Raw genomic sequence first — 57,671 nt, forward strand, 5'->3', positions numbered from 1 at the left:
GTGACGTGCTCTTCACCGAGACACCGGACGGCGTGCTCTTCCACAACGCCGACGGCGGTTTCCAGCTGACCGCCAAGTCCGCCTACAAGTTCGCCACGCTGATCGTGCCGCACCTCAACGGGCAGCACGCGGTCCGTGAGATCAGCGAGGGCTTCGGCGAGAAACAGCGCGCCATGCTCGGCGAACTGGTCAGGACGCTCTACGCGCGCGGATTCGCCCGCGACGTCCCCGAACCGGACGGAGGGCCCGGCGACGAGGGCTTCCCCTCGCCCGAGGCCGCGCGCCGCTTCGCGGCGCAGATCGCCTATGCAGACCACTACACCGACGACGCGGAACGGGCCTTCCAGCGCTTCCGGCAGACCCGGGTGGCCGTTCTCGGCGAGGACGCCGTCGCCCGCTGGTGCGTGCTCGGCCTGATACGCAACGGCAGTTCATCCGTGGCCGTCCTGCCGGGGCTCGACCGGGAGGACATCGACGCCGAGGCGCGCTCGGCAGCCGACGACGGCTGCCCGGTCGGCATCACCACGCTCACGGCCGGCGACGGGCCCACAGCGGCAGCCTCGTGCGGGTGGGAGGAACTGGCGTCCTTCGACGCCGTCCTGGTGACCGGCGGACCACGCGCCGCGCAGCGGCTCTTCCCGCTGCTGCGCGAGGGCATACCGCAGGGCGGGCCCGTGCTCGTCCCGGCCTGGTCGTGGGGTGAACACACCGTGATGGGGCCCCTGATGGCCCACGGCCGTCCCGGCTGCCTCTCCTGTGCCCTGCTGCGCCTGGGGTCGGGGGACGGCGCCGCCGCGTCGGCCGACGTGTGGAGCGCCCTGGCCCTGCCCGGAGCCGCACCGGCGGGCCGGGAGCCGGACCGGCCACTTTCGGCGATGACCGGCAACATGCTCGCCTACGAGATCTACCGGTACGCCACCGGAGCCCTGCGGGCCGAGACGGACGGCCAGTTGATCGTCCAGGACACGGCCTCGCTCGACGTCACCTCCGAGCCGCTGCTGCCCCACCCGCGCTGCACCCTGTGCACGCGTCCGGAGCTTCCCGGCAGCCGGCGCGGGGCGGCGGAGGGCACCTGGGCGGCCCCCACGGTGGACCTGACGGCCGCACCCGACGAGGCCCTGACGATGCCGGATGTGGCCACCGCCCGTGACGCGGACGCTCTCGTCGACGAACTCAACCGGCGCTCGGCGCTCGTACGGGAGCACGCCGGGGTCTTCACCCGGTTCGCGGACGAGGCCCTCACCCAGATCCCGCTCAAGGCCGGAGTCGTCGAACTCGGCGTCGGACACGGCCTGGTGCGCCGCATCGCCGCCTTCGACGTGCACCACGTCGCCGGTGCCCGGCTGCGGGCGCTGAACGCGGCCGCCGAGGTGTACGCCGAACACGTCGTTCCCGCACGTCTCCTGCCGGAGGGCGAAGTCCTCGACGAGGCACGGACGTTGATGCGCTCCCTGGCGCCCGGGACGCTCACCACCGCCGCCGGCACCGGCACGACGGCCGCGGACGTCTCCGCCTGGACGGTGGCGGCCTCACTGCTCAGCAAGGAGCAACTGCTCGTACCGGCCGCCGCTGTGCGCACCCTCGCCCCCGGCAACGCCGCACGCGCCTTCGAGGCGACCACGGCCGGCACCGGCTCGGGCACGACCCTGGCGGACGCCGCCGCCCGGGGGCTGCTCTCCGCGCTCGCCCACGACGCGCTGCTAAGGGCCGTGCGCGCCGCCACCCCCGTGAGCACCGTCCCGGTGGCGGCGGAGGGCGAGGGGAGGGACGACGCCGAACTCACCTTCCTCACCCGTTCGCTGGACCAGCTCGGCCTGGCGTGGGAGCTGCTGGACCTGGGAGAGAGCGCACGAAGCGGGGTCCACGTACTGCTCGCACGCGCCGGCGGCCAGTGGGCCCTCGGCAGCGAACGCAGCCGCGACGCAGCCGCGTCGGCCGCGCTGCGCGACCTGCTCGGACGCATCCAGCTCGGCCGGGACAAGGGCGCCGCCCCCGTCGACACCGGCGATCCGCTGCTGCCCGATCTCGCGCCGGGCACGCTGACCGCCACCGGTCAGACGGTCCGGGCCCCCGATTCCCCCGAGACGGCGGCCTGGACGGACGTACTGGAGCGGCTGCGCCAAGCCGGCCGTGACGCCCTGGTCGTGGCCACCGGCTCCGAGGACCTGGCGAGTGCGGGCATCAGCACCGTCCGCGTGCTGCTCACCAAGGGCGACGGCCATGGCGTCTAGGACGCGGGAGGCGGTGGAGACAGGGCAGGCCGTGGAGACCGGGGCCGGGCCGCCGGGGAAGACGCGGGTGACGGGCGGGACGGACGAGGGGCCCCCGCTCGGTGCGCTGCTGCGGCGCAGCCTGGCACGGTCCGGCGGGCCGGAGGTCCGTGTCGAAGTACTCGGTGTCCGCGACGAGTTCGCCGCCGCAACGCAGCCGTCCGCAGCCGGGCCGCCTCCCGGGGCCGCGGCTCCCGCTGCGGTGCCCGTCCACGTCTACGGGCAGCACGTGATCGTCGGTCCCGTCCCCGGGGACGAGGGGGACGGCGTCACCGGCTGCCGCCGTTGTCTGGCCCGCCGCTGGCAGTCGGTGCGTTCCGTCCCGATGCGGGACGCGTTGGAGACCGGGGGCGCCACGCACGCGGCGGGGGAGTGGCCGTACGCGACGCCCTTCGCCGCGGACGCCGTCGCCGCGCTGGTGACGGCCGCGCAGCAGCGGGGGCGCGGCGGCACCTTCCCCGAGGTGCACCTGCTCGACCTGGCCACCCTGACCGTCCGCAGCCACCCGCTCGTTCCCGACCCGCAGTGCCCCGGCTGCGCACGTCCGCGCCCCGACACCGAGGACGAGGCGCGGATCGCCCTGTCGGCGGCACCCGAGTACGCACCGGGTGCGCTCAGGGTGCGCCCGCTGGAGACCTACGGCATCGACGTGGCCGCGTTCGCCAACCCCGTGTGCGGTGCGCTCGGTCCGTCCGTCGTGCACGACGTCTCCTCCACCTCCACCTCGGCGACCATCGGCTGCTTCTCGATGCGCTCGGGCGAGTATCTGCGCGAGACGTTCTGGGGCGGCCACGCCGACTCCTTCGCCGCCAGCGCCCGCATCGGAGTGCTGGAGGGCCTGGAGCGCTACGCGGGCATGCGCGCACGGGCCAAGACGACACGGGTGAGGGGAACACTGGAGGAGCTGGGTGAACTGGCGGTGGACCCGCGGGAGGTGGGCCTGTACCCGGACGCCTTCCACCGGGACAACCCGCGTGTCACCCCGTTCGCGCCCGACCGGGAGATCCCCTGGGTGTGGGGCTGCTCGCTGCGCGACGGCACGCCCCGTCTGGTGCCCGAGGTGCTGACGTACTATCACGCGCCCGGTCTGGAGAACCGCTTCGTGCAGGAGAGCTCCAACGGCTGTGCCTCCGGCGGCTGTCTGGAGGAGGCGTGCTACTTCGGACTGATGGAGGTCATCGAGCGCGACGCGTTCCTGCTCGCCTGGTACGGGCAGCAGCCCCTGCCCGAGATCGACCCCGGTACCAGCGAACGCCCCTCCGTGCGGCACATGGTGGACCGGCTGGCGATGTACGGCTACCGGGCCCGGTTCTTCGACACGCGTATCTCCTTCCCCGTCCCCGTGGTCACCGCGGTCGCCGAGCGGTTCGACGGCGGCACCGGCCGGATGTGCTTCGGCGCCGGAGCCGGAGCCGACCCGGAGGCCGCGCTGGAGGGGGCGCTGTGCGAGATCGCCACGGACGCCGTCAACCTGCCCGGCCGCACCGCCTCGGACGAGCAGCGGCTGCGTGCCATGGCCGGGGACTTCGCCAGGGTCACCGCGCTGCACGACCACCCCCTGCTGTACGGCATCCCCGAGATGGGCCGCTACGCGGACTTCCTGCTGGCCGCCCCGCAGCCGTCGGGACTGCGCCGCGTCGGCGAACTGCGTCTGCCCGGCGGCCCGGACGGCGCCGGCACCCGCGGCGACGGCTCCCGCGGCGACGTCCGCGAGGTGCTGCGGCGCTGCGTGGACGCGGTCACGGCGGCCGGCTTCGACGTGGTCGTCGTCGACCAGACCCTGCCAGAACAGCGCACCCTCGGCCTGCACACCGTCAGTGTCCTCGTGCCCGGCCTGCTCCCCATCGACTTCGGCTGGTCACGGCAGCGTGCCCGCGGCATGCCGAGGATGTTCACCGCCCTGAAGGAGGCCGGGCTGCGCGGCGACGAGCTGCGTCCGTGCGACCTCAACCCCGCCCCGCACCCGTTCCCGTGACCGCCCGTCATACAGACAGGAGTGTCTCCGTGGGTTACGCCCATGACTACGCGGAAGCCATCAAGCACCGCGCACGCGTCCCGATGGAGCCCGCCGACTTCGTGCCCGACTGGGCCGACCGGCCGAGGAAGGGCAAGCACTATCCGGGAGCCGAGACTTTCCCGCTGCCGCAGACGGACCTCCCGGGGGCGGCGGGCGTCGCGGAGGGAACTCTGCCCGGCCGGCGGCCCCCCGGCACGGCGCGCTTCACGCTGCCCCTGCTGTCGGGGATGCTCCAGGACTCCTACGGGCTTCTCGCGCGCCGCCTCGGCGTCCAGGCCAACACCGACCTGTCAGCGCTGCCGCACTACACCCGCACCAACTGGTCCCGGGGCACGGCCTCCGGGGGCGGCCTCTACCCGGTCAGCATCTACTGGGTGAGCGGGCCCGGCGGCCCGCTGACACCCGGGGTGTACCACTACGCCAACCAACGCCACGCCATGCAGCGGCTGCTGACGGGAGACGTCACCGGCGAGGTGCGCCAGGCGGCCGGCTGCGGACAGGAGGGCCCCCACGCCGACCAGTTCCTGATCCTGGGCGTCAAGTACTGGCAGAACTCATTCAAGTACAACAGCTTCTCCTTCCACGTCGTCAGCATGGACGTCGGCACCGTCCTGCAGAGCTGGCGGATGTGGGCCCACTCCCGCGGACTGCGCGTCGAGCCCGCGATGTGGTTCGACGAGCCGCGCCTGAACCGGCTGCTGGGCACGCGGCCCGAGGAAGAGGGCGTCTTCGCCGTCGTGCCGCTGTCGTGGCAGGAGACGGAGCACCCGGACGCCGCAACCGCGCCCGCGCCCCCGCCGGCAGCGCGGCCCCGGAGCCCCTCCGCCGCTCCGTGCGTGGACCACCGCGACGTCGAACTCTCCCGCACGGTGCTGGACTTCGGCATCCTGGAGCGCATCCGCGCGGCGACCGCGGAGAACTCCACCGACCGCCCCGCCCCGGCCGCGCTCGCCCCCGCCGCGGCGCTGCCGCTCCCCGGCACCGGCGACCCCCTCCCCCTGCCGCCGCCCGAAGCGGAAGCCGTCACCGTTCGGGAGGCGCTGCGCAGCAGGCGCAGCAGCTTCGGCCGCTTCGACGCCACCCGCCCGGTCGACGGAGGCCGGTTCGCCACCGCCCTCGCCGCGTCGGCCGCCGTCACCCTGGAGACCGACGCCGAACCGCCCGGAGGGACACGGCTGGTCAAGCTCTACGCCTTCGTCAACCACGTCGAGGGAGTCGCGCCGGGCGCCTACGAGTACGACCCCGACGCGCACGCCCTGCGCCTGGTGGCCGGCGGCCCGCACGGCGAGTTCCTGCAGAGCAACTACTTCCTCGCCAACTACAACCTCGAACAGAGCGCGGCGGTGCTCGTGCCCACCGTCCGCACCACGGCGGTGCTGGACGCCGTCGGCGACCGCGGGTACCGGCTCTACGGTGCGACGACGGGAGCCGTCTCGCAGGCCTTCTACACCGTCTGCGCCGCGCTGGGACTCGGCGCGGGCGTCGCCCTCGGCTTCGACAGCGTCTCCTACGCCGAGATGCTGGGCCTGGAGCGCACCGGGGAGACACCGCTGCTGATCATGCTGCTCGGCCACGAGCGGCCGCGTCCCGCCGACTTCCGCTACGAGATCGCCTGAATGGCGATGGGGGAATGTGCCATGACCTCACAGACGAGCACCTGGGAGACCGGCCGCCGTTTCATGCTCCGCGCCGCCGGGCTGCCCGTGGAGTCCGTACACGCGCTGCGCTGTCCGGACAGCAGCCGGTGGGCGGACGAAGTGCTGGCCGCCGAGGACCGGTTGCGCCAGAGCGCGGCCGAACTCTCCGACGTACTGCACAGCCTGGTGACGACCACCGGCACCGCCGTACGCGGCTCGGGGGACGCCGCACGCCGCCGGCTGCTGGCCCTGCGCCGCCAGATCTTCAACAACCGGCTGCCCGCCGATCCCGCCGCGGCGGTGGAGCTGATCTCACAGCTGGACGCGGACGCGGGCAGCCAGGTCGCCGGCTGGCTCGCCCGACGGCAGGAACTGGAGGAACTCAGCGCCCGGGGGGCGCAGTTGCTCGCCGACGACCAGGAACGCAGCCGCGCCGCCCTGCGCACGCTGATGGGGGAGGAGCGCCTGCGGCTGGGGCTGCTGCTCGCCTCACCGACGTTGGACGGCCACCTGGAGGGATATCTGCGCAAGGCGGCCTCCGGCGCCCGTCCGGACAAGCGGATGCGCAAGGTCGAACGCTCCCTGCTGTCGTACCTGTACCGCACGGCCTGCAAGACCAGTCCCTTCAGCACCTTCACCGGCGTCGCCACCGGCCTCTTCGAGGAGGGGCACGGGGACGGTTCCCGGACCGCCGCGATCCGGCTGGAGGAGGCGTGGGAGAGCCACACCCGGCTCAATGTCGTGGTGCTCGGAAGGCTCGCCGAGCTGATCCTCGCCGACCCCGCACGCCGCCGTGACCTGCCCGTCCGCCTGGCCTCCGGCTGGGGCCGGGACGAGGACCGGGTGCGCTACGTACGCCGCTGGGTGACGGCCGGCGACGACGACGCGGCCGTCACGTTCGACTCGGTCAAGGACCGGCTGTTCTTCCTGCGCCGCAGCGGAATCCTGGACCGTCTGATCGCCCTGTTCGACGACGGTGAGGAGCGCCGCTACCACGAACTGGCCGACTGGCTCGGCGCGGAGCACGACGCACCTCCCGAGCAGTGCGAGGCGTACCTGACCGCCCTGCTCCAGCTCGGCATGATCCGGGTTCCCTGCCTGGAGGCGGACGTGCACAGCCGCGATCCTCTGCGCTCCTTCCAGAGGGCCTTGCGCGGACTGGACCGTCCCTGGGCGGAGCAGGCCGCCGACGGTCTGGAGTGGCCCGCCGCGGCCGTCGCCGCCTACCCGTCCGCGGAAGGGCGGCGACGCGCGGACCTGCTGCGGGAGTTGAGGGAAGGACTGCACCGGGTCCAGCGGCAGCTCGGCGCGGCCGAGCCGGGCCTGCCGCAGACGATCCTCTACGAGGACGTCAGCGCCGGCACCGACGTGGCCTGCGCGTGGGAGGGCCGGAGCGGCCGGGCCGGCCGCGATCTGCGCGCCCTGGAGAGGGTGCTGCCGGCCTTCGACGTCACGCTGCCCCAGCGCGTCACCTTCAAGGGCTTCTTCGTCGCCCGTTACGGCCGCGGAGGCCGGTGCGAGGACCTCCTCGGCCTCGTGCACGACTTCCACGAGGACTTCTTCGACCAGTACCTGTCCTTCACCGCGAAACGCCGCGCGTTCGACGAACGCGGCGAGTACGTCCCCGAGGAGAACTGGCTCAATCTGCCCGGCATCAGGTCGATCGACTCCGCCCGGCGCGCCTTCACCGACGGGATGCGCAAGCTGTGGGCGGAACGCGGCGACGCAGCCGAACTGCACATCGGTGAAGGCCACTTCGAGGACGTGGCCGCGCACCTCGAACCGGTCGCCCCCGGCTTCGCCCCGCAGAGCCACCACGTGCAGCTCGCGCGCGAGGACGGTGCCCCCCTGGTCGTGGTCAACCGCTCCTACGGCGGGCTCTCCTTCCCCTTCAGCCGCTTCACTCACGTCTACGACGACGCCCCGCCGGACCGCGGCAGCCGCCGGCCGCCGGACAGCGGGCAGGGCGGGCTCTGCGCCGAACTGCGCGCACAGGCCGCCGCGCGTACTCCCCGGGGCGCCGTCCTGGCCGAGGTCACCGGCGGTGCCGTGACCAGCAACCTCAACCTGCACGGCAGGCTGACCGACTACGAGATCGTCTGCCCGGGGGAGACCTCCACCGTCCCGGAGGAGGCCCGCATCCACCTGGAGGACCTCCTCGTCGAACACGACGAGGACGCCGACCGGCTCGTGCTGCGCTCCCGCCGCCTGGGCCGTGAGGTCGTGCCGGTCTATCTCGGCTATCTGGTGCCGCTGGCGCTGCCGGAGATCTCCCGCACACTGCTGCTGCTCTCGCCGACGTCGATGGCCCGTCTGGACGTGTGGGGCGGCGTACCCGAGCCGGAGGCGCACGACGGCGTGACGGCGCGCCCGCGGGTGCGCTACGGGGACCTCGTCGTGAGCCGCCGCAGCTGGAGCGCGAACGCCGAATCGCTGCCCGCGCGGCAGCAGCCCGGGACGGACGAGCACGGCTGGTTCCTGGGCTGGCAGCGCTGGCGCCGCCGGCACGGCCTGCCCGCGCAGGTGTTCGCGACGGTCACGGGCGGGACGAACGCCGCCGCACCGGCAAAGCCGAGCTATCTGGACTTCGACAGCCCCCTGTCCCTGACGGCCTTCGAGGCCCTGGTGCGCAGTGCCACCGACCAGGTCGTCCTGCGCGAGATGCTCCCCACCGAGGACGGTCTGCACGTCCGCTCCGCACGGGGCAGTCATGTCGCCGAACTGGCCGTCGAGACCTTCACCTTGACCCCATCCGCGAAGGACGCAACCCGATGACACAGCCGACCCGGCGAAGCGACGAGACAGCCCTCCCCGCCGGTGCCCGGCCGGGGGAGCAGCCCGGCGAGTGGCAGGCGATCCACACCTTCTACGCCGCCAACCCGCAGCCCCTGCTGGTCAACTGCGTCCGCCCGCTGATCGCCTCGCTCCGCGAGGACGGGCTGCTCGCGGGGTACTTCTTCCTCAACTACTGGCTCGAGGGACCGCACGTACGTCTGAGGCTGCGGCCCGCGACCGAGGCGGCGACCGCCGAGGTCCGCCGCCGCGCGGAGGAGGCGCTCGATTCCTTCCTGCGGACCCGCCCCGCCCTCTACGAGGTCGATACCGGCTTCCTCAACGAGTTCTACAACGCGCTCTTCGAGATCGAGTTCCCCCAGGGTGACCGCGGCGTGTTCATGGGCGAGGACGGCCGGATGAACCTGCGCCCGAACAACTCCCGCTCCTGGGAGCCTTACGCCCCCGAGTACGCCAAGTACGGCGGCACGGCCGGGGTCGAACTCGCCGAGTGGCACTTCGCCCACTCCAGCGACCTCGTCATCGACGCCTTCCGCAGCATGAACCTCCATCTGCGCACGGTGCTCCTGGGCACCTCGGCGCAGCTGATGATGGTGATGCTCAGCTGCTTCCTGCCCGACGCCCGCAAGCAGGCCGACTACCTCGACCAGTACTACGAGTTCTGGCACCGGGCCTTCCCCGGTACGGGGTTCATCGGTTCCGAGGAGTACGACCGCAACTACGCGCAGACGGCGCCCGGGCTGCGCCGCCGCTACCGGGAGATCCGGCGGGCCGTCGCGGCGATGCGCTCAGCGGGGGAGGGCGCACCGACAGGCTCGCAGGAGACGGTGCGACTGCCCGGCTTCCTGCAGGGCTGGTCGCGGCACTGCCTCGAACTGCGTGAGCGTGTCGTGGAGTCGGCCGGGCGGGGCGAGCTGGTCTTCGCCCCGCCGCAGGAGAAGGGGACGCACCCGGTGACGGACCTGGCCGTGGTGCTGCCGACACTGCTCTCGCCCTACATGCACATGACCAACAACCGGCTGCATGTCACGATCCGGGACGAGGCATACCTGGCCCACGTACTCGGACGGGTGCTGCGGGAGGACCTGGAGAGCGGCGACGAGGGCAGCGGCGACGAGGAGGGCGGCGGAACGCATCCGCCCGCACCGGCGGTGAGATCGTGACCGCGGAGCCGCCCCAACTGCTCACCCACCGCCCGGCGCTCCGTCCGGACGTCCTGCTCAGCCCCGCGATGCTGCGTGCCGCCGCGACCATCCACCTGGTCAAGGACCCGCGCAGCGGGGCGTCGTTCGAGGTCGGCGCCAAGGAGCACTTCCTCATCTCCCGGCTCGACGGCGGACGTTCGCTGGCGGAGATCGGCACCGAGTACGCACAGCGTTTCGGCAAGCGGCTGGGCGAGGCCAACTGGCAGCAGCTGCTGGGCCTTCTGGGCAGCCGAGGACTCCTCGCGGGGGCGCCGTCCGTGCCGCCGGCCCCGGGGGAGTCCGGACCCGGGAGCAGTGCCGGCGGCGCCGCGCACACCGCGGGCATGGCCACCGGCGGCGTGCTCAAGGGCAGGCTGCGCATGGTGGCCGACGCCGGTGCCACCACCGACCGTCTGCACCGGGCCCTGCGGCCGCTGCTGCGTTCCTGGGTGCTGCTGCCGGTGCTCGCGCTGACCGTCGCGATGGAGGCGGTGCTGGCCACGAGGCTCGGCGAGCTGGGCCGGGACACCTGGTGGCTGTTCCAGCAGCCCGTCGCGCTGCTCGCGGTGTGCGCGGCCATCTGGTTCAGCATCGCCCTGCACGAACTCGCACACGGCGTCGCCGCCCGCCACTTCGGCGCCGCCGTCAGCGAGATCGGTCTGCGGTGGCGGCTGCCGGTGGCGATCATGTACTGCACGGTCGGCGACTACGTGTATCTGCGCCGCCGAAGACACCAGCTCACCATCGCCGGCGCGGGGGCCTTCATCAACCTGGTGCTGCTGCTGCCCGCCGCGGCCTGGTGGTGGGCGCTGCCGCCGCAGGACCCCACGCACCGGGTCCTGTCCGGACTGCTGCTGCTGGGCAGCGTGCAGGCACTGGTGAATCTGGTGCCGCTGCCGCCGCTCGACGGCTACACCATGCTCAGCCACGCGCTGCGTGTCTGCGCCTACGCACCGGAGAGCGGCCGGTACCTCCGGCTGCGGATGCGTGACCGGGCCGCCGCGGCGGCCTATCCGCACCGCGCACGTGTCCTGTACACCGCCTACGGCATCGGGTCGGCAGTCCTCGTCGGCGCCCTGCTGACGGGCCTGACCACCGCCGTCTTCTTCCTACTGTCCGCCGCGAGTTCCGAGTAGTTCCAGCTGCAACCCACGAGCACCGCCAGCACCTGAGGGGCACCACACATGAGCGAGGCAAGGGCCGTGCCGGCCGAACGGCACGAGACATCACCGCAGAAGACGATCGTCGTCGAGGAGATCCGCAAGCGCTACGGCGAACACGAGGCCGTGGCCGGGGTGTCGCTGGAGGTGCGGCGCGGCGAGTTCTTCGGTCTTCTCGGGCCCAACGGGGCCGGCAAGACGACCCTGGTGGAGATCATGGAAGGTCTGCGTGAGGCCGACTCCGGAAAGGTGTCCGTCCTCGGGCAGTCACCCTGGCCGCGCAACGTCGGCCTGCTCCCGCGGATGGGAGTGCAGACCCAGTCCTCCGCGTTCTTCGTACGCCAGACCGCCCGTGAGCATCTGAGCACCGTCGCCGCCCTGTTCGGCGTGGGCAGGCAGGCCGCGGACGGCGCCCTGGAAGCGGTCGGACTCAGCGGGCAGCGGGAGGTGATGGTCGAGAACCTCTCCGGCGGCCAGCGACAGCGCCTCGCCATCGCCTCGGCGCTCGTCCACGAACCGGAGCTGATCTTCCTCGACGAGCCGACGGCCGCCCTCGACCCGCAGGCCCGGCGCGACCTGTGGGAGGTGCTGCGCGGCCTGAAGAGGCAGGGGCGCACCATCGTCTACACCACCCACCACCTCGACGAGGCCGAGGCCCTGTGCGACCGGGTCGCGATCCTCGTCGCCGGTTCGGTCGCCGCCCTGGACAGCCCGCACAACCTGGTGGCCGCGGCCGGTGCGCCGACCCGGCTGATGATCCCCGCCGGACGGCTCACCGCGGAGGCGGCCATGGCGATACCCGGCGTCGACCGCGCCGAGGAGCAGGGCGGCTCGCTCGTGCTGGAGACGCGGGTCTCCGGCCAGGTCCTCACGGCCGTCGACGCACTCGCGGGGCTGACGGACGTACAGACCCGCACCGCGACCCTCGAGGACGTCTACCTCGAACTCACCGGTTCCCTCACCGGACCCGGCCCGGACGGCGACAACGACACGGAGCGGCAGGCATGAGCGCGTACGCAGCACTGACAGGGTCCGGATACCGGGCGCAGGTGAGGGACAAGGCCACCCTCTTCTTCACCTTCGCCTTCCCGCTGATCTTCCTGGTCGTCTTCGGCCTGATCTTCAGCGGCCAGGACGTCAAGCAGTCCGGGAACCCGTACATCTCCTACATCGCCCCCGGCGTGATGTCCTGGGGCGTGGCCAACGCGGCCGTCTTCAGTGTGGCGTTCACCCTGATGCAGTGGCGCCGCGACGACCTTCTGCGCCTGATCCGGATGACGCCCACGAGGCTGCCGACCGTGCTGGGCTCGCGCTACGTGCTCGCGGTGGGCGTCGGACTCGTGCAGGCCGTGCTCTTCGTCGGGGTCGCGATGCTGCCGCCCTTCGGCCTCGAGGTGAAGGGCGGCTGGCCGATGGCGGTGCCCGTCCTGGTCCTCGGCATCACCGCGTTCATGACCATCGGCGTGGTCATCGGCTCGCTCGCCGACACCCCCGAGGCGGTCGCTGCCATCGCCAACTGCCTGATGGTTCCCATGGCGTTCCTCTCCGGCTCGTTCATGCCGATGGACATGCTGCCCTCGTGGCTGGAGACCGGTTCGCGCATCCTGCCGCTGCGGTACCTCAACGACGCGGTCTCCGCGGCGCTTTCGGGCCGAGGGGACATGGGCGACATCGTCCTGGGCTGCGGCGGCCTGGTCGTCTTCACCGCCGTCTTCGGCGCCGTCGCGCTGAAGACCTTCCGCTGGAGCAACAGGGCATGACCACCACGGCCGTCACCGGCGGCACACCACTGGAGGCGGCCCGGGAGCGCCTGGAGCACGCACTCGCCCTGCGCTGCGTGCGGGCTGCCACGCCCGTCGTGGTGCCGCTGGGTGCGGCCGACGTGCTGGGGGAGGCGGAGCGGGACCCGTACGCCTCGGTACGGGCCCGCGCCACCGTCCAGCTCACCGCGCAAGCGGTCCTGGTGGGCCCGTGGGGCGGTGAGGAGGGCACCGCGGCCTGCGGGCGCTGCCTGGGCATGCGCTGGCAGCGCCTGCGCACCCGCACCGAGCGGGACGCGCTGGAGACCGGCGCCGGCATGAGGGCGGCGGGCGCGTGGCCGCAGCTTCCCGACCACGTCCTCGACGCCGCGGCCGCCCTGTGCGACGCGGCCCTGGGCGGTTCGGCCCTGCCCCCGGGAGGTCTGCCCGCCGACCGGGCGCTGCCGCAGGTCTCCCGGCTGGACCTGGAGACCCTGGCGGTGCGCACGTACCCGCTGCTCGCCGAGCCGCTCTGCCCCGACTGCGCGCCGCACGAGGCCGGTTCCCACGACGTCGCGCCGCCCCGCCCTGCCCGCCGGCCCAAACCGGACCCGGACTCCTACCGGCTGCGTGCGGCATCCTCCTACCCGATGCCGCGGGAGGCGCTGGCCAACCCCGTCACCGGCGTGCTCGGCGCCGGAACCTGGATCAACGTCACCTCGCCGACCACGGCACCCGTGGCCGGCAGTGTCTTCATGCGCGGCTACGCCGGGCTGACGGACGTCACCTGGAGCGGACAGGCCAACGGCTTCGACGCCAGCCGCGAACTGGCTTTCCTGGAAGGTCTGGAGCGCTACGCCGGAACCCACCGGCGCCGCCGCGGGCCCCTGCTGAGGGCGGCCTGGAGCAGCGTCGCCGAGGAGGCCCTCGATCCCGCCGAGTGCGGCTTCTACGCGAGCGCCACCTACCGCGACGACCCGATGGTCAGTCCCTTCGACCCCGACCGCGAGATCCCCTGGGTGCGGGGGTACTCGCTGCGGGACGACCGGACGGTGCTGGTCCCGGCCAGACTGGCGTACTACAGCGCGGGACTGTCGGCGGACAACTTCGTCTTCGAGTGCTCCAACGGCTGCGCCATCGGCAGCTGCCTGGAGGAGGCCGTACTGGGCGGGCTGCTCGAACTCATCGAGCGGGACGCCTTCCTGCTGGCCTGGTACGGCGGCACCCCGCTGACCGGGATCGACCTCGCCTCCGCGGGCGGAGCGGTCCCCGCCATGATCGCCCGTGCCGCCCTGCAGGGCTACGACGTGCACGCCTTCGACAACCGCATCGACCTCCCCGTACCCGTCGTGACGGCCCTGGCCGTGCGCCGCGACGGCGGCCCCGGCAGCTTCTCCTTCGGCGCCGGCGCGAGCCTGGACCCGGCGGCGGCACTGGAGGGCGCCCTGTCGGAGGTGCTCACCTACATCCCGCACCTGCCCCGCCAGGTCGCCGAGCGCCGAGGTGAACTGGAGGCGATGGCCGACGACTTCAGCAAGGTGCTGCATCTGAAGGACCACGCCCAGCTGTACGGCCTCCCCCGGATGGCCCGGCACGTGGAGCCGTATCTGCGGCCCGAACGTGTGGAGGCGCCCGAGGGACTGTACGGGGAGTGGCAGAAGAGCCTGCGCCCGCGCACCGGCGACCTGCTGGACGACCTCGCCCTGTGCCGGGACGGCCTGACGGCCGCCGGGCACGATGTTCTCGTCGTCGACCAGACGACGCCGGAGCAGGAACGCATGGGCCTGTGCACGGTCAGCACGATCGTCCCCGGACTGCTCCCCATCGACTTCGGCTGGTCGCGCCAGCGTGCCCCGCTCATGCCGCGGCTGCGCACGGCGGCCAGGCGGGCAGGACTGCGCAGCACCGACCTGGAGGACGGGGAGATCCGGATGGTGCCCCACCCATTTCCCTGAGCGCCGCTGTGGCGCCCGTGGGGGAGCCGCCCCGCGCGTGCCCGCTTCTCCCGCGCGTTCTGCGGGAGTTGGGGGCGGCGTGCACCGCGCGGACGTGGGCGGGCTTCTGTCCGGGGCGCGTGCGTGAAGGGGCGTGTACGCCCCTCGGCGGCAGTACGGGCGCCTCGCGGGGCCGCAGCATGCGAACGGCCCTCTCCGCCAGGGAGAGGGCCGTTCTCGGCTTCGCCGTGTGCGCGCCGGAGCAGGTCAGGCGCTGCAGGAGGTGGTGCTGGTGGTGGAGGAGCAGGTCGAGGTGGAGGAGCAGCTCGTCGAACCCGCGAGGACGACCTCGCTGGCGTCCGAGTAGTCCGAGATCTCGAAGGTCTCGGACTCCAGCTCCAGGATCTCGTCGGCGAGCGAGGCGAGGGAGGACTTCTCAGCCATGGGGGTCTCCTTGAGTCTTCGGCCACCGGGGTACCGGTGGCGCGGCGTGCTGCCATTCCAGCCCATCCCACTGGCAGATCCGTCGATGTTCCGCTGACACGTCGCTGACACCTGATGTCAGCGACGTGCCAGTGCGACCGGCGCGCGTGTGCTGGGAGGATGTCTCCGTGACCACATCCGCCGCCCGTGCCGGCGGGACGGCCCGGGAGACCGCCCCCGGGGCACCCGAAGAGACCGTCCCCGGGGCACCCGAAGAGACCGTTCCCGGGCCGGCCGCGGGGACCGCCGAGCAGACAGGCTCCGCCGCGGTCCGGGACACCGCCCCCGTTCTGGACGGACTGGAGGCGCTCCTGCGGCCGCTGGTCACCTTCTACCTCGATCTGCACCGCAACCCCGAACTGTCGGGCCAGGAGAGCCGCACGGCCGCCCGCTTCGCCGACTGGCTCCGCCAGGAGAGCTACGAGGTCACCGGCGGCGTCGGCGGCCACGGCGTCGTCGGGGTGCTGCGCAACGGCGAGGGGCCCCGCGTGATGCTGCGCGCGGAACTGGACGCCCTGCCGGTGCGCGAGCGCACCGGCCTGCCCTACGCCAGCGACGGCCCCGCGATGCACGCGTGCGGCCACGATCTGCACGCCGCCGCCCTGGCCGGCGCCGCCTCGCTCCTGGCACGGGGGAGGCGGTCCTGGCGCGGCACTGTCGTGATCGTCGGGCAGCCGGCCGAGGAGACGCTCTCGGGCGCGGAGGCCATGCTGCGTGACGGGCTCTACGAGCGGTTCGGACGGCCCGGGACCGTGCTCGCCCAGCACTCCGCGCCGCTCCCGGCCGGACTGGTCGCCCATGCGGCCGAACACACCCCGGTGCTGGCGGGGAGCGTGAGCATGGACGTCGTCATCCACGGCAGGGGCGGTCACGCGGGCGCCCCGCATCTGGCCGTCGACCCGCTGGTGACGGCCGCCGCCCTCGTCATGCGCCTGCAGGGCCTCACGGCGCGCGAGTCGGCCCCTGCCGAACAGGCCGTGCTCACCGTCGGTTCCCTGCACGCGGGTTCGGGGAGCAACGTGATCGCCGACCGGGCCACGCTCGGTCTCACCGTACGGGCGCTGTCCCAACCGGCCCTGGACCGCCTGGAAAAGGCCGTGGAGCGCACCGTTCTCGCCGAGAGCGCCGCCTCCGGCTGCCCCAGGGAGGCGGAGACGCGCGTCGTCTCCCGCTCCCCGGTGCTGCTGACCGACCCCGCCGCGACCGCGGACGTCGTACGTGCGCACCGGGAGCTGTTCGGGCAGGAGCGGGTCTCCGGCTGGCGTCCCGCCATGGCGGCCGAGGACTTCCCCCTCTACGCGGAGGCGGGCCGGCCGCTGCACGGCATGAGCGGAATCGCCTCCGTCTACTGGATGCTGGGTGTGACCGGGCCGCGCGAGTACGCCTCGGCTCCCGGTGCGACCGCGGCCGAGAAGCTGGCCGCGCTGCCGTCCAACCACTCACCGCACTTCGCCCCGCACGTACGCTCCGGCCTCCCGGCGGGCGTACGCGCGATGACGGCGGCGGCGCTGGCACGACTCGGCGCGCCGGGGCACGGTCCTGCCGCTCCTGCCGCCGGCCGACCCGCGCCCTGACAGCGGGCGTGTGGCGGGCCGGCCGGCGCCGGGGAAAACCCCGGGGCCCGCGCCCCCGGCCCCTCACCTGCGCCGGCAGGCGCGGTGCGAGGCGTGTTCAGGAGCGGCGGGCCCCGGAAGGACGCCGGATGCTCCCGGCCGTAGCCGGAGGGCAGGTCACTCGCGGGTGGCGCCGGCCTTCTTCCCGTCGGGCGTGGCGGCGTACCACTCGCCGTCCTTGCCCTGGCCGTTGATGTCGCCGGCCTTCTCGTCACCGGTGAACCAGTACAGCGGCCAGCAGTCGATCGTGAGCTGCTCGGTGCCGTCGGCACGCTTGTACGTGGTCAGCAGCTTCGGGTCGACGCCGGAGACCTTGCGCTTGTCGACCGGCCGGGCGGGCTTCCACGAATCCAGGCACTCGCCCTTGCAGTTGGACTTCATCGGCCATGCCGAGTCCTTGTTGAAGCGGTAGAGCGTACGCCCCTTCGCGTCCGCGAGGATCTCGCCCAGCTCCGGATTGTCGACGGCCTTGATCTCCTTGGTGTTCGCGGCGCTGGCCTTGTTGCCGTCCGGGGCGAGGGCGTTCCAGGTGCCCTTCGCGCCGTGCCCCTTGACGTCGCCGGGCGAGGTGTCCTTCGCGTAGCGGTAGACGGGCCAGCCGCCGAGCGTCAACTGGTAGGAGCCGTCGGTGCGCTTGACCTTGCCCACCTGGCTCTCGGAGATGCCCGCGGTCGCCTTGGCGTCCTTCGCGGGCACGGCCGGCCATGCCTCTTCGCAGTCGCCCGAGCAGTTGGACTGGGACGGTGAGGCGGTGTCGTCGTCGAAGCGGTACAGCGTCCAGCCCTTGGCGTCGGTGACGACGTCACCCAGCTTGGAGGTGTTCTTGACCTGGAGGGAGCCGGCGGGACCGCTCTTGTCCGACTGGCCCTCACCGACGGCGTCGCCGGTCTGCGAATCCTTCCCGTCACCGGCGGCGCCCGCCGGCTGGATCTTCTGGCCGGAGGCCTCACCCTGCCCCGAGGACCCGCACCCCGTCGCGAAAAGCGCGACGGCGACCGCGGTCCCGACAAGAGCCACGTGCCGCTGCTTCCTCATGACCGCTCCTTCAAGTGCTCGAGTTGTGTGGCTGGCCTGTGAGTGTGGTGCAGGAGTGTTTCGTGTGGCGAAAAATTGTCAGATCGGGAAAAACCCGGTCCGCGGCGGTGCGAGCGCGCCCGCCGCCCCAACGGGCGGCGTGCCGCGCCCCGTTCGGCGCCGGGCCCACTCCCGCCCACTCCCGCGCCGTGTCATTTCTCCACGATGCGCAGTGCCAGCGCCGGGCAGCGGCGCACCGCGCGCTGGGCCTGTTTGTGCATCTGCGGTGTCACTTCGGCCGACGCCCCGGACGGGTAGCCGTCGGCGTCCAGTTCGATCATGTCGGGCACCACGCCCTCGCACAGCCCGTGCCCCTGACACAGCGTCCAGTCGACGACCAGCCGCCGCTGCTTCTGGGGCTGCTGCTGGGGCTGGCCCCTTCCGGTGCCCCGCGTGCGCTCCGGACGGGAACGGCGGGTGCTCCGGCCGCCGGTGGGCGGGAACTCCTCGGGCAGCGCCATCGATCCGAGGACGGGCCGGCCGCAGCCGTAGCCCAGCGCGTGCTCGGCGAATTCCTCCGGGAACGTCTCCAGCGCCGATTCCACCAGGCGTGCGGTGCCGTCCGGGTGGCTGCAAGCTCCGCGCTTCTTGACGCCGCCGGCCCGTGCCCGTACGGCGTCGAGGGCTTCCTGCCCGCCGCCGTCGGCCGCCCAGGCGAGCGTGTCGGCCAGGGCGGGAAGCCCCAGCACACACGGACCGCACTGTCCCGCGGACTCCTTGGCCAGCCAGCGGGCGACCTGGAGAACCTCACCGACCGGGCAGGTCCCCTCCGGCAGGGGCAGCAGGGCGCCCGCGCCCAGGGTCGAGCCCAGTGCTTCCAGAGCATCGCGGGAGATGCGCGCCGACCATGCGGCGTCCCGGTCCAGGAAGCGCCCGTGGTAGCCGCCGACCAGTACGCCCTGCCCGGGGTCGGTGCCGCACAGCCCGAGGACGTAGGAAAGCGGCGATCCGGCCGGGGTCTCCACCACGTGCTGTCCGGCGACGGTCAGCAGGAATGTGCCGGGCTCGGCGGGAAGGCCGACGTTGCGGAAGTCGAGGGCGCCCAGGCGTGCGGCGATGGCGAGCTGGGTGAAGGTCTCGGTGTTGGACAGCAGGGTGGGCAGGCCGGCGACGCCGCTGTCGCTGGAGCGGACCCCGGTTCCGGAGGGCAGGACGGGCAGTTGGTTGACGCCGTTGACCATGGCGGAGGATTCACCGGTGACGAAGCGTTCCGGCATCCGTATCACCCGCACGCGCGGACCGCTCGGGCCGCGCTCGGCGATGGCGTCGCGGAGCGAGCGTTCGGTGTCCGCCCGGGTCACACCGATGCTCACGTCACCGGTGTTGAGCGCGCGGGCGACCAGCAGCGCACCGTCCAGCACCAGATGCGGCGTGAACAGCAGAAGCGCGGTGTCCTTGAGGCAGCTCGGTTCGCCCTCGCTGCCGTTGACGACGACGGCGGTCCGTGCCTCCCCGCGCCGGCGTGCGGCGTCGATGACGGAGTTGAGTTTGCGCGCGAAGGGGAATCCGGCACCTCCGCGTCCGCGCAGGTCGATGTTCTCGGCGAGGGCGACCACTTCCTCGAGACGCAGATCCGGCATCTGACCGTGCACGGTCAGATGCCCGACTCGGTCCAGCCGCCTGCTCCAGGCCGCGCCGGTACCCAGACCCGCCAGGAGCCGGGGCGGCCCGTAGGAGGCGAGGGTGGGGACCGCGCCCGCGCTGGACGCGGACACGGGGGTGGGCACGACAGAGGTCACTGCTTCTCCTTCTTGCCGGGGCTCTTCCGCGTGCCGCGCGGCGGAGCGAGCCGCATCATCAGTACGACGGTCACGCCGGTGAGGCACAGGGCGTACCCGACGTCCACGTAGTCGACGACTGCACGGCCGGCACGCAGGCCGTGCACCAGGGCACATCCCCAGGCGAGGTAGGCGGTCATGTGCAGGGCGCGCCACAGGCGGGACTGGCCCTTGCGGGCGAAGGCACCCCTCACGGCCCCGGTCACGGCCACGGCCAGGAACAGGTACCCGGAGATCGTGCCCAGGCCCACCAGGACCGGCTGGGCCCCGTCGAGGAAGGGCACCGCCGCCGCCAGTGCGCTGGTCGACCCCAGCGCAACCTTCGACCAGATGTGCAGACCGAGGAAAGTGAGTCCGCCGACCGAGGCGCCGCGGTGCACCGCCTGGGCGATCAGACGGTGGACCGGGTCGAGGACGAACCGGTCGGCGGCGGCCACGCCCCACATCACGGTGAACGTGAGCAGCAGCAGGGAGACCACGCCCGAGGCGAAGTCGATGAACGCCCAGGCGCGGGCCAGGGAGTTGTCGCTGACCGCGAAGATCAGCGCGAGGACGGCGGCCATGATGAAGGCCGTGTACCGGGGCGCCAGACGGGCGCTCGTACTCTTTCTGGACAGTTCGGGCTCGACTCTCGGCCCGCCGGCGTCGTCCCGGCGGGAACTGAAGCCGCCTGTGCGGGCAGCGTTGGGCGCCGGGGGGCGGCGCTCGGTTGGCCTGACGCGAATCTGTTCTGGGGGCATCGGAGCTTCCGATCGCACTGTCGCCGTAGTCCGACCTGACCCTCGGTCCCGCATCTGCCGTTCACCGCAAAGCAGTTGAACGGGAAATCACCCGTGACGTTCTGGTGTTGGCGCCCTACTTTGCGCGACCGGAATGCGGTGGTCGGGATGCAGTAGCATCTCGGAACTCCCCGGGACCTTCACAGGATTTATCGCTCTGTGACAAATTCTGCCAGTGGGATCGCCGACACACCCCCCGATGTCGATGATGCCCACTCAGGGGAAGCAGGGGGACCCTCAACTCCGTGACCGGTGCGGGATACCGGCTCGGAGGCAACCTCCGCGGGCCTGTCCCTCCCGTGCTCGGACAGGCTCAACCCGGCAGGAACGAGGTAGAGATGAGCGATGTGCTCAACCGCATCCGGTCGCGCCCCCGAGGCGAGTGGATGCGCGTTCAGAGAAAGGAGCTGCCCGCCGTCGCCGACCAGATGGTGGACGCACTCCAGCGCAGCATACCGGCAATGTCCGCTTTTCTGCGGGAAATTGACCGCGAGGATGCTCAATGGGCCGTGGAGCAGGCATTGATGGCCGCTCTTGGGCATCATGCTCCGGAAACAGAGGAGACGGAGAACACGGAGAAGGGAACCGCCGGGCAGGGTGACAACGTCACAGCGGCGGCGGTGCCCATCGACCGGGCTCGCCGGCAACTGTTCACCGCCCTCATGGGAGAGGAGGAGATTTCGGAACCGCGGCTGACGGAGCTGTCCCGCTCCGCCAGGTGGCCGCTGCCGGAGACGGTGCGCGCTGTCGCTCTCGCTTCACCCAGCGAGGTCCCGCAGCTCGCGGCCGCACTCGGCAATGCGCTGGTAAGTCCCGTCGAGAGTGAGCTCTGCCTGCTCGTACCCGACCCCGACGACGACCGCGAAGCACTGGAGAACGTGCTGCGCGGACGTACCGCTGCGATCGGGCACACCGTCCCGCTGAACGACGCGGGCGCTTCCGTGCGTTGGGCGCGGCGGCTGCTGGAGCTGACACCGGTGCCCGGCCCCGGTGGCGGCATCGGCGGCAACCAGGACACCAAGGTCCTCTTCGTCGACGACCATCTGTCCATGCTCCTGCTGCTGCAGGACGAGTCACTCGCCTGCGCACTCTCCGCCCGCTGGCTCGGCCCGCTGGCGGAACTCACCCCGCGGCAGAGCGAGCGGCTCGAAGTCACGCTGCTGGCGTGGCTGGAGAGCGGCGGAGCGCCCGAGGCGGCCAAGACACTGCAGGTGCACCCGCAGACGGTGCGCTACAGGCTCCGCCAGATCGAGAAACTCTTCGGTTCGGCCCTGCGGGACCCCCGTACCCGCTTCGAACTGGAGATGACCCTCCGCGGCCGCCGGCTGCTGGGCCAGATCCGGCGGCAGCGCACCCGGGCGGGACGCAGGTCGCGTGCCGCCTCCTCCCCGGGTGTCCGCCCGCTGGGTGTCGCCCGGGAGGCCCGGGTCAACGGTCTTTGACCTCCGCCTCACCCGCTGCCCCCTCGCTGCGGGTGAGCCGGACCCCGGCCTGAGGGCCGTAAGTCCAACAACGACAAGGGCGGCCCGGACACAGAATCTGTGTCCGGGCCGCCCTTCGGTCTGCCGGTGCTCCGCCGCGGGGCCGGAGGCAAGATGTGTGTGAGCCCCGCGACAGAGCCGCCGATTCAGCCGGCTAGCAGTCCCGTCCTTCGTTGATGCAGCTCACAGTCTCGTTCATCAGGTCCTCGGGCATGACGTTGATGAAGTCACTGTGGTCCGTCACCGGCTTGTGCAGCTGCTCCGGGAAACTGTCGACCGCGAACGGCGTCGCCTCGTCCAACAGGTTCTCGTTGGGCAGTTCGTACTTGATCCGCTGCTCGAGAGCCGGGATTGCCTGGAACCCGTCGGGGCAGGAACCGTCCTCCTCGGCGAAGGACACGTGGTCACGGTGGTTACCGCTGTCCGTGTTCTGGCCGTCCCAGCAGCTCTGGAACTTGAACGTGCGGATCATCTGGCTGCCCTCGGGGCAGATCGGGTACTTGTCCTCCAGCTGACGGTCCTCGAAGCCCTCGCAGCTCCAGGAGGCGTTGGCGTTCTCCGTGCCGTTGGTGAAGGACTTGGCGTCACCGGTGATGATGCGCAGGAAGCGCGGCATCGCGACGACCTCTTCGGCCTGGCCCTTGGTGAACTTCAGCTCGGCGGTGGCCGGCTGGAGCACGGTGCCGATGTTGCCGTCGGAGGCACCTCCGTCACCGAGCTCCGGCTCCTCCTCGCCGCCGCCGTCCTCGCCGCCGTTCTGTCCCTGGTCCTGACCTTGGTCCTGTCCCTGGTCCTGTCCCTGGTCCTGTCCCTGGTCCTGACCTTGGTCCTGTCCCTGGTCCTGTCCCTGGTCCTGTCCCTGGTCCTGACCTTGGTCCTGTCCCTGGTCCTGTCCCTGGTCCTGACCTTGGTCCTGACCTTGGTCCTGTCCCTGGTCCTGACCTTGGTCCTGTCCCTGGTCCTGTCCCTGGTCCTGACCCTGGTTGTCACCGTGCAGCGCACCCTGGGGCGACGCGTCCGCACCGGCACCGAGCTGCTTCTCGTCCTCGACGCCGTCAAGCTGACGGATCACGGGCCAGTAGTGGGTCGACTGGTCACCCTTGGCGCAGGTGGTGTCGGCCGCGGCGAGGCTCTCGTCACTGGACTCGAAGTCCGTGTCGAGGTTGCCGACGTAGTCGTGAACGTGGTGCGCACCGGCCTTCACGCCGGGAGCCGCGATCACGTTGTCGGCGTTGAAGTGCTGTTCCTCGTTGGTGCCGCACTCCGTGGTGAAGCTGCCCGGCTCGGCCTCTTCCTTCTCCTCGGGAGCGTTGGGCTCGACGGTGGTGATGTCGACGAAGTCCTCGGCAACCGGACCGGTCGCCTGCTGGCCGCCTTCGCCGCCTTCCTCACCCTCCTCGGGCTGTCCGCCTCCGCCCTGCTTCATCTCGCACTCGGCCATGCCCTGCATCTCCGAAGGCTGCTCTGCGCCCGCCTTCTGCAGTTCCTGGCCGATTCCGCGGATGGTCTCGGTGCGCTGCTCGCTCAGCGTGTTCAGCGCCTCCTCCGACTCCGCCTCCTTCGAGTTCCACTGTCCGTAGGCCGTCGCAACCTGCTGGTCCAGAGCCGCGAGCTTCCTGCCGACAGGCTCCTTGGCCTCCTTGGGCACATCGCCCAGAGCCAGCGAAACATCAGGACAGTCGATCGTGCTGGCCGCGAGTGCGGGACCTTCATCAGATCCGGCGGAGGCACTTGCGGCAATCGCCGCCGCTCCGCCGCCACCGATCAGAAGCGCTGCGACGATCGCTATGGTCTTGTTCGTCGTGCGCGAGCGTTTGTGGCCTTGTTGTCTCATATTGACTTCACTCCACTCATTTCACGTCGTTCAGCGCCTCGAAGTCCACGAGTCCCGTGTCCTCCAGGACCGTGATGTGATCAAGGACGATGGCATTGGCACGGGTCGCCAACGACCTCACCATCGAGTTGCGGGTCTGATCGCGTACGAGGCCGATAAGGCCGAAGACCACGCCGTGAGCGCGGCGGAGCCTGTCGACAAGGATCTTGTCGAACTCCTCACCCTTGGCACGGTTGATCTGGTTGAGGTAGTCCTGGTTCTTCCCCGCCGGCGTATTGGGCAGGGAGACATCCAGGGTCCGGCCGCACTCGATGGCCCGTCGGTCCAACTCCTGGTGTCCGTCCACGAGGTGATCACCCGCGACGCGCACCGACTTGCGTGTACCGCGCTCCTGGGCGGAACGGCCGGCCGGCAGTTCCCACAGACCCGCATTCCGCACCTTGCGAATGAAGTCACGGTCCATCGGGGTAAGGGGCCCGTATTCCGTTTTCCGGGTTCCCTTGCCGTCGTCCTGCCATCCTGCCCGGGCGAGCGCAATGCTGCGGTTGCCGTCGAAGAACTCGATCGGCAGCAGTAGCGCGGCGAGTGTTGCGATGAGCCCGAGAACGACCAGCACAGTGCCGATCGCCCGTCCGGACGCCATGGCGGACCGCATCCGCCCTCCTCTCCACACACATCCTCGAAGTGCGACGGACGCTAATGGTGTGTGTGAGGATGTGGTCGAGGCTTCGTCCCGACCTGACAAGAACCGGTCCTTGAGCGCTCACCACTGCTACATTGCCAGGTCGGTTCCGCGGTCCCCGCTGCGCCTGTTCCCGGTCACCGCGTGTAGAGTTCGTCGATTTCGTCCGCGTACATGCGCGTGATGGCATCTCGCCGCAGCTTGAGTGACGGAGTCACCAGTCCGTCCTCCAGGCTGAATTCGCCGGGGACGATACGGAAAGCACGAATGGACTCGGCCCGCGACACCGAGCTGTTGGCCGCCGCCACCGCTCGTCCGACTTCCCTCTCCAGCTCCTCCGAGGGAGAGCTGCTGAACCCGGGGACGACGAGGCCCAGTTGCTCCTGGCTCTTTCGCCAGTGCTCCAGCACCTCGGGGTCCAGCGTGACCAGGGCCCCCACGAAGGGGCGGGCGTCACCGACCACCAGCGCCTGGGAGATGAGGGGATGGGCGCGCAGCCGCGTCTCCAGCATCAGCGGCGAGACGCTGCAGCCTCCGCTGGTGATGATGACGTCCTTCTTCCTGCCGGTGATGACCAGATACCCGTCGTCGAGGTAGCCCACATCGCCGGTGCCGAGCCAACCGTCCTGCAGAAACTCCTCGTTGGCATGGCGGTGGTTCCGGCCTCCCGCCGACTCCCGGGCCACACGGGCTTCTTCCAGGCCGGTGTAACCGTCGAAGATCATGGGCCCGCGCACCCAGACCTCGCCGTCAGGGGCGATGTGCACCGAGGCGCCGGGCATGGGGCGTCCCACCGTGCCGAACCGCGGACGCCGCGGCGGCTGCGCGGTGACCGCTCCCGTGGTCTCGGTCAGCCCGTAGCCGTCGTAGACGGTGATCCCCGCACCGGCGAGGGCCAGCCCGAACTCACGGCTGAGTGTCGACCCGCTGGAGACCACGTTCCGGGTGCGGCCGCCCAGCACGGCCCTCATGTGCCGGTAGACCAGCCGGTCGTAGACCGCGTGCCGCGCCCGCAGCCCCGTGGCCGGGCCGGGGCCGGTGCCCAGCGTCTGCGCCTCGCCGGCCTCCGCGTAGCGCCGGGCGATGTCCATGGCCCGGTCGAACATCTCGGCGCGGCCCGTCTCGGCGGCCCGCATGCGCGCCAGCGCGTACATCTTCTCGAAGACATAGGGGACGGCGAACAGGCACGTGGGACGGAACGAGGCCAGCGCGGGCAGCAGTTCACCGACGGATATCTCGGGCTGATGCCCCAGCAGATACCCGCCGCGTACACACATCACGGTCACCATCAGCCCGTAGACATGACCCACGGGCAGGAAGGCGAGGATCGCGGGCTGCTGCCCCGGTTCCGCCATCAGGCCGCCCCAGCCGGCGATGAGGGTGTCGCACTCGGTGGCGAGATTGGAGTGCGTGACGGCACAGCCGCGGGGTCGTCCGGTCGTACCCGAGGTGTAGATGACCGCGGCCGTCGTGTGCGGGGTGACGGCCCAGCGGTGCCGGTGCACCTGGGTGTCCTCGACGGAACGGCCCGCCTGCGTCAGCCAGTTCACGCACCCCGCGTCCAACTGCCAGATGTGGCGCAGCCCGGGGAGGCCGTCGCAGACGGAGCCGACCGTCATCGCGTGGTCCTCGTGCTCGACGACGACCGCGCACGCCTCGGAGTCGGTGAGCACCCAGCGCAACTGCCCGGGTGAGGAGGTCGGGTACAGCGGCACCACCTGGGCGCCGACCGACCACAGCGCGAAGCTGAGGAGTGTCCACTCGTAGCGCGTACGGGTCATCACGGCGACCCGGTCGCCGAAGCGCACCCCCTGGGCCAGCAGCCCCTTCGCAAGGCCCAGTACCTGCTCCGCGAAGGCGGCGGCGGACATCTCACGCCACGGGCCGGTGCTGCCGTCAGGGCTGTCGCGGCGGGCGAGCTGGAGCAGTCCCGGTTCCTGCGCGGCGAGTTCGTAGACCGAGTCGGCCAGACCGCCCGATCTCAGCGGGTCCACCAACGGTGGAAGGCTGTAGTCCCGCACAGCGTCCGCCCCTACCCGGTCTGCGATTCGATCACGACAGTCTGTGACTGAAGGTGAAAATTACATGGTCACGCTGCCGTGTGCCTAGGGGGCTACAGGCGTCGTCGTGCGCGGAATCGGAGGAGAGAGTGTGAGGGAAGGGAGCCTTCCACCTGAGGCGATGCCCGCCGGAGAGGGCGGGCGGTGGAGGAGGAGAGGGTTCCGCTCATCGGCGACGGCGAGTGACCGCCAGTGACCGCGGCGCCGGTCGGTCATCATTCCGTGAGGTGCCCCCGCCTTCCGGCCCGGCTGCCCGGCCCCGCGTCCGGCCGTCCGTTCCCTCCTGCCCGCTCCCGGCCCCTCGCCGCGTACGGACCACTCCCGCCTGCCGCCCCCGGCAGGTTCCCGGAAGAATCTCCCGGGAACTGTCGATCCGCTCGTCCTCCGTTCGACGCAGGGGTGAGGGCAGGGAAAGCCCCCGCCCTCCCTACCGAGGAGTCACCATGCCGCGTTACCTGTCCATGGTCCGTGTCGACGAACACAACCTCCCCTCCGAAGCACCCGACCCCGGCTTCGAGGAGCGCATGGGCGCACTGCTGGAGGAGATCACCAAGGCGGGCGTCATGCTGGACACCGCCGGCCTCGCCCCGACCTCCGAGGGAACCCGGATCACCTGGTCCGGCGGCAGTTTCAGCTACACCGACGGTCCTTTCACCGAGAGCAAGGAGGTGATCGGCGGCTACGCCATCACCCAGGTCAAGGACAAGGCTGAGGCCGTGGAGTGGACCAAGCGGTTCCTCCAGTGCCACCCGGAGAACTGGACCGTCACCGTCGAGCTCCGGGAGATCGCAGAGGACTGATCCGGCTGCGCTTGCCCTGCCCCGGTGCGGCTGCTGTGATGAGTGGCCGTGACGGCAGGAAACGTGACAGAGACGGTCGAAGCGGTCTTCAGGATCGAATCCGCGCGGATCATCGCCGGTGTCACCCGCATCGTGCGGGACGTGGGCATCGCCGAGGAACTCGCGCAGGACGCACTGGTGGCCGCCCTGGAGCAGTGGCCCGGGTCGGGCGTCCCGGACAGACCGGGCGCCTGGCTCATGGCCACCGCCAAACACCGCGCGATCGACCTCGTACGCCGCAGGGAGACCTACGCGCGCAAGCTGGCGGAGGTCGGGCGTGCACTGGAGGACGTACCGCCGCCGGGCCCCGACGACATCCCCGGCGCCGGCGACATCGACGACGATCTGCTGCGGCTGATCTTCACCGCGTGCCATCCCGTGCTGCCGACCGAGGGCAGGATCGCCCTCACGCTGCGGCTGCTGGGCGGGCTGACGACCCAGGAGATCGCCCGCGCGTTCCTCGCCACCGAGCCGGCCGTCGCCCAGCGCGTCGTCCGGGCCAAACGCACCCTCGCCAGGGCAGGGGTCCCCTTCGAGGTCCCCCACGGAGAGGAACTGGCCGCCCGGCTCTCGTCCGTCCTCGAAGTCGTCTACCTCATCTTCAACGAGGGCTACTCCGCGACGGCAGGCGACGATCTGGTGCGGCCCGCACTGTGCGAGGACGCGCTCCGTCTGGCCCGCGTGCTGGCGGGCCTCATGCCGCGGGAGAGCGAAGTGCACGGCCTTCAGGCGCTGCTGGAGTTCCAGGCCTCCCGCATCCCCGCCCGCACCGGCCCCGACGGGCGGCCCGTGCTGCTCGCCGACCAGAACCGCACCCGCTGGAACCGCATGCTCATCCGCCGCGGCGCGGAGGCCCTGCACCGCGCGGGCGACGGCCCCTACTCCGTGCAGGCCGCCATCGCCGCCTGCCACGCGCATGCCGTCCGCTACGAGGACACGGACTGGAAGATGATCGCCGCCCTGTACGACCGGCTGCGGGCGATGGCCCCGTCCCCGGTGGTGGAGCTGAACCGGGCGGTCGCCGTCTCGATGGCGCAGGGGCCCACCGCTGGACTGGAGCTGGTGGACGCCTTGACGGACGAACCGGCTCTGAAGGGCTACCACTTGCTGCCGAGCGTACGAGGGGATCTGCTGGAGCGCCTGGGCCGGGCGGCGGAAGCGCGCGCGGAGTTCGAGAGGGCGGCGTCGCTCACCCGCAACTCCCGTGAGCGGGACCTGCTGTTGGGCAAGGCCGCCCGCGCGGCCTCCGGCGGTGCGTAGAGGACGCCGCCCGCCCCGCCCCGTCGCGCTGCTACCTTCCGGAGCCATGAACGAGACCGTGTACGTCGGCAACGCGGGCAGCGACGCGGCACTGGACCGGGGGTGGCTGCTGGGCCACTTCAAGTCCCCCTCCGATCCCCGCCACAGCGAGGCCCTGGAGATCAAATGGGGCGTCCACCCGCAGGGTGAGGAGCGGGCGCGGTGGGTGACCGGCGAGGAGCGAACTGCCCTGCTCGTCCTGATCAGTGGCCGCTTCCGAGTCGAACTGCCGGGGCGCAGTGTGGTGCTGTCCCAGCAGGGCGACTATGTCGTGTGGGGCCGGGGCGTGGACCACTCCTGGGTCGCGGAGGAGGAATCCGTCGTGCTGACGGTGCGCTGGCCCTCCGTCCCCGGCACCGGCCGATGAGCAGTGACCCCTTCTGACCGTCGGTCGGCAGCACCTGGGTGCGCGATCCACTGCTTCCGTGCCGCCCATTCGTACTTTCCCTCGCCCCCCGTCCGGGCCCGGCGGTCTCCGAGCGATCAGTCGCCGCTGCACCGATGGCGGTCCGGTCCCCACGGCTGGGGACACAAAGGGACCGGGGCTCAGAGGCGGCGGTACATGACGTGCAGCCCGACGTAGCCGGCCGCCGGATGCCGGAAGCCCTCCGGCAAGGTGCCCAGTACCTCGAAACCGAGCGACCGGTAGAGCTTCACCGCATTGGTGTTCGTCTCCACAACCGCGTTGAACTGCATCATGCGATAGCCCGCCGCACGCGCCCAGTCCAGTGCGTACTCGCACAGCGCGCGTCCCACGCCCCGGCCGCCCTGCGCCGGGTCGACCATGAAACTGGCGCCGGCGACGTGCGACCCGTTGCCCATGTGGTTGCGGTTCATCTTCGCGCTCCCCAGGACCGCCCCCGCGCCGTCCACAGCGACGACCGTACGGTCCGGGCTCGGCAGCAGCCACCAGTCGCGGCCCTGGCCCTCGTCGAGATCGACCGGATAGGTGAAGGTCTCACCCGCGGCGACGATCGGCTGGAAGAAGGACCAGATGGCGGGCCAGTCCTCCGCACCGGCGTCCCTGATCAGCATGCCGACAGCATGCCGCAGGGACGCGGTACCTCCAACGCCTTTTCCGCGTGGCGCACGCCCGGGGTGCCGAGCCTGCCGGAGGCCGGGAAGCAGGTTCTCGTCCTCGTCCTCGTCCTCATCCTCGTCCTCGGCCGAACCCGCCTCCGCGACGGATCTCAGAGCGCCTTCGCCAGCAGGGCCGCGGTCTTGGCGATCAGCGGCTCGTCGGCGGCGGCCTCGGCGTCGTCCTTGGTGGACAGCACGGCCAGAACGAGGGGCGTACCCGGAGTTCCGTCCGGCTTCCAGGCGACGCCGACGTCGTTGGTGGTGCCGAACTCACCCGTCCCCGTCTTGTCGGCGAGGGTCCAGCTCCCGGGAAGCCCGGCGCGGAGGCGGGCGCCGCCGGTGGTGTTGGCCAGCAGCCAGTCGGTGAGCCGCTTCCGGTCCCGGGGACGCAGCGCACGGCCGAGCGTGAGCCGCGCACAGGTCCGTCCGATGGCGCCCGGAGTCGTCGTGTCCGTCGTACGCCAGGGCTCGGCTGAGTTCAACTCCGGTTCCCAGCGGTCGAGTCGGGTGGCGCGGTCACCGACGGAGCGGCTGAAGCGCGTGACGGAGGCGGGGCCGCCGAGTTCGCGGAGCAGCAGGTTGGCCGCGGTGTTGTCGCTGTAGGAGACGGCGGCTGCGCACAACTCGCCCACGGTCATGCCGCCTTCGAGGTTCCCCGGTTCACCAGTGACGGGCGCGTAGCCCGAGTCCTGGACGTCCTGCTCGGTGTAGCGGACGCGTTTGGCGAGGAACTCGCCGTACTGGTCGAGGTCTCGGAGGACGGCGGCGACGGCGACCGTCTTGAACACCGAGCAGATGGGAAAGGTCTCGTCGGCGCGGTACAGCACGCTTGTGCCGGTGACGGAGTTGTGCGCGAACACGCCGAGCCGGGCCGAGTGTTCACGCTCCAGTTCGCGCAGGGCGCGGGCGATGCCGTGCTGCGGCCCCGAGGCCCGTCCGGCCGGCGCCGCATGCGCCGTCCCGGAGGAGACGGCGGCGGCCATCGCGGTTCCTGCGCTGAGTGCGAGGGCGGTGCGGCGGCTGGGAGGGGGCCCGGGGGTCTTCAAGATGGCGTACTCCTGTGCAGGTTGGCGGTGAACGCTGCTCACTGGTCAAGACACCCCGGTGGCCTCTCCGGTTCCCCGGTGACCGGGCAGGCCCAGCATCGGCCCCTCGGGACCGGGGGCTCTTCGCCGGACGCGCGACGGGGTGCCGAGCGGTGGGCAACTGTCCGCCCCAGGTGGGAAGTTGTCGCCGGGCAGGCCACGGCGCCCCCGGCCGGGCGAACCCGCGTCCTCAGACGAGGGCGGCCGACACGTACGCTGCCGCCTCCGCGATGAGGTCCTCGTCGTACGGCGCGTCCTTGCTGTCCCTGCTCGACATGATCGCGATGACGAGCGGCGGCGCGGACCTCGGGGGCCAGGCCACGGCGATGTCGTTGAGGGTGCCGTGGTCACCGGTACCGGTCTTGTCGGCCACCTTCCAACTGGCGGGCACACCGGCACGGATGCGCCGGGCGCCCGTCGTGTTCCGCTCCAGCAGGTCGCGGAGGAATCCGCGCTTGCCGGAGGGCAGGGCGTCCCCCAGCACGATCTTGCGGTAGTCGGTGCCGAAGGCCCGCGGAGAAGTGGTGTCACGGGGGTCGCCGGGTGCGGCTTCCGTGATGGCCGGCTCGGTCCGGTCCATCCGGGTCACCTTGTCGCCCAGGCTGCGGGCGTACGCCGTCAGCCGGCCGGGCCCGCCCAGATCGCGGAGAAGGAGATTGCCCGCTGTGCCGTCGCTGTGGCGGACCGCGGCGTCGCACAGCTCCCGGATCGTCATGCCGGAGGCCACATGCCTCCCGGTGACGGGGGAGTGCTTCATCAGGTCGTCTTCGTCGTAGGTGACGACCGTGTCCAGATGCGAGAGCGGGTTACGGTGCAGGACCGCTGCTGCCGCCAGGCCCTTGAACGTCGAACAGAACGCGAACCGTTCGTCCGCCCGGTGGACGACGGTCTCACCCGTGCCGGTGCCGAGGGCGTACACACCGAGGCGGGCGTCGAACTTCCGCTCCAGAGCAGCCAGTTGAGGGTGCAGTTTGTCTTTCTTGTCGTTCTTCTCCGCCGCATCGGCAGAGGCAGTGGAGGCGGGCTTCTCGCCCCTCGCGCATCCGGCCAGCGGAAGGAGCGCTGTCACGCCAAGGAGCGTGCGGCGAGTGACGGTCGGTTGCGACAATGTCCCACAATTCCCTCCATCAGCGGGTTGTGAGGATATCAAGCCGACAGGGAACGGGCGGGGGCGGCCCGAAGCCGCCCTCCGGGACGGTCCGGTCCGGAGCGCACCTGCGCCGCCCACTCGTGCGCTGCGTGCGGAGGCGTCCCCGCTGCCGCTCGTCACCCCGCCGCGGCCGCCGCGGCCGGTGCGGCGAGGGAGCGGCAGTCGGCGCACCCCGCGCCGGGGTCGTGACTGCGGAACGCGCGCTCACAGCCTTCACAGGTCACCAACGGCGGAGGGGCGGGGGCCGGTTGGGTCTCGGCGGGGAGCGGAGGCGGGAGGAGGATGCGCAGGCGGTGTTCCAGGAATCGGGCCGGGCGATGGATGGGCAGGGGCTCGGGCGGCAGGTTCGCAGTGAGGGTGCGGGCGATCTGGGGGAGCGTCGCGGAGCGTGCCAGCCAGGTTTCGACGGCAGGGACGAGGCGGGCCACGTCACGCGCCGAGAGGAGCAGCCGTGCATCGGCCAGGCGCAGCCGTACGAGAAGTTCGGCCGCCTGCCCGCTCTGCATCCGCGGCGCGGGCTGCCGCCGGGGTGGCGGTGAGACCGGCGGCACTTCCCGCTCCTCGTCGGAGGCCCCGGCGGGAGTCCGGGGAGGGGAAGTTGGGCACGGGGCGACAGCGGCGCGACGGGGACGGCGGTCGGACCCGGCGGCGGCGCAGCCGGGCTTGTCGTAGGAGAAGGTGCGGGTGGCGAAGCGCCCGCCGTCGAGAGGGACGCGGCGGCGCTGAAGGTAACCCGCCGCTTCCAGCTCGTTGAGCGCCCTGCGGATCGTGGTCTCGCCCTCGCGGAAGCGCAGCGTCAGCGCCTTGACGGTGACGCAGGCGCCGTCCCGCAGCGACTGGATATGGACACCGAGCCCGATCGCCGTCGCGGACAGGCGTGGATGCTGGGCGAGGTGATTGCCGACGACCGTGTAGCGGTCGGTGTGGCGGTGGCGTACGTGGACCACTCCGGCGCGTGGCGCGCCCTCCGGGAGCGGGTGTGCGGGCAGGGCCGCGTTAGACTGCGGGTCAGCCATCGGGAAGGTCTCTGCTTCCTGGTTGGTCAGGCCCTCGTCAGGATTGCCGTCCTGCCGGGGGCCGATGCATGTGCGGTTGTTGGGGCCGACCGTACCTCACCGAATCCGCATAACGGACGATCCGTCACCCGAACGTGTGGCGAGCGGTGTTGGGCCGCCGGTTCGGTGGGGTTGGTTTCTTTCCCGTTGCCTTTACGGGGAGCCGCGCCTCACCGGTGCGCGGGAATCCGGGTCCCGGTGGCGGGGCAGAACTCCCGCTGAAGGAGGAATGCTCGCGGCGCCCTTCATGCTCCCGGCCGCCCACGCAGCGGCCGGCAAGCAGAGCGCGGAGCCAGTGGAGTTCTCGCTGTACCGGACGGGTACTCGCCGGGGTGCAGCTCCTCGTCATGGACGTCTGCCGTGGGCGGGCGTCGTGTGGCAGGGTGGCGTGCCTGATCAGGTGTCACGGGGGGTGCCGGAACCGGTCGTCGAGGATGCGTTCCGGGGGTGGATCCGCTGACACGGTGTCGGCCGGGCACGGGTCGGATGATTCGGGGGTGCGTATGGAATCGCTGTGTGACGCGCGGGGTGTGACCGACGTTCCGCTGTCGGTGGGGCAGTCGTCGTTGTACTTCCTGCACGAGCGGGATCCGGAATCGACGTCCTACCAGGTCGCCGTGTGCTTCTCGGTGGGGGAGCGGCTGGACTCCGGGCGGATACGCACCGCCTGGGAGGAGGTGTGCGCCCGCCACCCGGTGCTCACCGGTGTCGTCACCATCGGAGAGCAGGGGTATGTGCAGCGTTGGGGTTCGGCCGTCCCGCCCTGCACGGTGCGGGAGACCCCGGGGATCGGTGCGGAGGAGTTGCTGCGCCTCGCACACCGGGACTACGCGCGTCCGTTCGTGCTGCGGCGAGACGCTCCGGCCCGGTGCTTTCTCTACCAGGGCGAGCAGACCTCGACGCTGTTTCTCGTGCTGCACCACATGCTGTGCGATCTGACTTCGACCTTCGTCCTCTGCGAGGACCTGTTCGACGCGTACCGCGGAGGGCCGGCCAGGCCGACCGCCGAACCCGACGGCTCCTGGGCCCGGTTCGTAGCCGGTGAGCGGGCCCTGCTGGACAGCGACCGGTCCGCGCCCATGCGCCGTTACTGGGAGGACCGGCTGGCGGACTGCCGATTCGCGCTGGACCTTCCGGACGACGACGCCGTCGGCGGCTCACCCGGTGCGGCGGATGCGGAGGCTCCCGCACTCGCCCGGTTCACGCTGACGTCCGCCCTGGCCGACCGGGTGCGTGCCGTCGCGGCCGGCAGCGGCACGTCCACCGCCACCGTCCTGCTGGCCGCGTTCAACGTGCTTCTGCACCGGCTGACCGGCCACGAGGACGTCGTTGTGGGCTTTCCCACCGAGGGCCGCAAGAAGCAGTTCCGGCGCACCGTCGGCTATTTCGTGAATTCGCTGCCGCTGCGGACCCGGGTCGCCGCCGGGGACTCCTTCGGGTCGGTGCTGGCCGCCACACATGCCGCGCTGGTGGGTGCCGTCCGCCATCAGGCGCTGCCCGTTCCAGTGGTGCTGCGCGGCCTCGCACCCGAGTCCGTGCGGGCGATGCACGAGGTGAGCTTCCAGTTCGAGCCGGAGCGGCTCTCCTACGGTGCCCATATGCATTTCGCCGATCTGGGTCCGGTGCTGGTCCGGGGCACGGAGTGTTTCCCGCTTGCGATCCGGCAGCAGATCGGTCAGTTCCCGCTGTGGATGCAGATCGGCGAGGTGGGCGGTGCCCTGGAAGGCGGGTTGCACTTCGACCCGCTGAGGGTGCGCCGGGCCGACGCGGACCGGTGGGCGGGGTGGTACGCCGGTCTGGTCGCCCGTGCGGTCTCCGGTGAGGCGGTCACCGTCGCGGAGTTGGCGGCGCGGGCCGCCGGCGGCGGCCCGCGGGCGGTGGAGTGAGGTGCCGCCGGACTGCGGACGGACGGTGCCCCTTCGTGGAACAGAACCGGAGCTTCAACTTCCCTTTCGATCTTTTTCCAGCGAATTCCCGCTGACCGTCGCGGGACTGCGCTCGGTGCGCCGAGCGCGCCTCGTGGCAGCCGCAAGCTGAACAGGTGCGGGGATTCTGTGCATTGCTGGACCGTGCGGTGAAGGCTGTGGCAGACTGCCGCTCATTGCACCGCAATTCCGCCGGGCGGGAATATGTACGGGCGCAGGCGCGGAGCGCATCGAAGAGCTGTGGGGCCGTCCCGTGACCTGGGAATCCGGCTCTCCTCCTGCCGTGCCACGGCCGCAGGGGTTCTGAACGAAGAGTTACGGGGAGACCGCGTCATGCGAAAGAACCACGCAATGCCTGAGAACGGTTCGTGAGCCGCGCCGGCTGCCCGGCGGGGCAGGCGGAGAAATGAGTGCCGGGGTCATCGGTATTCCATTCCGTCAATCGGTCCGACGGAGCACCGTAAGGAATCAGAACCGCCGTCAGGTACGGCAGAATTCAGTACCGGAAATCTTCCGTCCCGTTGCGGTGCGGAGCCTTTCCCGTATCTCTCCGCCCGCTTCTGGCGATGGGCTCCTGGCCGTCCGGTCTGCCGCACGCACACCGGGCGCCGCGTCCCTGCCCGGAGCCGCAGCCCGCCACCACCTCCCGGTACGGGCGGGCCGCACGGAGCGTCTCCGCCGTACCGCACAGGCCCTGACCCGGGCCGGAAACGAGGAGCGGCCATGACACCGGTGAACTGCCTGGTCTGGAGCCTGGCCGCGACGGCTCAGCACGGGGCGGTGCGGGACAGGACCGTGCCGGGCGGAGCCCCCGGCGGGCTCCGCCCGGAGGTGCTGCACACCCTGGCAGTGCTGCGCCGCCGCGGCCTCGTGCAGGCTGTGGTGGCCAGGGACGGTGACGCCGGGGCGGTGGCGGTTCTGCGGAGCCATGGACTGGACGGCCCTGTCGGCCTCCTCGGTGCGGACGGCAGCGGTGCTCCCGCAGCCGTGCGGTGGATCGCGCAGCAGCTGAACACCTCCCTGGACACCCTCGCGTTCGTCGGAGACCCACGGGAGGGCACGGAGGTGCGGGACGCGCTGCCCGGGGTGCGGGTCCACCAAGCGGCGGACGCCGCGCTGCTGCCGGAACGTCCCGAGTTCGCAGCCGGCGGACCGGGAGCAGCGCAGAGCGTCCGGTCCGAGCCCCCTCCGGCCCCGGAGAGCGTCCGGAGCCTTGACGGGCCCCCGCCCCCGGGCGGAGGCGGGACGCACCCCGACGTGCTGCACCTGCTGGAGGAGCAGTTCCGGCTGAGGCCGGACCGTACCGCCGCGGTGGTGGGTGCGGAGCAGATGACCTATCGCCAACTCGACCAGCAAAGCCGGGTGCTGGCAGCGTGGTTGCGGCACCGGGGCGTGCGGCCCGGCCAGGTGGTGGTGCTGCACCAGAGGCAGCGGCTGTCGCTGCTGACCGGAATGGTCGCCGCGCTGCGCACGGGTGCGGCGTGGTGCGTCGCCGACCCCTCGCACCCGGTCGCCCACCTGCTGTCGGTCGTCCACGACACCGGCAGCCCGGCGCTCGTGCTGCACGGCACGGAGCCGGCCACCGCGCCGGCGGCGGTCCGTGCCGCCTTCGGCGCCGCTACTGTCCCCGAACTGTGCGACCTGGACCGGCCGCCGGAACTCCTCCCGGTGCCTGAAGCGCCGCCGCAGGCCACGGATCCAGGCAGCCCGGCGTACGTCATCACCACCTCCGGCACCACAGGGCCGCCGAAGAACGTACTGGTCAGCCGGGGCGCACTCGCCGCGCTCCTCGCCTCCCGACCCTACGAGCACGGGCTGACCGCGTTCTCCGCCCTGCGCCTGTCCTGGGACGGCGCGCTGATGCTCACCTTCCTGGCGCTGTGCACCGGCGGGACGGCGGTGCTCCCCGACGCGGCCGAGCTGCCCGCGGCGGAACGGGTCGCCGCGCTGCTCCGCCGCCACCGCGCCCAGCAGTGCCTGACGACCCCGTCGTTCTACCGTCAGCTGCTGCCGCACCTGGCGGGCGCCGAGCAGCACCTGAGGCTGATGATCCTCGCTGGGGAAGCGACCCCAGCTTCCCTGGTCGAGCGGCACCGGGCGGCACTGCCCGGCACAGCGCTCGGCAACGAGTACGGGCCCACCGAGGCGACCGTCGCCGTCACCGCACACCGGGTCGCGGGCGTCCCCGAGGGCGAGGTGCCCATGGGCGTCCCCACCGCGGGCACCACCGCCCGGGTCCTGGACGCGGAGCTGCGGCCGGTCCCGCCCGGTGCCGTGGGGGAGCTGTATCTCGCGGGCGCTCAGCTCGCGATCGGTTATGCCGGCCGCCCCGGTGAGACCGCGCTGCGCTTCCGGCCCGACCCGTTCGCCGCCGGCGCCCGCATGTACCGCACCGGTGACCTGGCCCGCTGGAACGCAGCGGGGGAGCTGGAGTTCCGCGGCCGCACCGACGGGCAGGTCAAGATCGCCGGGGTGCGGGTCGAGCGGCACGCCGCCGCAGCCGTCCTGGAGGGCCACCCCTCGGTCGAGCAGGCAGTCGTCCTGGCCGTCCCGCAGGAGGTCCCTTACGGGGAGGGGGGCACCGAACTGGTGGCGTACTGGGTCCCGACCGCGGGCAGCGCCCGGCCGGCCGACGGGCGGGCGCTGCGGGAGCACTGCGCCCGGCACCTCGTCCCGCAGGGTGTACCGGCGGCCTTCGTGCCCGTCGACGCGCTGCCCCTCACGCCCAGCGGCAAGGCGGACGAGGCCGCCCTGCTGACGCGGCACCGGGCGGGGCGGGACGCCGCAGCCGTACCCGTGGGAGAGGAGTGGGAGGGTGCCCGGCGCGAGGTCGCCGAATGCTGGGCACACGTCCTCGGCCACGGCGAATTCGGGCCCGACGACGACTTCTTCGCCGTCGGCGGCACCTCGCAGGGGCTGCTCGCGCTGCACGTCCGCTACGAGCACCGCTGGCCCGGAGCGGTCCGGCTGGGCCAGCTCTTCGACAGGAACACCCCGGCGGCGCACACGCTGCTGATCACCGGGAGCCGCACGATCGACGCCGCCACCGGCACGGTGCCCACCGGGAGGGACGTATGAACGGGGACGGGCAGCGGACGGCCGGCGGGGGTATCCGGCCCGGTGACGCCGCCGAACCGGAGGGCTTCGCCATCATCGGCATCGGCGTCCGCTTCCCCGGCGCGGACGGCCTCGACGCTTTCCGCGACAATCTCCGGTCCGGCCACGACGCCGTCCGCGGCATGCCCCGGGAGCGGGCCCTGGCCACCGGTCTCGATCCCGACGCGGACTATCTGCCGATGGGCCATCTTGACGACGTCGACGGCTTCGACCACGCCTTCTTCGGCCTCACCCGACACGAGGCCGAACTCACCGACCCCCAGCACCGGATCGCGCTGACCCTCGCCCACCGGGCGGTCGAGGACGCAGGCCAGACCGCCGGTGAGCTGGGCCGCCGCCGGACCGCCGTGGTCTTCAGCGCGGCAGCCGGCGGCTACGGGCAGCGCCTGAGCGAATCCGACGTGCTCGCCGCCCTCGGCAACGCTCCGTTCGGACTGACCGCCCGCATCTCCCACACCCTCGGTCTGCGGGGCCCGTGCTACTCGCTGGACAGCGGCTGCAACGGATCGCTGCTCGCAGTCCGTCTCGCCTGCCGGGAACTGGCCGCCGGGGACGTGGAGTTCGCCGTGGCCGGCGGAGTCAGCATCCGGCCCGACGGGCTGCTGCGGCAACAGGTCGGAGGCTTCGCGGAGATCGCCTCGGACAGCGACCGCTGCCGGTCCTTCGACCCCGCGGCGGACGGCACCGTGGCGGGTGAGGGCGGAGCCGCGGTGCTGCTGACCACGCTCGCCCGCGCCCGGGCTGAGCGGCTGCCGGTACACGCGGTGATCCGTGCGGTCGCCGCCGGGCACAACGGCGGTTCGGCCGGCACGATCAGCGCCCCCAGCGCCGCCGCGCACGCCGAGGTCATCCGGGCGGCCTGGCACGCGGCGGGCCTGGAACCGGAGCGAGCCGGTTTCCTGGAGGCGCACGGTTCGGGTACCCGGCTCGGTGACGCCGTCGAACTGGAGGGCCTTGCCACGGTGTTCGCGGACCGGGAGTCGCCACTGCCGATCGGCGCCGTCAAGTCGGGCATCGGGCACCTGGACAACGCCGCGGGCATCGCGGGTCTGGTCAAGGCGGTGTTGAGCGTCCGGGACGGCGAGCTGTACCCCTCGCTGCACTTCACCGGCGCCGCGCCCGGCAGCGACCTGGCCGCCGCCCCGCTGGAGGTCGTCACGGCGCGGCGCATCTGGGAGGGGAGTGAACGCCTCGCCGGCGTCAGCTCGTTCAGCCTCGGCGGCAGCAACGTGCACTGCGTCGTACAGCAGCCGCCGGCACCGCCGCAGTCCACAGGGCAGGACGGGGGCCGGCGCTGCCTGATCGCGGTGTCCGCCCGTACGCATGCCGCACTGGCCCGCCAGTGCGCCGACCTCGCGGTGGCCCTGCACGACACCGCTCAGCCCTTCGACGACGTCGCCTTCACCCTCTGCCGGGGCCGTCCCCACCACCCGCACCGGGCCGGCGTCGTCGCAGACGGCACCCGCGGGCTCGCGCTGAGCCTGGCCACCCGCTCCACCTGGCTCGCCGCGCTGCAGCCCACGGCCTGCAGCGCGGACCGGACGGAAACACGGCCCCGAGTGGTGCTGCTGCTCTCCCCGGACGGCCCGGCGCCGCTGCCGCCGGGACGGCTGCCACCCGAACTCCCCGCCACCGGAGCCCACTTCACCGTGCTGGCCTCCCAACTGGCCGCCGTCACGGAACTGCGCCGCTGGGGCGTCCGCCCGGACACGGTGATCGGGGCGGGCGTCTCCCGGTACCTCGCTCGGTATCTGCGGGACGAGCTGACCGGGCAGGACACCGCCGCGCTCGCAGCCGGCACCGATCCCGGCCCCGCCGACCCGGACCTGCTGGCAGACGTCGTCGGCGGCCTGCTGGACCGGGGGCCGGCCGTCCTCGTGGACCTCACACCCGGCGGCAGCCTCGGCGCCCTGGCCGTCGAACGGACAGCCGGGGATGCACGGGCACACTGCCACACCGCCGCCCCCGACGATCACGATCTGCTCGGGGTCCTGGCCGCGCTGTACGAGCAGGGCGTCGACCTCGACTGGGCCACCGCCGGTCCCCCGGCACCGGCACGTGCGCGGGCACGTCTGCCCGGCCACCCGCTCACGCCCGTCCGCTGCTGGCTGCCGCCGGCCGCGGGACCGGCGCCGTCCGCGCCGCAGGCTCCGGCCGGCGGAGGCCGTGGCCTCCCGCAGGACTCGCACGCTCGTCCGGCGGCGGAGGGACCGGGGGGCGCGGACGACCGGCGGGATCCGGTGACCCGTTGGCTCTGCAGGACCGTCGCGGAGCTGCTCGACATCCCCGAACCCGGCGCGGACGCCCACTACTTCGGGCTCCAGGGCACCTCCCTGGCCGCCCTCCAGGTGATCAACCGGGCGGAGGAGCGTTTCGGGGTGCGCATGCGGCTGCTCGACCTCTACGAGCACCCCCGGCTGGCCGACTTCGCACGGCTGCTGCGCGAGTCCGCGGGCCCCGCCGCGCAGGAGCCGGCCGCCGCACCCGTACCGGCCTCCCCGGCGCGGCCGGAACTGCTGCCCGGAACCGAGGCGGTGATGTCCTTCGGTCAGGAACGGATGTGGTTCCACCACCAGATCGAGCCCGGCACCACCCTCTACAACCAGCCGACCGTCAGCGAACTGGCCGGGTCGCTGGACGTTGCCGCGGTCCGCGGCATGTGGCACGACCTGGTGATGCGCCACGAGGTGCTGCGTTCCAACTTCCGTACCGCCGAGGGTGCTCCCCGGCTGCACGTCCGGCCGGACCCCGGCGACTTCTTCACCTTCGCCGACGTCTCCGGCGAGGCCGACCCCCCGGCGTCCGCCCGGGAACTGGTCGCGGCCGCGGCCGCCCACCGCTTCGACCTCGCCCGGGACCCGCTGCTGCGGGTGCTGTTGGTCCGGATCGCCCCGGAGCGCCATGTCCTTCAGCTGACCACGCACCACGCTGTCAACGACGGCGGCGCCCCCACCGTCCTGCGCCGGGAACTCCCGGAGCTGTACGCGGCGCGCCTCGAGGGGCGGGCAGCACTGCTTGCCGCACTGCCGGTCCAGTACCGCGACTGGGCCCGCTGGCAGCGGGAACTGCTCGCCGGTTCGGCGCTCGACCACGAACTTGCCTACTGGCAGCGTAAGTTGAGCGGGGCTCCACGCCTGGATCTGCCGACCGACCACCCCCGGCCGCCCCGCAAGTCCTACGCCGGGGACATGGTGCCCTTCACCGTGGCGGCCCCGGTGGTGCGGCGGCTGCGGGAGCTGGCGGAGCAGCAGTCGGTGACGCTGTACGTGGTGCTGCTCTCGGCGTACGTCCTGCTGCTCGCCCGCCTCAGCGGCCGGCGGGACGTGGTGGTCGGCACCCCCACCTCCGGACGGAACCACCCGGCGCTCCAGGGTCTCCTCGGCTACTTCAACAGCACGGTAGCCCTGCGCTGCGAGGTGCCCTCCCAGACAGGGCTCGGTGACTGGATGCGGCAGGTGCGCACGGTGGTGCTGGAAGCGATGGACCATCAGGAGGTCCCCTTCGACCGGGTGGTCGGTGCCCTGGACGCCGAACGCGACGCGAGCCGCGATCCCGTGGTGGACGTCTCCTACGTACACCAGGAGCTCCCCCGCTACCGGCTCACCGAGGAAGGTGGAATCGGGGGCTTCTTCGACGAGCAGGAAACGGTCATCAACCGCTTCGAGGGGATGCCCGTCCGCACTGCGAAACTCGATCTGGGCCTGATCACCAGCGACCGCGAGGGCCGGACGGACCTCACCGCGGGGCTGGAGTACAGCACCGACCTGTTCTCCGCCGCCACCGCGACCGCGCTCACCGGGGCCTACCAGGACCTGCTGCGGGCCGTCGCCTTCACGCACCGCCCCTGCGACCCGGTCGGGCCCCTGCTGGAGCGCCCCGCCGTTCCCGTCCCGGACACCGGTCCGGATGCGGGCGCGGGGACGCCGGCTCCGCCGGAGGCTGCCCCGTGACCCACACGGGACACGGCCTGCGCAGCTGCCCCGTCGGACCGGCCCGCACCGGGCCACCGGCCGACAGGGACGCGACAACTCCCGCACGCATACCAGCCCTCGGCAGCCGGCGTGCCGCATCCGTACCGGTGCTGTCCGCACGCACGGGCACCCGGCCCGAGCAGCCCGGTCACGGCGGCCCGCACCGCCGCAGGGCCGGAAAGGACACCCATGACCAGCTCTGACGCCGTTCCGCCGGCAGCCGCCGCGGGGCGGACCGCCGGGTCTCCGGACACCCGTTCCGGGCAGCCGGAGACCCCGACCCAGCAGGTCGTCGCCGAGGTCTGGGGAGAAGTGCTCGGAGCCGCCGCCCTGCCCGGTGACAGCTTCTTCGCACTCGGCGGCGACGAGCACACCGCCGCCCGCGTACTCGCCGGGCTGCACACGCGGACCGGCGTCGAACTGCCCGTGGACGCCCTGACCGTGCACCCCACGCTGCGTGCCTTCGCGGCCCACGTGGACCGCTCCCTGCGGGATGGTCTCGGGGCGCTGACCGCCGGTCAGCTGCGGGCCAGGCTGGACTCCGTCCTGGGCACGCACAGCCCGCAGCCGGACCCCTCCGCCCCCCTGGCGGCGCCCGCGTCCCTGGCCTCACCCGCCTCGCTGCCCGAGCCCGGGGCCGGTGCCGCCGAGGCCTCGACCCGGGACATCACCGAAGACCCGGTGCCGGTGCACCGGCTCTTCGCCCGCTGGGCGGCGCGTACTCCCGCCTCCGTCGCCCTCACCGACGGCGGCGAACACTTCCGCTACGGCGAACTGGACGCCCGCGCCAACCGCCTCGCCCACCGGCTGCGCCAGGAAGGCGTCGGCCCGGGAACCCGCGTCGGCGTCAGCGCCCACCGCTCCGCGTGGCTGGTCACGGGCCTTCTCGCCGTCCTCAAGGCGGGCGGCTGCTACGTACCGCTGGACCCGGCCTATCCCGTCGAGCGGCTCCGCCTCCTTGCCGCGGACGCCGGTGTCAGCGTCCTGCTCACCGGCCCCGGCACCCGCTGCTGGTGGCGCGGCGACCCAGGGAGCGTCGTGCACATGACCGACGACCCGGCGCTCGCCTCGCTCCCGGACACCCCCGTGGCGGACCGCTCCGCCCCCGACGACCCCGCCTACATCATCCACACCTCCGGCTCGACCGGGACCCCCAAGGGCGTGCTGGTCCCGCACCGCAACATCAGCCGTCTGTTCACCGGCACCCGCGAGTGGTTCGGCTTCGGCGCGGACGAGGTGTGGACGCTGTTCCACTCCTGCGCCTTCGACTTCTCGGTCTGGGAGATGTGGGGGGCGCTCGCGCACGGTGGCCGGCTGGTCGTGGTTCCGTACGCCACCAGCCGGGAACCGGCCGCGTTCCGGCGGCTGCTGCACGAGCAGCGGGTGACCGTCCTCAACCAGACCCCGTCCGCCTTCCACCAGTTGGCTCGCGCCGACGCCGCGCTTGCCGGGGGCACGGAGCCCCTCGCCCTGCGATGGGTCGTCCTCGGCGGGGAGGCCCTGGACCCGGCGGCGCTGACCGGCTGGTTCGCCCGGCACGGCGACACCGCGCCGCGCGTGGCCAACATGTACGGCATCACCGAGGCCACGGTGCACACCACATTCCGCAGGCTCACCCGTGAGGACACCGCCGACGGACGGTCCGGCAGCCCCCTCGGCACACCCCTGCCCGATCTGCGTGTGCACGTGGTGGACGACCGGGGCCGGCCGGTACCCCTCGGTGTCACAGGGGAGCTGTACATCGGCGGCGCCGGCCTGGCCGAGGGGTATCTCGGCCGGCCCGGGCTGACCGCGGAGCGCTTCGTCCCCGACCCGTTCGGGACCGGCAGTGGCGCACGGCTGTACCGCACCGGCGATCTGGTGCGGCAGAGCCCGGACGGCGAACTGGAGTACCACGGCCGCATCGACGACCAGATCCAGCTGCGGGGCTTCCGGATCGAGCCCGCCGAGATCGAGTCCGCGCTGACCGCGCACAGCTCGGTGCACGAGTCGGTGGTCCTCCCGCGGACCGGTCCCGACGGGCACACCGCGCTCGCCGCCTACGTGACCTGCCACGAGGGCGCGCCCGCCGTGACCGTTCCGCAGCTGCGCGCACACCTGTCCCGGCTGCTGCCCGCTCATCTGGTCCCGGCGGACCTCGCGGTGCTGCCTCAGCTGCCGCTGACCGCGAACGGCAAGGTCGACCGGGCGGCGCTGCCCGCTCCCGGCCCCGCAGCGGCAGGCACCGGCATCGAATACGTCGCGCCGCGGGATGCGGTGGAGCAGACCCTGTGCGGAGTGTGGGCCCGCTCGCTGGGTGTCGGGCGGGTGGGGATCGACGACAACTACTTCGCGCTGGGCGGGGATTCGATCCGCAGCATCCGGCTGCTGACCCTTGCCCGGGAGGCCGGGCTCCAGGTGGACTTCCACGACCTGCTCGAGCACCAGACGGTGCGTTCCCTGGCGGCGTCCGCCCGTCCGGCAGGAGACCCGTCCGGCGCGGAGGAGTACCGGCCGTTCTCCCTGCTGAGCCGGACAGACCGGTCCCGGCTGCCGGCGGACGTGACGGACGCCTACCCGATGACCCGGCTCCAGCAGGGACTGCTCTTCCACAGCGACCAGGACGGCTCCGCGGACGGCGCCGTCTACCACAACGTCTCGGCGTACCGGCTGCGCGTCCAATTCGACGAATCCGCCTGGCGGCAGGCCCTGACCGGCCTGCTGGAGCGGCACGAGATCCTTCGGACCACCTTCGACGAGCGTAACTTCGGCGAGCCGCTGCAACTGGTGCACCGTCACTTCACGCTGCCGGTGGCTTTCGAGGATCTGCGCGGCCTGTCACCGGCCGACCGCGACGCGCAGGCCGGACGGGCCTTCACCCGGGAGCGCGCCACCCGCTTCGACCGGCTCACCGCGCCGCTGGTCAGGTTCCGCCTGCAGCGCCTCACGGACGAGACCGTGCAACTGCTCGTCACCGAGCACCACGCGGTGCTGGACGGCTGGAGTGAACGCTCGCTCTTCGTGGAGCTCCTCCGGGAGTACACCCGGCTCGCCTGCGGCGCCCCGGTCCCGCCGGCCGCCGCGCCTGCCGCCCGGTATGCCTCCTACGTCCGGCTGGAACGCCAGGTGTCGGCAGGCGACGCCGGCCGGCGGTTCTGGACGGAGGTGCTGGCCGGTGCGACCGTCACCGAACTGCCTCACCCCGGTGGCGCCGGGCAGGACCGGTCTCCGGCCAGGATGCGCACCGCGGCACGGGCGATGCCCGACGGGGTGTCCCGCGGGCTGGCCGCCCTCGCCCGGGAGCTCGGCGTCCCGCTGCGGACGGTGCTGCTGGCAGCCCATCTGCGGGTGATGAGCCTTCTCGGCGGCACCGACGACGTCGTCACCGGCGCCGTGTACAACGGACGCTCCGAGGAGCCGGACGGTGACCGGGTGCTGGGCCTCTTCCTCAACACCCTGCCGCTGCGGGCCCGGCTGGCCGGCGGTACCTGGTACGACCTGGTGCGGCAGACCGCGGCGCTCGACCGGGACGTCCAGGCGCACCGCCGCTATCCCCTCGCGGACATCGTCCGCCACACCGGAATGTCCGACCCGTTCGAGGGCTACTTCAACTACACCCATTTCCACGTGGAAGAGGCCCTGCCCGACCCGTCCCTGCTGGAGATCACCGAGGAACACGTCGTGGCGGACACGCACTTCCCCTTCGGTGCGGAGTTCGTCCGGCGCGGTGGAAGCGGCGCTCTCGGCCTCGCGGTGCGGTTCGACGCCGCGCGCTTCGGCGAGGAGTTCGCCGACCGAGCCCTCGGCTACTACAGCGCGGCGCTCACGGCGCTCGCCGAGGACCCGGGCAGCCGGCACGAGACCGCCGACCTGCTCGACGCGGACGAGCACCGGGAGCTGGCGGAGTGCAACGCCACCGCGGTCCGCTTCGACCGGCCGCACACGCTGGACGCGCTCATCGCCGAGCAGATGCGGCGCACCCCCGGGGCGACGGCCGTGCGGTACGCGGGCGCTGAGCTCACCTGTCGCGAACTCCACGAGCGGGCCGAACGGCTGGCCGGGGTGCTGCGGGTGCACGGTGCAGGACCGGGCACCTTCGTGGCCGTGGTGCTGGAGCGGTCACCGGACCTGCTGGTCTCCGTCCTCGCGGTGCTGCGGGCCGGTGCGGCGTACGTGCCGCTCGATCCGGAACACCCCCCTCGGCGGCTGTGCGGCGTCCTGACCGAGGCCGGCATCACCCTGGCCGTCACCGGCGACACCGGACACCGGCGGCTCGCCGGTGCGGATGTGACGACGGTCCGCCCGGACGGCACCCCGCACCGGGAGCCCCGGGCCGCAGCCGGGCAGCCGTGTGCCGCCGCCCGGGCGGCCCTGCCCGGCGATCCCGCGTACATGATCTTCACGTCCGGTTCGACGGGAGCCCCCAAGGGCGTGGTCGTCCCGCACCGGGCGATCAGCAACCGGCTGCTGTGGCTCCAGCGGGAATTCCCCCTCGGCCCGGGGGAGGCGGTGCTGCTCAAGACACCGGCCACATTCGACGTGTCCGTGTGGGAGCTGCTGTGGCCACTGGTCGCCGGCGGTGTCGTGGTCGTCGCGCCTCCGGGTGCTCACCGCGAACCGGCCCGTCTCGGGGAGCTGATCGCTGCCGAGTCCGTCTCCACGGTCAACTTCGTGCCGTCGATGCTCCAGGCGTTCCTCGACGATCCGGCCGGGGCCGCCGCGTGCGGGACGCTCACCCGGGTCCTGTGCAGCGGCGAGGAGCTGACGTACGACCTCCAGCAGCGCTTCTTCGCCGTCTGCGGTGCCGAACTGCACAACATCTACGGACCGACGGAGGCCGACCTGACGCACTGGCGCTGCGTGCCGGACGGCTCCCGGACCGTGCCCGTGGGGCATCCCGTGGCCAACGCCGAGGCGCACGTGCTCGATCCGCACGGACAGCCCGTGCCGCTCGGCGTGACCGGTGAACTCCATCTGGGCGGCACCGGCCTGGCCGAGGGCTACCACCGGCGGCCGGATCTCACTGAGCGCGCCTTCATCCGGCACACCGACCGCGCGGGAGTCACCCGCCGCCTGTACCGGACGGGGGACCTGATGCGGCGGCTGCCCGGCGGTGCCCTGGAGTTCCGCGGCCGGACCGACCGCCAGATCAAAGTCCGCGGGCTGCGCATCGAGCCCGGCGAGGTCGAAGGGGTCCTCGTGGAGCACGAAGAGATCGCCGAGGCGGCCGTGGTGCTGCGCGGGGAACGGCTGGCGGCATGTGTCGTGCCCCGCTCCGGGGCGCTGCCGTCCCCGGAGCGGCTGGCCCGCCATGCGGCGGACCGGCTGCCCGCCCACATGGTTCCCGCGGAGTGGTCGCTGCTGGAGCGGATGCCGCTGACCGACAGCGGGAAACTGGACCGGGCTGCGCTGGGAAGGCTGCCGGCCGCTCCGGACGGCCGGCCCGCTCCGGTGCCGCCGCGTGACGCCCGCGAGGCCCGGCTGCTGGGCCTGTGGCGCGAGCTGCTGCCCGGCCGGCACGTCGGAGTGCACGACGACTTCTTCGCAGCGGGCGGCCACTCGCTGCTCGCCACCCGGCTCGTCTCCCGGATCCGCTCCGAGTTCGGAACGGAGGTGGGTATCCGGGATCTCTACGCCCGACCCACCGTGGCGGCCCTTGCCGGGCTGCTCACCGGAGGGCGGCAGACCCGTCCCGCGCTGACCGCGGGCACCGCCACCGAGGACGACGCTCCGCTGTCCCCCGCCCAGGAGGACCTGTGGCTGCTCGGCGAACTGGACCGGCCGGGCGCGTTCAACATTCCCAACGCGCTGCGGCTGCACGGCCCGCTCGACCGGGAGGCCCTGGCCCGTGCCTGGGGGGACGTCCTCGCCCGGCACGAGCCGTTGCGCACCGTTTTCCCGGACCGGGACGGGCAGCGACGCCAGCACGTCCTCGCATCCGCGGAGTCGGCGGAGCTGCGTCTGGCCGAAGCGGACCCCGGGGAGCTGCGGCGACTGCTGGAGCAGGAGGCGGGCCACGTCTTCGACCTGGCCACCGAGGCACCCGCCCGGGCGGCACTGTTCCGGCTCGCCCCGGACGAGTACGTGCTGATTCTGGTGATTCATCACATCGCTTCGGACGGCTGGTCCGAGGGTCCGTTGGGCCGGGACCTGTCCACCGCCTACGCCGCACGCCGCGCGGGGGAGGAGCCGCGCTGGCAGCCGCTGCCGGTGCGGTACCGGGACTACGCCCGGTGGCAGCACGACCTCCTGGGCGACCGCGACGACGAACACAGCGTTCTGGCCCGCCAGTTGGCCCATTGGCGGTCTGTGCTCGCCGGGCTCCCTGCGGAGCTGCCGGGAGCCCGGCCCCGCCCGGCGGTCGTTTCGGAGCGGGGCGAGGAGGTGGCGCTGCGCATCCCGGCGGCCGTACACCACGGTGTCACGGAGCTTGCCCTCGCTCACGGCGCCAGCCCGTTCATGGTGCTGCAGGCGGCGCTCGCGCTGGTGCTGTGCCGGACGGGCGCGGGGGAGGACGTACCGGTCGGCACGGTCCTCGCGGGGCGCACCGACGACGCCCTGGACGACATGGTCGGGCTGTTCGTCAACCGCATGGTGATGCGCACCGACCTGTCCGGCGACCCGTCCTTCGGTCAACTGCTGGAGCGGGTGCGGGAGTACGCCCTGACCGCGTACGCCCACCAGGACCTGCCCTTCGAACTGCTGGCGGGTGAGCTCCTGCCCGGGCACCCCCGGGACCGTCACCCCCTCTACCAGGTGCAGCTCGTACTGCAGAACAACGTGCAGGGCTCGCTCGATCTGCCGGGGGTGCGGGCGGTGCCCGTCCCGCTGGACCACACCACCGCGCGCTTCGATGTGAACATCCACCTCTACGAGCAGTTCGACGGGCAGGGCCAGCCGGCGGGCCTGGAAGGGATGATCGTCTTCGCTGCGGACCTGTGGGACCCCGCCACCGCCGCCGCGCTGGCGCGGGGCCTGGTGCGGGTGCTGACCGAGGTGACCAGCCGTCCCGAACTGCGGGTGCACGAGGTGGATCTCGGGGGCGGCGCAGCGGAGCGGCCCGAAAGGAGTTGACCGTCCTGCTCCGGCCTCACCGTTCTCCGCCGAATCGCCGAATCGCCGAATCGCCGAATCGCCGAATCCCCGGACCGTCCGGGCAAGACCCGCTCGGCGGATGCCGGTTCGAATCTGGAGCACGGGGGCCGGCCTCAGAGTCTGCGTTGTCCTGATCCTGGCGGCCGGGCAACTCGGTTGCCGCCGTTGTCGTCTCCCTGGGCGGGGCTGACGCCGGCCGGTATCCTGTAAGGCTTTCCGCAGCCGCGGATCGTGTTCGGGCCCCGGCCGCGCCGGGACCTCGAACTGTCCGGTGGTCCCGGTGAGTTCCCCGGAACCCCCGCAGGAGCGGCGTCACGCAGAGCCGCCCGTCCCGCGCGGGTGCCGCGGACGAACGGAAGGAGTGTGCCGCCATGCGGACGAAGACCTCCAGAACCTGGCCGCCCGCCCGGAAGTTCCGGGAGCACGGGCGGCGGGTTCCGGAAGGAACGAGATGTCCCGTACGGACAGGACCAAGCCGCTGTGGGTGCGCAACGCGGAGCACGGCCCCCGGCCCGTCCACGATCACCGCGAGGGCGAGTGCGATCTGCCACCGAGGCCGGCCCGGGAGGGCGCGGACACCCGCTGCCGGTGGGAGCACCCCGACGCGCTGCTGTTCCGCCACACCTGCTGTTCGGGGTGCAGCAGGCGCGGCTGCGTCAAGGAACGGCAGCAGATGGTCAGGAGCAGCAACCGCAGGGAACGCTACGAGGGCCGCCGTGAGGCTCGCCGTCCCGCCGCGGAGGAGGACGGTGACTGACGGTCGGCATGTCCTCGGCCGGCGGCCGGACCGGGACGCGGTCCGTGTGACGCGGCCGGTATGACGCGATCCCGGTCGTGGCGCCGGAAGGGCGCCGGGGCCGCCGCCTCCGGCAGGGGGCGGCCCCACCCGGCGTCACGGCGCCACGGCGCGGGACCGACGACGAGTCCCGCCCCGACTGCCGGACATCCCTTGCCGAGGGGCCCGCGGACTGCGACCGGCCGGGGGCGAACGGCGGAGGCGCACGTCACATCAGGTCATGTCACATTCCGCAGGGCCGCTCCGTCGAAGAGGTGTCATCACCGACAAACGGCAAGGAGTGGACGTGGAAGCTCGGTTGAACCTCTTCGACAGCCCGGTCGCAGCAGGTTTCCTGAAGCACATCATCCCCGCGGGCAAGGCCGTCAAGGACTCGCCGCTGCCCGTCGCGACGCAGGAACTGGTGGCGCTTCGCGCCAGCCAGATCAACGGCTGCGGTTTCTGCGCGGACATGCACACCAAGGAGCTCGCGCACGCCGGGGAGAGCTCGACGCGCCTGAATCTGGTCGCGGCCTGGCGGGAGGCGACGGTCTTCACCGACGCCGAACGCGCCGCGCTGGAGCTGGCGGAACAGGGAACCCGTACCGCCGACGGGGCGGGCGGCGTCACGGACGCGGCGTGGGCGAACGCCGCCAAGCACTACGACGAGGAGCAGCTCGCCGCCCTGGTGTGCTCCATCGCCCTCATCAACGCCTTCAACCGCATGAACGTCATCACGCGGCAGCCCGCTGGCGACTACCAGCCCGGCCAGTTCGCATGACGGAGCCATCCCGCGCGTAGCGGCGTGCGCTGTCCCGGAGCGGCCGCAGCACGCCCCGGCCTTCCGCGAGTTCGCCTCGCGGGCACCGGGGCACGGGGCGCCGTTCCGGGGCCGGTGGGGTGGGTACGGCGGCCGTCCGGCTCACTCCGGCGGCCTGTCCCGGTCACCCGTGCGCGATGCCGCCCACGGGGCTGGCGGCATCGCGCAGCCACACGTACTGCCCCTGGCCGGTGACCCGGAGGCCGAACTCACCCGCCTCCGGGCTGCCGGCACTCACGTAGCTCTCCCACAGGCTCTCGACCTCCTCCCACAGTGCGCGCGGCCCGTACTCCCACACGTAACCGCTTCCGTCGGCATCGGCGGCGGATCCGCGGCCGTCCTCCACCCAGGCCGTGTACCGGCCACCCCGTCGCTTGCCGGTCAGCCGCACCTGAGGCAGGTGGGCGTGGCGTGTGCCCCAGTCCGGGGTCATTCGTCGTCGGGGCCGCCCGGTCCGCTGCCGTCCGGGCCGGGTTCCGGCGGCTCGTACGGCTTGTCGGAGGGCTCACCGCGGTGCCTGCCCCCGGAAGCGTCGACCCCACTCATGTCGCGTGGTCCTTCTCCTCGGCGCTGTCCGGGTGCGGGCACCGCCGCTGACGGTGCGCGTGCGGGCACGTGCCGGGAGTGTTCCCCGGATTCGTCCGGAGGGTGGGACTTCCCGCCGAAGTCCTCCCCGCGTCAGCAGCGAACGGCGCACTCCGCGTCGCGCTGCCGCACGGTCACGCCCCTCGCCGAACGGGATTTCACGCCCCCTGAGCGAGCGGCCTTGCGTACGGAAGCGGCCCGTGCACCGTTCACCGGGGGGCGCCTCACGAGGGTTGCGTCCCTGCACAAGTCCTCAACACCCCCGTTGCGAAACATAGATGCAACCAAGGGTTGACCCATAGATGCAACGGCCCTAGGTTCCGTGGCGCGGTCTTTGAATACCGGACTTCGGAATGTTCGCCGGCTGCCGCTCTGTTCGAAGGGTCGATCCACGGGTCAGGAGGCACGGTGCCGATGATCGACACCGCACTGCGCCACAAGTTCGAGGCAGCGCTCGGGACGGACGCCGTCCTGACCGATCCGCTCCAGCTGCGGACCTACGAGTGTGACGGCCTGACCGGCTTCCGTGAAGTCCCCGCCCTGGTGCTGTTGCCCCGCACCACCGACGAGGTCGCCGCCGCCGTCTCCCTGTGCGCCGAGGCGGAGCTGCCCTTCGTCGCGCGCGGCGCCGGGACGGGTCTGTCCGGGGGCGCCGTGCCCGTCGCACAGGGCGTGGTCATCTCGCTGGCCCGCATGCGGCAGGTCCTCGAACTCGACCCCGACGACCGCCGCATGGTCCTCCAGCCCGGAGTCACCAACGCGGAGATCTCCAAGGTCGCGGCCCCGCACGGTCTTTACTACGCGCCCGACCCGTCCAGCCAGGTGGTGTGCACGATCGGCGGCAACGTCGCCGAGAACTCCGGCGGCGCCCACTGCGTGAAGTACGGCTTCACCGTCAACCACGTCACCGCCCTGCGCGTCGTCCTGCCGGACGGCTCGACCGTGACGCTCGGCGGCGACGCCCCCGAGAGCGCCGGACCGGACCTGCGCGGGCTCTTCATCGGCTCGGAAGGCACCCTCGGCATCGCCACCGAGATCACCGTGCGCCTGCTGCGCATCCCGCAGAGCGTCCGCACGCTGGTCGCCGACTTCCCCACGGTGGAGGCGGCGGGGGAGGCCGTCAGCGGGATCATGGCGTCGGGCATCGTGCCCGCGGCGGTGGAGATGCTCGACTCGCTCGCGATCGAGGCGTGCGAGGCGGCGGTGCACGCCGGATACAGCCTGGAGGCGACCGCGGCCCTCGTCGTCGAACTCGACGGCATGGAAGACGAGTGCGAGGAGCAGTTCGCCCAAGTCGTCGCGCTGTGCAGGGAGAAGGGCACCACGAACGTACGCATCGCCGACACCGCCGAGGAGCGCGCCCTGATCTGGAAGGGCCGCAAGGCGGCGTTCGCCGCGGTGGGACGCATCAGCCCCGACTACTTCGTGCAGGACGGCGTCGTCCCGCGCACCCGGCTGTCCGAGGCCCTGACCCGCATCGCCGAGATGTCACGAACGGAAGGGCTGCGCGTGGCGAACGTCTTCCACGCGGGCGACGGCAACCTGCACCCGCTGGTCCTCTTCGACGAACAGGCCGGCGAAGCGGAGCGGGCGGAGCAGCTCTCCGGCCGCATCGCCGAGTTGTGCGTGGAGTTGGGCGGGTCGCTCAGCGGCGAGCACGGCATCGGCCTGGACAAGGCGTGCTCCATGCCGAAGATGTTCGGCGAGGTCGACCTGGCCGTCATGCACAGGCTGCGCCACGCCTTCGACCCGCACGGACTGGCCAACCCCGGCAAGGTCCTGCCCACTCCACGGCTGTGCGGCGAGAAACCGGGCCGTTTCCGGCCGCACCCGCTGGAAGAGGCGGGAGTCATCGAGAGGTGGTGAGGGAGATGGCCGAGGCCGAGGAGCCTCCGGGCACGCTGCGTGAGAGCCCCGCAGGTGCCGCCCGCGGGGCCGGCTCCGCGCCCGGTGCCGGGAGTTCGCCCTCCCGCGTACGGCCGACGGATCTGGCCGGGGCCGCCGAGGCGCTGGAGAGGGCAGCGGGCGAGGGGCAGTCGCTGCTCTTCACCGGGGCCGGGACCGCGCTGGACTGGGGGGCGCCGGTCGATGCCACCGACCTCGTGGTGGAGACCGGCGGCCTGGACCGGCTCCTCGCCCACGCCCCGGAGGACTGGACGGTCAGCGTCGAGGCCGGGATGCCGCTCACGCGGCTCCAGGAACAACTCGCCCCGGCCGGCCAGTGGCTGCCGCTGGACGCGCCGACTGCCGCCGGGGGCGCCACGCTCGGCGGGCTGCTGGCGGGCGGCGACGCCGGGCCGCGGCGTCTGAAGTACGGCGGCATGAGCGACCTCGTCATCGGCGCGACGCTCGTACTGGCCGACGGCACCGTGGTGCGCAGCGGCGGCGAGGTCATCAAGAACGTCGCAGGCTACGACCTGGCGAAGCTCATGTCGGGTTCGCTCGGAGTCTTCGGCCTGGTGGCGCAACTCAATCTGCGCGTCCACCCGTTGCCCGCCGCTACCTCCACCGTGGCGCTGGCGGAGGAGGACGCGGCGCAGGCGCTGTCGGCGGCGCGCGCCGTGATGCGCTCGCCGCTGGAGCCGGTCGCGGTCGAGTGGGACGGGCGGAAGCTGCTGATCCGCTTCCACGGCACCGAGGAGAGCACGTCCGCCCGCGGGCGGCTCGCCACCGAACTGCCCGAACTGGCCGCTGCCCGGGTCCTGGACGCCGCCGCCGAGCGGTCCGTCTGGGAGGAGCTGGCCGTCCGTGTCCGCGGCCGGGAAGGCGAGACGGTGCTGCGCGCCGGTACCCGCCCGGCGCAACTGCCCGCCCTGCACCGGAGGTTGCGGGCGCTGACGGAGGGCACGGGCGTGGAGGCCGGCATCGTCAGCGGCATCGCTCAAGGCGTGCACACCGTCGTACTGCGCGGGGGAGAGGCCAGGGAGCACGCGGCATGCCTGACAGCGTGGCGCGAGTCCGTGCACGAGAGCGGAGGCTCCCTGACCCTGCGGCGGCGGCGCGAAGGCGTCGAGGAGACGGCGTCCTCGTGGGGTCCGGCACCGCCCACCGTTCCCCTCCTGCGTTCCCTCAAGCGGGAGTTCGACCCGGAAGGCCGCTGCGCACCGGGCCGCTTCACTCCCTGGCTGTGACCCTTCTCCTTCCCGCAGAGCACGGAGGACCCGGGCACCCGAGCAGCCGAGCACCTCGACACCCGAACATCCCGACACCCGAGCACCTCGACACCCCAACACCGAGTACGAGCACCCGGACCACGGCCCACCCCCAGGGAGCGCCGCATGACTTCGCCGCACGGTGGATCGCACGACGACCGAGCCACCACCCCGGAGGGGGGTTTCGACGCCCAACGCCCGCCCTCCCCGGAGCTTCTCTCCGACTGCGTGCACTGCGGTTTCTGCCTGCCCGCCTGCCCCACGTACGCGCTGACCGGCGAGGAGATGAACTCTCCGCGCGGCCGCATCTACCAGATGAAGCTCATCGGCGAGGGCGAGGCCCCGCTGGACGCCGCCGCGGTGGGCCACTTCGACAACTGCCTGGGCTGCATGGCGTGCGTGCCCGCCTGCCCCTCCGGCGTGCAGTACGACCGGCTCATCGAGTCCGTCCGTCCGCAGATCGAACGCAACTGGGCCCGTTCCCGCTCCGACCGCGCCTTCCGCGAACTGATCTTCCGCGTCTTCCCCTACCCGCGACGCCTGCGGGTGGCGGCCGTGTTCGGCGCCCTGTACCAGCGGCTGCGCATCCGCGGCGCGCTGCACAGGACGGGGCTGCTGCGGCGGCTGCCGGCACGGATGCGTGCCCTGGAGGCGCTGATGCCGGACGTCCGGCTGCGCTCGGCGCTGCGCCGCACTCCCGGCCACAGCCCCGCCCGTACGGACCATGAACCCGCTGCCGCCGGCTCGGGTGAGGCCACCACCGCGCAGGGCGGCACGGGCACGGCACGGCGCACCGTCGGCATGGTCACCGGCTGTGTGCAGCAGGTCTTCTTCGCGCAGGTCAACGAGGCGACGGTGCGTGTCCTGACCGCGGAGGGCTGCGACGTGGTGGCGCCCCGCGCGCAGGGCTGCTGCGGCGCCCTCAGTGAACACGCCGGGCGGGAGGAGGAGGCCGTCGAGCGGGCACGGCGGCTCATCGACACCTTCGAGGCGCACGAGGTGGACGCGGTCGTCGTCAACGTCGCCGGCTGCGGCTCCGCGCTCAAGGAGTACGGACGGCTCCTCGCCGACGACCCCGAATACCGCGACCGCGCGGCCGCGTTCGCCGCGAAAGTACGCGACATCTCCGAACTCCTCGCCGAACTGCCCCCGCTCGCCCCGCGCCACCCGGTCCCCGCACGTGTCGCGCACCACGAGGCGTGTCACCTCGCGCACGCACAGGGAGTGCGCGAACAGCCGCGCGCCGTCCTGGGGAGCGTGCCCGGTCTGGAGGTGACCGCCATCCCCGAGGCGGACATGTGCTGCGGCTCCGCGGGCGTCTACAACCTCGTCCAGCCCGAAACGGCCGAGGAACTCGGCCGCCGCAAGGCGCAGAACGTCCGCTCCACCGCTCCCGACGCCGTGGTCACCGCCAACCCCGGCTGCCTGCTTCAGATCTCACGGCACCTCGAGTCCCCGCTGCCCGTGCTGCACCCCGTCCAGGTCGTCGACGCCTCCATACGCGGCGTCAAGCCCTGGTGAGTCGTCCCCCGAGTCCCAACTCGTCACCGGAGGCACCGTGTTCCAACCCGTACTCGACCCGCTGGGCGGCTCACTGGGGTGGTCGTCGCTCGTAGCGGCCCTGCCGCTGGTCGTCTTCTTCGTGCTGCTGGGCGTGCTGCGCGTCCAGGCGTGGCTCTCGGCGCTGGCCGCGCTGGGCACTGCCGTCGTGGTGGCCGTCGCCGCCTACGGCATGCCCGTCACGCAGAGTCTCAACTCCGCGGTTCTGGGCGCCGTGTTCGGCCTCTTCCCGATCATGTGGATCGTCGTCAACGCCCTGTGGGTCTACCAGATGACCGTCGACACGGGGCACTTCGAGGTGCTGCGCCGCTCCTTCAGCAAACTCTCCGACGACCAGCGGCTCCAGGCCGTCATCGTCGCCTTCTGCTTCGGCGCGCTCCTGGAGGCGCTGGCCGGCTTCGGCGCACCGGTGGCGATCAGTGCGGTCATGCTCATCGCACTGGGGTTCAAACCGTTCAAGGCTGCCACGGTGGCCCTGGTCGCCAACACCGCGCCCGTGGCGTTCGGCGCGATGGGGACGCCCGTCATCACGCTCTCCCAGCTCACCGGGCTCCAGCTCGAGGACGTCTCCTCCACCGTGGGGCGTCAGACGCCGCTGCTGGCCGCGATCGTGCCCGTACTGCTGGTCTGGCTCGTCGACGGGCGCCGCGGCGTGCGGCAGACGTGGGTGCCGTCTCTGGCCTGCGGACTCGCCTTCGCCGTCTCCCAGTTCGTCTGCTCCAACTACATCTCGGTGGAACTCACCGACGTCGTCGCCTCGCTCTTCTCCGTCGGCGTGCTCGTGCTGGTGATGCGTGTCCGCGGCTCCTACACCCTGCTTCCCGTCGAGGAGCAGGAGTCCGGCCCGCAGGAGTCCGGCGGCGCGGGCGGCGCTTCCGCCTCCCCCTCCGGCACGTCCGGCGGGACCGCCTCCGGTACGTCCGGCGGGACCGGCTCCGGCACCGCCGCCGGCACGGACACCGAGGTCCCCGCCGCCCCCGCCGCCGAGGACAGCCCGCGAGCCGCCCTGAAGGCGTACCTGCCCTACGCCGTCATCATCGTCATCTTCGCCGTGACCCAGATACCGGCGGTCAAGACCGTCCTGGAGAAGGGCGCGGTCGTCTTCGACTGGCCCGGACTCAGCGTCGCCGACCCCGTCACGGGCGAGCCGGTCGCGGCGACGGCCTTCAACTTCAACTGGCTGCCGGCGACGGGCACGATGCTGCTGCTCAGCGGTGTCCTCACCGCGGCGCTTCTGTCCATCTCGCCGGGCATCGCCGTACGCGCCTACGGCCGTACCCTGCACCAGCTCCGCTGGGCCATCCTCACCGTGGCGGCCGTACTGGCGCTGGCGTACGTGATGAACCTGTCCGGACAGACGGCCACCATCGGGCACGGCATCGCCGGTGCCGGTGCCGGACTGGCGTTCCTCTCCCCGGTGCTGGGCTGGCTGGGCGTCGCCGTCACCGGGTCCGACACCTCGGCCAACGCCCTCTTCGGCACGCTCCAGGTGGCGGCGGCCAAGTCCTCCGGCCTCAGCCCCGAACTCCTCGCCTCCGCCAACAGCTCCGGCGGGGTCCTGGGCAAGATGCTCTCCCCGCAGAACCTGGCCATCGCCGCCGCCGCGACGGGCCTGGGCGGGCGCGAGGCCGAACTGCTGCGGAAGGTCGTCGGCTGGAGCCTGGCG

36 protein-coding genes (2 of these 36 cut by a window edge) are annotated in these 57,671 nt (G+C 72.3%); 24 read left to right on the forward strand and 12 right to left on the reverse strand.

Annotated elements, in window-relative coordinates; all coding sequences use genetic code 11:
- The 9 genes in view from H343_RS0113880 to H343_RS0113920 are tightly spaced (at most 48 nt apart) and all read left to right on the forward strand, a layout consistent with a single transcriptional unit that may run on beyond the window.
- A protein-coding gene (locus H343_RS0113880) for a TOMM precursor leader peptide-binding protein (protein ID WP_037903663.1) crosses the window boundary here: on the forward strand, positions 1 to 2,231 show its 3' portion. Its footprint begins 52 nt before the window's first position; only the last 2,231 of its 2,283 coding nucleotides appear in the window; its start codon lies beyond the left edge, outside the window; it ends in the stop codon at positions 2,229 to 2,231.
- The gene (locus tag H343_RS0113885; protein ID WP_078505584.1) at positions 2,221 to 4,245 is read left to right on the forward strand and encodes a TOMM precursor leader peptide-binding protein; all 2,025 of its coding nucleotides are present in this window, start codon (positions 2,221 to 2,223) and stop codon (positions 4,243 to 4,245) included. Before H343_RS0113880 ends, H343_RS0113885 begins: the two co-directional genes overlap by 11 nt.
- Before the next feature lie 29 nt (positions 4,246 to 4,274).
- Positions 4,275 to 5,903 carry a SagB family peptide dehydrogenase gene (locus H343_RS0113890; protein ID WP_028431650.1) on the forward strand — a complete coding sequence of 543 codons (1,629 nt, stop codon included), beginning with the start codon at positions 4,275 to 4,277 and terminating at the stop codon, positions 5,901 to 5,903.
- 21 nt (positions 5,904 to 5,924) lie between these two features.
- On the forward strand, positions 5,925 to 8,699 hold the full coding sequence (locus tag H343_RS0113895) for a lantibiotic dehydratase (RefSeq protein WP_028431651.1): 2,775 nt from the start codon (positions 5,925 to 5,927) through the stop codon (positions 8,697 to 8,699).
- Positions 8,696 to 9,880 (forward strand): lantibiotic dehydratase C-terminal domain-containing protein, encoded by a 1,185-nt coding sequence (locus H343_RS30520; protein WP_051265163.1) that lies wholly within the window; start codon positions 8,696 to 8,698, stop codon positions 9,878 to 9,880. Before H343_RS0113895 ends, H343_RS30520 begins: the two co-directional genes overlap by 4 nt.
- On the forward strand, positions 9,877 to 11,037 hold the full coding sequence (locus tag H343_RS0113905) for a M50 family metallopeptidase (protein ID WP_028431652.1): 1,161 nt from the start codon (positions 9,877 to 9,879) through the stop codon (positions 11,035 to 11,037). The genes H343_RS30520 and H343_RS0113905 overlap by 4 nt, the downstream gene beginning before the upstream one ends.
- Before the next feature lie 48 nt (positions 11,038 to 11,085).
- Positions 11,086 to 12,069: an ABC transporter ATP-binding protein gene (locus H343_RS30525; RefSeq protein WP_051265166.1), complete on the forward strand. Its 984-nt coding sequence runs from the start codon at positions 11,086 to 11,088 to the stop codon at positions 12,067 to 12,069.
- Positions 12,066 to 12,821, forward strand: coding sequence for an ABC transporter permease (locus tag H343_RS0113915; RefSeq protein WP_028431653.1), 756 nt, complete (start codon positions 12,066 to 12,068; stop codon positions 12,819 to 12,821). The genes H343_RS30525 and H343_RS0113915 overlap by 4 nt, the downstream gene beginning before the upstream one ends.
- Positions 12,818 to 14,755, forward strand: coding sequence for a TOMM precursor leader peptide-binding protein (locus H343_RS0113920; protein ID WP_028431654.1), 1,938 nt, complete (start codon positions 12,818 to 12,820; stop codon positions 14,753 to 14,755). Before H343_RS0113915 ends, H343_RS0113920 begins: the two co-directional genes overlap by 4 nt.
- A 246-nt stretch (positions 14,756 to 15,001) precedes the next feature.
- On the opposite strand, the gene H343_RS0113925 is transcribed toward H343_RS0113920, so the two are convergent.
- Positions 15,002 to 15,178 (reverse strand): thiazolylpeptide-type bacteriocin, encoded by a 177-nt coding sequence (locus H343_RS0113925; protein ID WP_028431655.1) that lies wholly within the window; start codon positions 15,176 to 15,178, stop codon positions 15,002 to 15,004.
- A 329-nt stretch (positions 15,179 to 15,507) separates the two neighbouring features.
- Between H343_RS0113925 and H343_RS0113930 the strand changes: the two genes are divergently transcribed.
- Positions 15,508 to 16,791 carry an amidohydrolase gene (locus H343_RS0113930; protein WP_028431656.1) on the forward strand — a complete coding sequence of 428 codons (1,284 nt, stop codon included), beginning with the start codon at positions 15,508 to 15,510 and terminating at the stop codon, positions 16,789 to 16,791.
- Positions 16,792 to 16,947: 156 nt separating this feature from the next.
- On the opposite strand, the gene H343_RS0113935 is transcribed toward H343_RS0113930, so the two are convergent.
- The 3 genes from H343_RS0113935 to H343_RS0113945 all read right to left on the reverse strand — a co-directional run bounded on the left by H343_RS0113935 (position 16,948) and on the right by H343_RS0113945 (position 20,245).
- Positions 16,948 to 17,865, reverse strand: coding sequence for an SCO0930 family lipoprotein (locus H343_RS0113935; protein ID WP_028431657.1), 918 nt, complete (start codon positions 17,863 to 17,865; stop codon positions 16,948 to 16,950).
- Positions 17,866 to 18,056: 191 nt separating this feature from the next.
- Entirely contained in the window at positions 18,057 to 19,643 is a 1,587-nt protein-coding gene (locus tag H343_RS0113940) for an NADH-ubiquinone oxidoreductase-F iron-sulfur binding region domain-containing protein (protein WP_051265169.1), read from the reverse strand.
- A complete protein-coding gene (locus H343_RS0113945; protein ID WP_037903665.1) occupies positions 19,640 to 20,245 on the reverse strand; it encodes a hypothetical protein in 606 nt (201 codons plus the stop codon). Before H343_RS0113945 ends, H343_RS0113940 begins: the two co-directional genes overlap by 4 nt.
- 602 nt (positions 20,246 to 20,847) lie before the next feature.
- Between H343_RS0113945 and H343_RS0113950 the strand changes: the two genes are divergently transcribed.
- Positions 20,848 to 21,903 (forward strand): PucR family transcriptional regulator, encoded by a 1,056-nt coding sequence (locus tag H343_RS0113950; RefSeq protein WP_486586896.1) that lies wholly within the window; start codon positions 20,848 to 20,850, stop codon positions 21,901 to 21,903.
- A gap of 193 nt (positions 21,904 to 22,096) precedes the next feature.
- Here the strand turns inward: H343_RS0113950 and H343_RS0113955 are convergent, their stop codons facing one another.
- The 3 genes from H343_RS0113955 to H343_RS0113965 all read right to left on the reverse strand — a co-directional run bounded on the left by H343_RS0113955 (position 22,097) and on the right by H343_RS0113965 (position 26,479).
- Positions 22,097 to 23,776 carry a DUF1996 domain-containing protein gene (locus tag H343_RS0113955; RefSeq protein ID WP_028431661.1) on the reverse strand — a complete coding sequence of 560 codons (1,680 nt, stop codon included), beginning with the start codon at positions 23,774 to 23,776 and terminating at the stop codon, positions 22,097 to 22,099.
- A gap of 16 nt (positions 23,777 to 23,792) precedes the next feature.
- On the reverse strand, positions 23,793 to 24,431 hold the full coding sequence (locus H343_RS0113960; protein WP_028431662.1) for a DUF4142 domain-containing protein: 639 nt from the start codon (positions 24,429 to 24,431) through the stop codon (positions 23,793 to 23,795).
- A gap of 164 nt (positions 24,432 to 24,595) precedes the next feature.
- Positions 24,596 to 26,479 (reverse strand): AMP-dependent synthetase/ligase, encoded by a 1,884-nt coding sequence (locus H343_RS0113965; RefSeq protein WP_051265175.1) that lies wholly within the window; start codon positions 26,477 to 26,479, stop codon positions 24,596 to 24,598.
- Between the two features lie 482 nt (positions 26,480 to 26,961).
- Between H343_RS0113965 and H343_RS0113970 the strand changes: the two genes are divergently transcribed.
- Genes H343_RS0113970 through H343_RS0113980 form a run of 3 tightly spaced genes read left to right on the forward strand, consistent with a single transcriptional unit; the run spans position 26,962 to position 29,023 of the window.
- Positions 26,962 to 27,318: a YciI family protein gene (locus tag H343_RS0113970; RefSeq protein WP_028431664.1), complete on the forward strand. Its 357-nt coding sequence runs from the start codon at positions 26,962 to 26,964 to the stop codon at positions 27,316 to 27,318.
- Between the two features lie 42 nt (positions 27,319 to 27,360).
- Complete coding sequence (locus H343_RS0113975) at positions 27,361 to 28,617, forward strand: RNA polymerase sigma factor (RefSeq protein WP_106958845.1); 1,257 nt, start codon at positions 27,361 to 27,363, stop codon at positions 28,615 to 28,617.
- Positions 28,618 to 28,663: 46 nt separating this feature from the next.
- The gene (locus H343_RS0113980; RefSeq protein ID WP_028431666.1) at positions 28,664 to 29,023 is read left to right on the forward strand and encodes a hypothetical protein; all 360 of its coding nucleotides are present in this window, start codon (positions 28,664 to 28,666) and stop codon (positions 29,021 to 29,023) included.
- A gap of 179 nt (positions 29,024 to 29,202) precedes the next feature.
- On the opposite strand, the gene H343_RS0113985 is transcribed toward H343_RS0113980, so the two are convergent.
- The 4 genes from H343_RS0113985 to H343_RS0114000 form a co-directional block, all read right to left on the reverse strand.
- Entirely contained in the window at positions 29,203 to 29,691 is a 489-nt protein-coding gene (locus H343_RS0113985) for a GNAT family N-acetyltransferase (RefSeq protein ID WP_028431667.1), read from the reverse strand.
- Positions 29,692 to 29,846: 155 nt separating this feature from the next.
- The gene (bla, locus tag H343_RS0113990) at positions 29,847 to 30,719 is read right to left on the reverse strand and encodes a class A beta-lactamase (RefSeq protein ID WP_051265178.1); all 873 of its coding nucleotides are present in this window, start codon (positions 30,717 to 30,719) and stop codon (positions 29,847 to 29,849) included.
- 292 nt (positions 30,720 to 31,011) lie between these two features.
- Complete coding sequence (gene bla, locus H343_RS0113995; RefSeq protein WP_028431669.1) at positions 31,012 to 31,929, reverse strand: class A beta-lactamase; 918 nt, start codon at positions 31,927 to 31,929, stop codon at positions 31,012 to 31,014.
- Positions 31,930 to 32,087: 158 nt separating this feature from the next.
- A complete protein-coding gene (locus tag H343_RS0114000) occupies positions 32,088 to 32,987 on the reverse strand; it encodes a helix-turn-helix domain-containing protein (RefSeq protein ID WP_037903668.1) in 900 nt (299 codons plus the stop codon).
- 542 nt (positions 32,988 to 33,529) lie between these two features.
- Between H343_RS0114000 and H343_RS0114005 the strand changes: the two genes are divergently transcribed.
- From H343_RS0114005 to H343_RS0114030, 6 genes are all read left to right on the forward strand, one after another.
- Positions 33,530 to 34,912: a condensation domain-containing protein gene (locus H343_RS0114005; protein ID WP_028431671.1), complete on the forward strand. Its 1,383-nt coding sequence runs from the start codon at positions 33,530 to 33,532 to the stop codon at positions 34,910 to 34,912.
- Positions 34,913 to 35,674: 762 nt separating this feature from the next.
- Entirely contained in the window at positions 35,675 to 38,029 is a 2,355-nt protein-coding gene (locus H343_RS30530) for an amino acid adenylation domain-containing protein (protein WP_078505588.1), read from the forward strand.
- Complete coding sequence (locus tag H343_RS30535) at positions 38,026 to 42,018, forward strand: condensation domain-containing protein (RefSeq protein ID WP_051265180.1); 3,993 nt, start codon at positions 38,026 to 38,028, stop codon at positions 42,016 to 42,018. Before H343_RS30530 ends, H343_RS30535 begins: the two co-directional genes overlap by 4 nt.
- Before the next feature lie 210 nt (positions 42,019 to 42,228).
- Complete coding sequence (locus H343_RS0114020) at positions 42,229 to 49,092, forward strand: non-ribosomal peptide synthetase (RefSeq protein ID WP_028431672.1); 6,864 nt, start codon at positions 42,229 to 42,231, stop codon at positions 49,090 to 49,092.
- Positions 49,093 to 49,564: 472 nt separating this feature from the next.
- Positions 49,565 to 49,870 (forward strand): hypothetical protein, encoded by a 306-nt coding sequence (locus tag H343_RS0114025; RefSeq protein WP_028431673.1) that lies wholly within the window; start codon positions 49,565 to 49,567, stop codon positions 49,868 to 49,870.
- Between the two features lie 325 nt (positions 49,871 to 50,195).
- Positions 50,196 to 50,669 (forward strand): carboxymuconolactone decarboxylase family protein, encoded by a 474-nt coding sequence (locus H343_RS0114030; protein WP_028431674.1) that lies wholly within the window; start codon positions 50,196 to 50,198, stop codon positions 50,667 to 50,669.
- Between the two features lie 163 nt (positions 50,670 to 50,832).
- On the opposite strand, the gene H343_RS0114035 is transcribed toward H343_RS0114030, so the two are convergent.
- Positions 50,833 to 51,141: a hypothetical protein gene (locus tag H343_RS0114035; RefSeq protein ID WP_028431675.1), complete on the reverse strand. Its 309-nt coding sequence runs from the start codon at positions 51,139 to 51,141 to the stop codon at positions 50,833 to 50,835.
- 566 nt (positions 51,142 to 51,707) lie between these two features.
- Here H343_RS0114035 and H343_RS0114045 point away from each other — a divergent pair.
- From H343_RS0114045 to H343_RS0114060, 4 genes are all read left to right on the forward strand, one after another.
- A complete protein-coding gene (locus tag H343_RS0114045; RefSeq protein ID WP_037903673.1) occupies positions 51,708 to 53,159 on the forward strand; it encodes an FAD-linked oxidase C-terminal domain-containing protein in 1,452 nt (483 codons plus the stop codon).
- A gap of 5 nt (positions 53,160 to 53,164) precedes the next feature.
- Positions 53,165 to 54,424 carry an FAD-binding oxidoreductase gene (locus H343_RS0114050; RefSeq protein WP_158679560.1) on the forward strand — a complete coding sequence of 420 codons (1,260 nt, stop codon included), beginning with the start codon at positions 53,165 to 53,167 and terminating at the stop codon, positions 54,422 to 54,424.
- 147 nt (positions 54,425 to 54,571) lie between these two features.
- A complete protein-coding gene (locus H343_RS30540) occupies positions 54,572 to 55,966 on the forward strand; it encodes a heterodisulfide reductase-related iron-sulfur binding cluster (RefSeq protein WP_051265186.1) in 1,395 nt (464 codons plus the stop codon).
- Positions 55,967 to 56,003: 37 nt separating this feature from the next.
- Positions 56,004 to 57,671: the 5' portion of an L-lactate permease gene (locus tag H343_RS0114060; protein ID WP_028431678.1), read on the forward strand. 72 nt of this gene lie beyond the right edge of the window; 1,668 of the gene's 1,740 nt are visible here — the first part of the coding sequence; it begins with the start codon at positions 56,004 to 56,006; its stop codon lies off the right edge, out of view.

This window comes from Streptomyces sp. TAA204, assembly GCF_000424965.1.

What these genes read in the sequence shown, in the direction of transcription:
- H343_RS0113885 (WP_078505584.1), top strand. Translation starts at nt 2,221, where the DNA reads ATGGCGTCTAGGACGCGGGAGGCGGTGGAGACAGGGCAGGCCGTGGAG.
- H343_RS0113895 (WP_028431651.1), top strand. Translation starts at nt 5,925, where the DNA reads ATGACCTCACAGACGAGCACCTGGGAGACCGGCCGCCGTTTCATGCTC.
- H343_RS30520 (WP_051265163.1), top strand. Translation starts at nt 8,696, where the DNA reads ATGACACAGCCGACCCGGCGAAGCGACGAGACAGCCCTCCCCGCCGGT.
- H343_RS30525 (WP_051265166.1), top strand. Translation starts at nt 11,086, where the DNA reads ATGAGCGAGGCAAGGGCCGTGCCGGCCGAACGGCACGAGACATCACCG.
- H343_RS0113915 (WP_028431653.1), top strand. Translation starts at nt 12,066, where the DNA reads ATGAGCGCGTACGCAGCACTGACAGGGTCCGGATACCGGGCGCAGGTG.
- H343_RS0113920 (WP_028431654.1), top strand. Translation starts at nt 12,818, where the DNA reads ATGACCACCACGGCCGTCACCGGCGGCACACCACTGGAGGCGGCCCGG.
- H343_RS0113925 (WP_028431655.1), bottom strand. Translation starts at nt 15,178, where the DNA reads ATGGCTGAGAAGTCCTCCCTCGCCTCGCTCGCCGACGAGATCCTGGAG.
- H343_RS0113935 (WP_028431657.1), bottom strand. Translation starts at nt 17,865, where the DNA reads ATGAGGAAGCAGCGGCACGTGGCTCTTGTCGGGACCGCGGTCGCCGTC.
- H343_RS0113945 (WP_037903665.1), bottom strand. Translation starts at nt 20,245, where the DNA reads ATGGCCGCCGTCCTCGCGCTGATCTTCGCGGTCAGCGACAACTCCCTG.
- H343_RS0113950 (WP_486586896.1), top strand. Translation starts at nt 20,848, where the DNA reads ATGCGCGTTCAGAGAAAGGAGCTGCCCGCCGTCGCCGACCAGATGGTG.
- H343_RS0113955 (WP_028431661.1), bottom strand. Translation starts at nt 23,776, where the DNA reads ATGAGACAACAAGGCCACAAACGCTCGCGCACGACGAACAAGACCATA.
- H343_RS0113960 (WP_028431662.1), bottom strand. Translation starts at nt 24,431, where the DNA reads ATGCGGTCCGCCATGGCGTCCGGACGGGCGATCGGCACTGTGCTGGTC.
- H343_RS0113970 (WP_028431664.1), top strand. Translation starts at nt 26,962, where the DNA reads ATGCCGCGTTACCTGTCCATGGTCCGTGTCGACGAACACAACCTCCCC.
- H343_RS0113980 (WP_028431666.1), top strand. Translation starts at nt 28,664, where the DNA reads ATGAACGAGACCGTGTACGTCGGCAACGCGGGCAGCGACGCGGCACTG.
- H343_RS0113985 (WP_028431667.1), bottom strand. Translation starts at nt 29,691, where the DNA reads ATGCTGATCAGGGACGCCGGTGCGGAGGACTGGCCCGCCATCTGGTCC.
- bla (WP_051265178.1), bottom strand. Translation starts at nt 30,719, where the DNA reads ATGGCCGCCGCCGTCTCCTCCGGGACGGCGCATGCGGCGCCGGCCGGA.
- H343_RS0114000 (WP_037903668.1), bottom strand. Translation starts at nt 32,987, where the DNA reads ATGGCTGACCCGCAGTCTAACGCGGCCCTGCCCGCACACCCGCTCCCG.
- H343_RS0114005 (WP_028431671.1), top strand. Translation starts at nt 33,530, where the DNA reads ATGGAATCGCTGTGTGACGCGCGGGGTGTGACCGACGTTCCGCTGTCG.
- H343_RS30530 (WP_078505588.1), top strand. Translation starts at nt 35,675, where the DNA reads ATGACACCGGTGAACTGCCTGGTCTGGAGCCTGGCCGCGACGGCTCAG.
- H343_RS30535 (WP_051265180.1), top strand. Translation starts at nt 38,026, where the DNA reads ATGAACGGGGACGGGCAGCGGACGGCCGGCGGGGGTATCCGGCCCGGT.
- H343_RS0114020 (WP_028431672.1), top strand. Translation starts at nt 42,229, where the DNA reads ATGACCAGCTCTGACGCCGTTCCGCCGGCAGCCGCCGCGGGGCGGACC.
- H343_RS0114025 (WP_028431673.1), top strand. Translation starts at nt 49,565, where the DNA reads ATGTCCCGTACGGACAGGACCAAGCCGCTGTGGGTGCGCAACGCGGAG.
- H343_RS0114035 (WP_028431675.1), bottom strand. Translation starts at nt 51,141, where the DNA reads ATGACCCCGGACTGGGGCACACGCCACGCCCACCTGCCTCAGGTGCGG.
- H343_RS0114045 (WP_037903673.1), top strand. Translation starts at nt 51,708, where the DNA reads ATGATCGACACCGCACTGCGCCACAAGTTCGAGGCAGCGCTCGGGACG.
- H343_RS0114050 (WP_158679560.1), top strand. Translation starts at nt 53,165, where the DNA reads ATGGCCGAGGCCGAGGAGCCTCCGGGCACGCTGCGTGAGAGCCCCGCA.
- H343_RS30540 (WP_051265186.1), top strand. Translation starts at nt 54,572, where the DNA reads ATGACTTCGCCGCACGGTGGATCGCACGACGACCGAGCCACCACCCCG.